This window comes from Pseudomonas sp. A014 (genome assembly GCF_052378495.1).
GTDB lineage: Bacteria > Pseudomonadota > Gammaproteobacteria > Pseudomonadales > Pseudomonadaceae > Aquipseudomonas > Aquipseudomonas machongensis.
This window is the reverse complement of record NZ_CP199001.1, coordinates 5,923,981-5,979,793: the sequence shown is the minus strand read 5'-3', so window position 1 is coordinate 5,979,793 and position 55,813 is coordinate 5,923,981. Positions and strand designations below refer to the sequence as shown.

Below are 55,813 nucleotides of genomic sequence, written 5' to 3'. Positions count from 1 at the left end.
AGCGACGACGGCTACCTGCGCGCGACATGCAATGTCTGGCAGCAGAGCAGCCAGGCGCATATCCACCTGGCCGGCGACATGGGCGGTATCCGTGGTGGCGAGGCAGCTATGCTGACCGGGCGCATCGCTGCGGTGTCGATCCTGCAGCAACGTGGCGTGCTCGACGCCGCCCAGGCCATCGAGCGGCGCGAGCAGTACTTGGGCAAGCTGGCCGCGATCACGCGGTTCAGGGCGGGTGTCGAGCGCTATACCCAACGTGGCGCAGCGCAAATCGAGCTGCCGCAGGCCGACACGGTGATCTGCCGCTGCGAGCACGTCACCCGTAGCGATATCGACCTGGCGCTCGAGCAAGGTGTGCAGGACATGGCCAGCCTGAAGATGCGCACGCGGGTGAGCATGGGCGACTGCCAGGGGCGCATGTGTGTGGGCTACTGCAGCGATCGCCTGCGCGCCAGCACCGGGCGAGCGGATGTCGGCTGGCTGCGACCGCGTTTCCCGATCGATCCCATCCCATTTTCCGCATTCCAGCACCTGGCCACGGAGGCCTGAGCATGAACAAGACCTATGACATCGTCATCGCCGGCGGCGGGGTGATCGGCGCCTCCTGTGCCTATCAGTTGTCCAAGCGCAAGGGGCTGAAAATCGCCCTGATCGACAGCAAGCGCCCAGGCAATGCGACACGAGCCTCGGCTGGCGGCCTGTGGGCCATCGGCGAGTCGGTGGGCCTGGGGTGTGGCGTGATCTTCTTTCGCATGATGTCCTCGCGCAACAAACGCGAGGCCCATGGCGCAGCAGTGGCGGTGGATTCGAGCACGCCGCATATCCTGCCGCAGTGTTTCTTCGATCTGGCTCTGCAGTCCAATGCACTTTATCCACAGCTGCACCACGAATTGATCGAGCGCCATGGCATGGACTTCAAGTTCGAGCGCACCGGATTGAAGTACATCATCCAGGACGATGAGGACCAGCTGTACGCCGAGCACATCGTCGCGCAGATCCCGCACCTGGCGGACCAGGTGCGCTGGCTGGATCGCCAGGCACTGCGCGAGCGCGAGCCGGCGGTGACCCTGCAGGCCAAGGGGGCGCTGGAGTTCCTCTGCGATCACCAGGTCAGCCCGTTCCGCCTGGGCGACGCCTACCTGGAAGCTGCGCGTCAGAACGGCGTCGATCTGTATCTGAACACCAACATCACCGATGTGCTGCAGGGGAACTCGCAGATCAAGGGTGTACGCACTGCCGAGGCGGGGGTTTTCCATTGTCACACCTTGCTCAATGCCGCTGGGGCTTGGGCGGGCGAGCTCAGTGAGTGGGCCACCGGTACTTCGATTCCGGTCAAGCCGGTGAAAGGCCAGATCGTTCTCACCGAACGTTTGCCCAAGCTGCTCGATGGCTGCCTGACCACCAGTGATTGCTACATGGCGCAAAAGGATAATGGCGAGGTACTGATTGGCAGCACTACGGAAGACAAGGGCTTCGATGTCAGCAATACCTTCCCCGAAATTGCCGGGTTGGTTCAGGGGGCGGTGCGTTGTGTACCGGAGCTGGCGCAGGTGAGCCTGAAGCGTACCTGGGCGGGGCTGCGTCCCGGGTCGCCGGACGAACTGCCTATTCTTGGCCCTGTGGATGAGGTGACTGGCTACTTCAACGCCTGTGGACATTTCCGCACAGGGATTCTCACCTCGGCAATCACCGGCGTGTTGCTGGACAAGGTTATCCACAACGAGCCACTGCCGCTGGATATCACACCTTTCCTGGCGAGACGTTTCGGGCGGGCTGTGGATAAGAACTGGGCGGTGGGGTAGGGCATGGGCGGCCGCTCCTGCAGGCGTGGTAGCCGCTGCAGGAGCAACTGTCTTGTCCAAAATCTAGGGTCAGCCCAATCCCCTGTGGAGCGGGTTTACCCGCGAACAGGGGCGTAGCCCGTGCCAGGCAGCGCGGTGTCCTTTTCGCGGGTAAACCGGCTCCCACAGGGGCCTGCGCTGCTTTTGCAGAAGCGGCCTTGTCTTAGATCTGCATCGCCATCCCTTCCACGTTCATCGCTGCCTGGCGTAAGGCTTCGGAGCGAGTCGGGTGTGGGTGGCAGGTCAGGGCGATATCCTCGGCCGACGCGCTGAACTCCATGGCCACGCAGAATTCGCCGATCATCTCGCTGACGCTCGGCCCGACCAGATGCACACCTAGCACCTCGTCGGTCTCGGCGTCGGCCAGCACCTTGGCGAAGCCTTCGGTCTCATGGTTGATCTTGGCGCGGCTGTTGGCGGTGAAGGGGAACTTGCCGACCTTGTAGGCACGGCCCTCTGCCTTGAGCTGCTCTTCGGTCTTGCCAACGCTGGCCAGTTCCGGTCGTGTATAGATGACGCCGGGGATCAGGTTGTAGTTGACCTCATGGGCCTTGCCGGCAATACGCTCGATGCACGACACCGCTTCGTCTTCGGCCTTGTGCGCGAGCATCGGGCCGGAGGTGACGTCGCCGATCACCCAGATGCCGGGGACCTGGGAGCGGTGGTGGTCATTGGCGAGCATGCCGCGTTTGTCGGTCTGCAGGCCGACGCTCTCCAGGTTCAGGCCCTGGGTGTACGGGCGGCGGCCGATGGCCACCAGCACATAGTCGGCCTCCAGGGTTTGCGCGTCGCCGCCAGCGGCAGGCTCAAGCGTCAGGCTGACGCTGCTCGCCGAAGGCGTGGCCTGGGTCACCTTGCTGCCGAGCTTGAAGCTCATGCCCTGTTTGGCCAGGGCTTTTTGCAGGGTCCTGGCGGTTTCCTCGTCGGTGCCGGGGCAGATGCGGTCGAGGTATTCGATCACGGTCACCTCCGCCCCCAGGCGACGCCAGACCGAACCCAGTTCAAGGCCGATCACGCCTGCGCCGATGACCACCAGGTGCTTGGGGACCTGCGGCAGCGCCAAGGCGCCAGTGGAGTCGATGATGCGTTGGTTATCGATATTCACCCCTGGCAGCGGGGTTGGCTCGGAGCCGGTGGCGATCACGATATCTTTGGCCTGAAGCGTGGTTTCGCTGCCATCCTCGGCCTTGACGATGACCTTGCCGACGCCGTCGAGGCGGCCCCAGCCCTTGACCCAGTCGACCTTGTTCTTGCGGAACAGGTACTCGATACCCTTGGTCAGGCCGCTCACGCTTTCGTCTTTCTGCTTCATCATCTGCGCCAGGTTCAGGGTCGGCTTGACCTCGATGCCCAGGTGCGCGAACTCGCTGCCGCTGGCGGCTTCGTACAGCTCGGAGGCGTGCAGCAGCGCCTTGGAGGGCATGCAGCCGACGTTCAGGCAGGTGCCGCCGAGAGTCGAACGTCCTTCGACGCAGGCCACGCTCAGGCCCAACTGACCGGCACGGATGGCCGCGTTATAGCCGCCAGGGCCGCCACCGATGATCACCACATCATAGGATTTCATGGGATTCACTCCAGGGAAGAAGAATGCGCGAGAGGGGGCACAAGGTTAGTCGCTGAATCGCGGATTGTATACAATCTGTTAGTCGCGGCATGGCCGATAGTATTGGACTATGGTCGCTATAAAAGGAAACTTCCGATGAATGAACTACCCTGATCCGGTGACGCTCGAATCCTTGTACGGCGTCCGTAATTGAAAGGGGGTCTTTCATGCTTGCGCAACTTCCACCTGCGTTGCAGAGCCTGCACTTGCCTTTACGTCTTAAGCTGTGGGACGGCAACCAGTTCGATCTAGGGCCTAGCCCGCAGGTCACCATCCTGGTCAAGGAGCCTCAGTTGATCAGTCAGCTGACGCACCCGAGCATGGATGAACTGGGCACAGCCTTTGTCGAGGGCAAGCTTGAACTCGAGGGGAACATTGGCGAAGTCATCCGCGTTTGCGACGAGCTCAGCGAGGCTTTGCTCAAAGACGATGAAGATGTAGTCCCGGTGCGCACCTCGCACGACAAGAAAACCGACGCCGAAGCCATTTCCTACCATTACGACCTGTCCAACGAGTTCTACCAACTGTGGCTCGATCCGGACATGGCTTATTCCTGCGCCTACTTCAAGGAGCCGGACAACACCCTCGCCCAGGCCCAGCAAGACAAGTTCGACCATCTGTGTCGCAAGCTGCGGCTGCAGGCCGGCGATTACTTGTTGGATGTCGGCTGCGGTTGGGGCGGCCTGGCGCGTTTTGCCGCACGCGAATATGGCGCCAAGGTGTTCGGCATCACCCTGAGCAAGGAACAATTGACGCTGGGGCGCCAGCGGGTCAAGGATGAGGGGCTGTCCGACAAGGTCGACCTGCAGATTCTCGACTATCGTGACCTGCCCCAGGATGGCCGTTTCGACAAGGCGGTCAGCGTCGGCATGTTCGAGCACGTCGGCCATGCCAACCTCGAACTGTACTGCCAGCGACTGTTCGGCGCCGTACGTGAAGGCGGCCTGGTGATGAACCATGGCATCACCGCCAAGCATGTGGATGGTCGGCCGGTTGGGCGAGGTGCTGGGGATTTCATTGATCGTTATGTATTCCCTCACGGCGAGCTGCCGCACATCTCGATGATTACCGCGCGTATCTGCGAGGCAGGGCTGGAGGTGGTAGACGTGGAAAGCCTGCGTCTGCACTACGCCAAGACCCTCAATCACTGGAGCGAAAACCTCGAGAACCAGCTGCATCGCGCTGCGGCGCTGGTGCCGGAGAAGACGCTGCGGATCTGGCGGCTGTACCTGGCTGGATGCGCCTATGCCTTCACCAAGGGCTGGATCAACCTGCATCAGATTCTTGCAGTGAAGCCGTATGCGGATGGCCATCACGACCTGCCGTGGACGCGTGAGGATCTCTATCGTTGATCAAGACGGGGCCGCTTATGCGGCCCCGCTACTTTTCCGGCTACAGAATCGGTGAAATCAAGCGCGCGATGCGCATCCCCAGCTGCTGCAGCCGATGAGTGTCACGGCTGTCTTCGGCGGTTATCTCCCGCGATTGCTCGAAGTCGCACAGCAGCATGGCCTCGACCTGATCGGCAAAGGCGCGGTCGATGGTCAGCAAGGTGATCTCGAAATTCAAGCGGAACGAGCGGTTGTCCATGTTGGCGCTGCCGATGGCGCTGACATCATCGTCCACCAGGATCACCTTCTGATGCACGAAGCCCGGCTGATAACGGAATATGCGCACCCCGGCCCGCACAGCTTCGAAGGCGAACAGGCTGGAGGCGGCATAGACGATCTTGTGGTCGGGCCGTGACGGAATCAGTATCCGCACATCGACGCCGCGCAGCACTGCTAGGCGCAGTGCCGCGAAGACGGCTTCGTCTGGAATGAAGTAGGGGCTGGTGATCCAGATACGCCGTGTTGCCGACTGAATCGCTTCGACGAAGAACAGTTGGCAGGTCTCCTGTGGGTCCGCCGGGCCGCTGGCAAGCACCTGACACAGTACGCCATCTTCTGGATAGGCATCGGGCAGGATCAGCGGTGGCAGCTCACGGGTGGCCCAATACCAGTCTTCGGCGAACGACTCCTGCAGACAGGCCAGCACCGGTCCGCTGACCTGCACGTGGGTATCGCGCCAGGGTGACAGGCGTGGATTGCCGCCCAGGTACTCATCACCGACGTTGTGCCCACCGACGAAACCCTGGAGTCCGTCAACCACGACAATCTTGCGGTGGTTGCGAAAGTTGACCTGGAAGCGGTTGAACCACCCACGGCGCGAGGAGAACGCCTGGATCTGTACACCGCCCTCGCGCAGCACCTGGCTGTAGCGCGCCGGCAGGGCATGGCTGCCGACCTGATCGAACAATACGTAAATCCTTACCCCTTCGGCGGCCTTGCGCAGTAGCAGTTGTTGCAGCTCCTGGCCGATGGCGTCGTCGTGGATGATGAAGAACTGCACCAGCACCGTGTCCCGCGCCTCGCCGATGGCAGCGAAGATCGCGTCGAAGGTCGCAGTGCCATCGATCAGCAATTTCACCTGGTTGTTGGCCAGGCAGGGCATGCGACCAAGCTTGGGCATGGCACGCAGTGCCGCGTAGCTTTCCGACTCCCGGGCGGTCAGGGCTTCCTCCACCCAGGGGCGCCAGTTGAGGTCGGCCATCGCCACGTGCATCTCCTGGTTGGCTTGTCGCCGCGCCTGTATATAGGCGTAAAAGGAGCGGGCGCCAAAGATCAGATAGGGCACCAGGGTCAGGTAGGGAATGAAGAACAGTGACATTGCCCAGGCGATTGCGCCTTGAGCGGTACGCACAGTGAACACCGCATGCAGCGCAGCGATGATGCCCAGGAAGTGAATCAGTCCGAGCAGGTAACCGAAGAAGTAGGGGCTGTGGTAATCCATACGCATCCTGCATTCCAAGAGCACTGCCGCCTAACAGAGCATGTTCCCGGGGCCACTTGCAACCCACGGGCGAAAAAGACGTCTAAGGCTCTGTCCGGCCTGGAGCCGGTCTTTCGAGGAGCACTGATCCATGAAGATTCGTCTGCCACTGATTGCCCTGGCACTGGGCCTGGGCAGCCCGCTGCTGGCGCAAGCGCAGATGCTGCAACCCGGTCTTTGGGAGTTGACCACCAGCAACATGCAGGTCGACGGCAAGCCATTGCCCGACATGGCATTCATGCTCGGCCAACTGAAGAACCTGCCGCCGGAGCAGCGCGCCATGATGGAGGGTGCCTTGGCCAAGCAAGGCATTACCGTGGGGGGCAATGGAGTGCGCTCGTGCCTGACGCCAGAGCAGGTGGCTACCAATGATATTCCGCTGCAGGATCCGCAGTCGGGTTGCACGCAGAAGATCACCGACCGTCAAGGCAACGTCTGGAAGTTCCAGTTCAGTTGCCCCAAAGCCCAAGGCACCGGTCAGGCAACCTTCCTCAGTGATCGCGAATTCACCACCCAGGTCAGCGGCACCTTCAATGCCTCGGGCGTTCAGCAGCAGGGCAGCATGAACACCCGGGCGGTGTGGCTGGGTAATGATTGCGGGAACGTACGTCCACGCAGCTAGCGCCTCACCATTGCCACTGGCTGGCAGCCACTGCGTCGTGGGCATGCAGGCTTTCCGCATGTTCCACGCGCAGATCGAAGCCGGTGGCCCATTCCAATTCGCGCAGCGCCAGGTGCACGCGACGCGCAGCATCTTCACAGAACATCAGGTTCTGACCATTGGCCAGGGCGAACGCCTGTTCGTCGGCTCTTTTCACGGCCGTCTGCACGGCGGTACCCAATGCGTTTTCCACGGTATCGATCAGCGCGTTGAGCGGAAGCGTTTGCAGGTTGTCCCGCAGACGCACCTTGATGAAGGCCTGGCTGCGCTGGCTGTGGGGCGTCGCAACGATACCTGCACTGCTGCCCAGCCATTGCAGAATGGCCTGCGGGTCGAGCGTCTGGTTGGCGAAGTCCTTGAGAAATTGCTGCTGGATGAGCTGGCGCGCCAGCGCAGCGGAGCATGGGCAGGTGGATGAGTAGGGGATTTCCACGTGTTGTTCCACGTGGAACATCTCGTTTTCGATGCGTGCATCAAGGGTGATCGGGTAGCGCTTCCAGCCCTCCAACGGGCTGACAAGCGCTGGACGCTTAATCAGATAGTCGAATTTCAGGCGCAGGTAGGCGCTGGACGAAAGCCCTTCATGGCTGTCGAGAAAGCGGGCCAGGAGCTGGCGCAATGCCAAGGGCGTCAGTTCAGTGTGCTCCAGTGCCTCCAGCGCAAGGTAAAGGCGCGACATATGGATGCCGCGCGATTCACCATCATCCAGGCTCACGCCGGCATCAGCCCAGGCGCTCAGGCGGTACCCGTTCAGTTGCACAGGCAGGGCGATACCGCGCATACCGACCCAATCCAGGGGTTGGAGCTTGTGGCTGGTTTGTGCGGCGATGTCGGGAAGCATCAGGCTGGTCATCGATAGAGTCCATGAAGAAGGGGCTTCAGCGGCAACCTCCGATCAAGCTGCAATGCAGGTTGAAACGTTGGCCGCTTGAGCTGGATACGCGGTTCAGGGTGGTCCAGCCGACGCGCCGGCTGTAGCCCACCCAGGCTTCGCCGTCGCTGGCCAGGCCGGTGAAAAAGGTCATCTGTCCATAGCGGCTGTTGGTCTGCGCCCAGAGTCGTCGACTGTTGCTGTCATACCCGCGCAGATGAAAGTCTCGGCCTTCGGTTCGCACACTGTAGTAACTGCCTTTGCCGTCTTCGCAGGCCAACAGCGTGGCGCTGCGGGTGCACAACGCCAGGCTGGGCTGTGGGATCGCAGCGTAGAGCGGGATGGGCACGGCAAGTGCCAGCAGCAATAGGGCGAGGTTCGAGTGCTTCATGTCCATCCTCTCGGGCAGCCGTTCGACAGACGCGGCTTGGCGAAATTGTATTGTTATATTATAACGTTGTGCAATGCATCGTTTCGAATGCGCCTTGCCCGATGAGGTTCACCATGACCAACCGTCTTCCCGTTACCGTGCTGTCCGGCTTCCTCGGGGCCGGCAAGAGCACGCTGCTCAACCATGTCCTGCGCAACCGTGAAAATCTGCGGGTTGCGGTGATCGTCAACGACATGAGCGAAATCAATATCGATGCCAGCGAGGTACAGCGTAATGTGAGCCTCAATCGCGCCGAAGAAAAGCTCGTCGAGATGAGCAATGGCTGCATCTGCTGCACCCTGCGCGAAGACCTGCTCGAGGAAGTGGCCCGGCTCGCCGACGAAGGCCGCTTCGATTACCTGCTGATCGAATCCACTGGCATTTCCGAACCACTGCCGGTGGCCGAAACCTTCACCTTCCGCGACGAACAAGGCCGCAGCCTCTCCGACATGGCGCGCCTGGATACCATGGTCACGGTGGTCGACGGCCTCAACTTCCTGCGGGATTACCAGGCGGCGGACAGCCTGGCCAGTCGTGGCGAAACCCTGGGTGAGCAGGACGAACGCTCGATCAGCGACTTGCTGATCGAGCAGATCGAGTTTGCCGACGTGTTGTTGCTGAGCAAGATCGACCTCATCAGTCAGCACGAACGCGAGGAACTGACCGCGATCCTGCGCAGCCTCAACGCCCGTGCCCAGATCGTGCCAATGGTGATGGGCCAGGTGCCGCTGGAGCGTATTCTCGATACCGGGCTGTTCGACTTCGAGCAAGCGTCCCAGGCGCCGGGTTGGTTGCAGGAACTGCGCGGCGAGCATGTGCCGGAAACCGAGGAGTACGGCATCGCCTCGACCACCTGGCAGGCACGCAGGCCGTTTCATCCACAGCGCTTTTTCGACTTTATCCACAACAGCTGGAGCAATGGTCGGTTGCTGCGTTCGAAAGGCTTTTTCTGGTTGGCCAGCAAGTACCAGGAAGCCGGCAGTTGGTCGCAGGCAGGCGGCATGATGCGTCATGGGCTGGCGGGTCGCTGGTGGCGTTTCGTACCGCGTGAGCAGTGGCCGCAAGATGAAGAGAACCTCGAAGCGATCCTCAAGCAGTGGACGGTCGATTCTGGCGACTGCCGCCAGGAGCTGGTGTTTATCGGTCAGAACATCGACTTCGCACGGTTATCCACAGAGCTTGAAGCGTGTCTGCTGACGGACGATGAGATGGAACTCGGGCCGATGGCCTGGTTGCGCCTGAATGATCCGTTCGGCCCCTGGTATGAAGAGGCGGCAGCATGAAGGCGGCACCTCGGCTTGTGGATATCCGCCAGGCGTTCGGCGAGTCGCCGCAGGTGATGACAGACATCCTGCAGGATGGCGTCAACCTGGCCGTGTGGCAGCGACGCTTACCGGCGCAGGTCGAGGACTTCGCGGCCCTGCTGCTCAATCTTGGCCAGCCGATGTCGGATGAACGTGTGATGGAGGTGGATGAGCGTGAGCCGCCGGTGTTGCATCGCTTGCTGCCCGAGGCGGCCGATCTGCACGGTTACGAAGGTTTTGTGGCTGACGTGTCGTGGTTGGTGGCGGCCTATACCTGCCTGCTGGGCGCGCGCCGCGTGGGCTTGCGGCTGAGGCTGCTCGACGGGGCGATGTGCCCGCGCTTTCATGTGGATCATGTCCCACTGCGTCTGCTGACCACCTATGCGGGGGCCGGCAGTGAGTGGTTGGAAGAAGGCGACATCGACCGCAGCCGTTTGCAACTGGCCGAAGCACCTGTGGATAACATTCGGCGCTTGCAGGCGGGGGATGTGGCCTTGCTCAAGGGAGAGAAGTGGTTGGGTAACGAGGGGGCAGGGCTGGTGCACCGCTCGCCGCCGACGCCGCCGGGAGAGAAGCGGCTGTTGTTGAGTCTTGATTGGTTGGGGTGAGGGCTTTGCCCGCGAAGAGGTCCGTAAAGGCAACGAACCTGTATCCACGATAGACTGGCATCACGTCCACCTAGATTCCGAGCCATGTTGCAGCACATTCCCACCTACGTCATCGCCGGCCCACTGGGCGCAGGCAAGACCAGCCTGATTCGCCACCTGCTCGGTCAGCGCCCGGAAAACGAACGCTGGGCGGTGCTGGTCAATGAGTTCGGCCAGATTGGCCTCGACGCTGCGCTGCTCAGCACCGACGAGGCCGGCGTCGCCATCGGCGAGGTGGCGGGCGGTTGCTTGTGTTGTGTCAACGGGGCGCCATTCCAGGTCGGCCTGGGGCGTCTGCTGCGCAAGGCCAAGCCCGACAGGCTGTTCATCGAGCCTTCCGGCCTCGGTCATCCCGTGCAATTGCTGGAGCAGTTGAGGCGCGCGCCCTGGATCGGTGTGCTGGATGTCCAGCCCTTGCTGATGGTGCTGGATGCTGTCGCCCTGGCGCGGGGTGAACCGCTGCCCGATGCGCAACAGCAGGCAGTGGCGCAGGCGGGGTTGTTGATTTTCAACAAGTCAGAAGATGTGGATGATGCACAGCGTCTGTTGATAACTGCGGCGTTTGGCGAAATCAGGGCGGTGTGGACGGATCATGCTGCGCTTGCCCTGGATAACCTGCCCATTTTGTCCACAGAGCCCCTACCCCCAGCGGATCTTTCCTGCCTGCCTGTGGACAGTGCACCCGTCAGCTTGGCTGCCCTGTGGACAGATCCGCGCCAACCCATCTGCCAGGAGCAGCAAGGTGAGGGTGGGTGGAGTGTGGGCTGGCGCTGGCATCCGAGCCAGCGCTTCGATGAGGATGCATTGCGTGGCGTGCTCGCACAATGGGCGTGGCGGCGAGCCAAAGGGGTTATCCACAGCACCCAGGGTTGGCAATCATTCAACGGCCTGGGGCGCGGTGTGCCTGAGTGGCGTTCAAGCGAATGGCGCAGGGACTCACGTATCGAGCTGATCTTCGATCAGCCCCAGCCGTTACAGCCCCTTCAAGCAGCCATCGAGCACTGCCGCGTAAACGGCTGATCAGTTGCGCCAGCGGTTATGCTCCTGGCGCCATTGCTGCATTTCGATAACGTTGTCGGTGCGCGGCGGGGTCTTGATCTCGAACGGATAGGGTGCCAGTTCGATCTGTACGGTATGGGCGCCGAACTGGGTCACGGTGCCGGGGTGACGCTGTTCGCCAGTAACGGTGAACTCGAAGGCATAGACCCGCGCCAGGCGCTTGCGGCCATTGGCATCGCGTACGAAGGCGATGCGCTTGAGGGCCACGGCGTCGTCTAGCAGCTCCAGGTCGAGCTTCGCACAATGCTGCTTGACCCGTTCCAGCGCCTTCTCACGCAAGCCATGGTTGTGCCACAGCCAGGCGCCAGCCGTCGCCAACAGCATCAGGACGAACAGGTTCTCCAGGGTCAACATTTGCATATGCTCCAGACAGGTGGCTTCAGCTTAACTGCGTGCCTGGCCTGTCGTACAGGTGGCTTTCGGGTTCATACTGATCGACTTTCACTTATCCACACAGCTTCGGAAGTCTCCTGCATGAAACGTACACCGCACTTGCTCGCGATCCAGTCCCATGTGGTCTTTGGCCATGCCGGAAACAGCGCCGCGGTGTTTCCCATGCAGCGCATCGGCGTCAATGTCTGGCCGCTCAACACTGTGCAGTTCTCCAACCACACTCAGTATGGCCAGTGGGCTGGCGAAGTGCTTGCTCCGGAGCAAATTCCTGCGTTGGTGGAAGGCATTTCCAATATCGGCGAGCTGGGCCATTGCGATGCAGTGCTGTCGGGTTACCTGGGCAGTGCCGAGCAGGGGCGGGCGATCCTGGCCGGCGTCGAACGGATCAAGGCGGTCAACCCGCGTGCGCTGTACCTGTGCGACCCGGTGATGGGGCACGCCGAGAAGGGCTGCATCGTGCCCCAGGAGGTCAGCGACTTCCTGCTTGAGCAGGCGGCGTCGGTGGCTGACATCCTCTGCCCGAACCAGCTCGAGCTCGACAGTTTCTGTGGTCGGCATGCGCAGTCGCTGGAAGATTGCGTGGCCATGGCGCGCGGCCTGCTGGCACGTGGGCCGCAGGCGGTGCTGGTCAAGCACCTGGCCTACCCGGGGCGCGGCGAGGATGCTTTCGAGATGCTGCTGGTGACCCGCGAGCAGAGCTGGCACCTGCGCCGCCCGCTGCTGGCGTTTCCGCGTCAGCCGGTTGGAGTCGGTGACCTGACCTCGGGGCTTTTCCTGGCGCGGGTACTGCTGGGCGATTCGTGGCTGCAGGCCTTCGAGTTCACCGCGGCGGCGGTGCACGAAGTGCTGCTGGAAACCCAGGCCTGCGCCAGCTACGAGTTGCAGCTGGTGCGGGCGCAGGACCGTATCGCCCATCCGCGGGTGCGGTTCGAAGCACAGGTGCTGGCGTTCTAGATCACTCGGTCTTCAGGTCCTGGTAGCGCTTCTCCAGCTCCTGGCGGATCTGGCGGCGCTGCTGGCCCTGCAGGAAGCGGCGCTTCTCTTCGCTGTTCTGTGGCTGACGTGGCGGCACCGCGACCGGGCGGCGATTGTCGTCGACCGCGACCATGGTGAAGAAGCAGCTGTTGGAGTGGCGAACGGAGCGCTCGCGGATGTTCTCGGTCACCACCTTGATGCCCACTTCCATGGACGTGTTGCCGGTGTAGTTGACCGAGGCGAGGAAGGTCACCAGTTCGCCGACGTGCACCGGCTCGCGGAAGATCACCTGGTCCACCGACAGGGTCACGACATAAGTACCGGCATAGCGGCTGGCGCAGGCATAGGCCACTTCGTCGAGGTATTTCAGCAGGGTGCCGCCATGTACGTTGCCCGAGAAGTTGGCCATGTCCGGCGTCATCAGGACGGTCATGCTCAGCTGGGCGTTTCCAGGTTCCATAGTGTGCTCACGGTGAGGTTGCGCTGAAACGGGGCGGGTATCTGCAGACACTTCTGTTCCCCTCTGTTGAGGTTTCCCATCCTGGAAACGGACGTCGCTCGACGGTCCGTCGTCACGCCGATCATGCCATTACCTCGTGCGCTTTTGCCGATCTGTTTCTACATATTGCACGGGCGTTTGACGAGCGGACGCGATGTTACCCTGAGTACGCCCATGCAACATGGGTGTTCCACCCTTCAACACAATCTGTACTAGCTGCTCGATCGGGGATGCCTGGCAGAGGAGCGGTCTGCCCCCGTGCGTAGAGAAAAGGAGTGCCACGCCATGCATGCCATAAGCTTCATCCAGGATCTGGCCGTGATCATGCTGGTCGCAGGGGTGGTAACCATTCTTTTCCACAGGCTGCGCCAACCAGTGGTGCTGGGCTACATCGTCGCCGGTTTCATCATCGGCCCTCACACGCCGCCGTTCGGCCTCATCCACGACGAAGACACGATCAAGACCCTGGCCGAGCTCGGGGTGATCTTCCTGATGTTCTGCCTGGGCCTGGAGTTCAGCCTGCGCAAGCTGTTCAAGGTGGGGGCGACCGCCTTCATCGCTGCCTTCCTCGAAATCGTGCTGATGATCTGGATCGGCTTCGAGATCGGCCGCTGGTTCGGCTGGAGCACCATGGACTCGTTGTTCCTCGGTGCCATCCTGGCGATATCCTCGACGACGATCATCGTCAAGGCGCTCAACGACCTGAAGATGAAGAACGAGCGGTTCGCGCAGCTGATTTTCGGCGTCCTGATCGTCGAGGACATCCTCGGCATCGGCATCATCGCCCTGCTTTCAGGCATTGCGGTCAGCGGTACGGTCAGTTCCGGCGAGGTGTTCTCCACTGTCGGCAAGCTGTCGCTGTTCATGATCGTGGCGCTGGTCATTGGCATCCTGCTGGTGCCACGGCTGCTGGCCTACGTTGCGAAGTTCGAGAGCAACGAGATGTTGCTGATTACCGTACTGGGGCTGTGCTTCGGCTTCTGCCTGCTGGTGGTCAAGCTCGAGTACAGCATGGTGCTGGGCGCCTTCCTGATCGGTGCGATCATGGCCGAATCGCGCCAGTTGCTGAAGATCGAGCGCCTGATCGAGCCGGTACGCGACCTGTTCAGCGCCATCTTCTTCGTCGCCATTGGCCTGATGATCGATCCGCAGGTGTTGATCGACTACGCCTGGCCGATCGTGGTGATCACCCTGGCTGTGGTGCTGGGCAAGATGCTCTCCTGCGGCATGGGCGCCTTCATTGCGGGCAACGATGGACGTACCTCATTGCGTGTGGGGATGGGGCTTTCACAGATTGGCGAATTCTCCTTCATCATCGCTGCCCTGGGCATGACCTTGCAGGTCACCAGCGACTTCCTCTACCCAGTCGCAGTGGCCGTCTCGGCCATCACCACCTTGCTCACGCCTTACCTGATTCGTGCCGCGGATCCCCTGTCGATTCGTCTGGGCAAGGTGGTACCGCAGCGCCTGTCGCGGGTGCTGTCGCTGTATGGCGAGTGGTTGCGCAACATTCAGCCTCAAGGCGAGGGCGCCATGCTGGCGGCGATGATCCGGCGCATCCTGCTGCAAGTGGGGGTGAACCTGGCACTGGTAATCGCCATCTTCTTCAGCGGTGGTTACTTCGCGGTACGCATCGGCACCTGGTTGAGCGAATGGATCGGTGATGTCGGGCAGCAGAAGGCGGTGATCTGGGGTGCGGCATTGTTGTTGTCACTGCCCTTCCTGATCGCCGCTTATCGCAAGCTCAAGGCGCTGTCGATGCTGTTGGCGGAGATGGGGGTCAAGCCGGAGATGGCCGGGCGTCACACTCAGCGCGTGCGCCGCGTGATTGCCGAAGTGATTCCGCTGTTGTCGCTGCTGGTGATCTTCCTGCTGCTGTCGGCATTGTCGGCGAGCATCCTGCCGACCAACGAGCTTTTGCTGGTCATCGCCGTGGTCGCGGCCGTGGTGGTCGCGCTGTTGTGGCGTTGGTTCGTGCGCGTGCATACGCGCATGCAGATCGCCCTGCTGGAAACGTTGGAGAACAGCCGCGATCACTCGCATTGAGGGGTGATCGCTCCCTGCGCAAGACTTCATGGTAGTCCGAGGGGATCAGGCGGTAACGATGTCGCCAGGCGCAGAAAGCCTGGCGATTCTACGAGTAGTTAATGGCGGTGTGCCATTATTTTGCGCATTCGGGTTCAGCTTTCCAGCCAGACGTCCCGCGCCCAGTGCCACACCGACTCCCAGCTTTCCTCGCCAACGATTTCTTCGTCGCCATCCCACAGCACTACCGTGCCGTCTTCCTCGACGCAGTAGTAACTGTCGCCGTCCTGGCAAAGGGGGATCAGGTCGCGTGGTACGCCGGCATCCCAGGCATTGGCGGCAACATCAGGCAAGTAGGTGTGCGACTGCGGGTCGGTGACAGTGACCGGCTCGAGGGAACCGTAGACCACGTCGCTGACGGTCAGCAGGAATTCCTTGAAGACGAAGGGAATGTTGATGAACAGCTGTTCTTCGATTTCGACCAGTTGGTCTTCGTCGGGAAGCTCCAGGGGCACGGGTACTGGCTCATTGGCTTCACGGAGTTGTTCGATCACTTCTTCCACAGTTCACTTCCTCTTACCTTGATGACAACGCTGCGCGTTATACCCTAGTAGCCCAGTGTGGCAAAAGCAAAAACCCCGGGACAGGCCCGGGGTTTTTCTGTGAAGCGCGTCAGAATCAGCCGTTCTGGCGGATACCGGCGAGCATCCAGGGCTGGTTCTCGCCCTGTGCACGCTCCATGTGCCAGCTTTCGCTGAAGGCCTCGCCCTGATCGAAGCGCGAGTTCTTCGATACGCCACGGAAGGTCAGGGTAGCGATGGTCTTGTCGGCGCGGTCGTCGACGCCTTCCAGCTGCACATCGAGGTCGTCGATGTAGGTGGACTGGAAGCCATCACCTTGCTCGGCACGCTCACGCTTGAGGAACTCGAGCATTTGCGGGGTAACGAACTCGGCGATCTTGTCCATCTCGTTCGCATCCCAGTGCTGCTGAAGCGTCTGGAAGTGGTTGCGGGCAGCGGCCAGGAAGCTCTGCTCGTTGAACCAGGCCGGGGCGTTGATGACTGGCGCGGCGGCGACAGGCGCGGCCGATCCACCGAAGATCGATTGCGCAGGCTGTTGTTGCACTTCACGCTGGTAAGGAGCGTGGCCGGCGGCTGCGGCAGCTTGCGGCTGCTGCTGGCGACGGCGCGCAGCGATGAAGCGGAAGACCAGGAAGGCGATCAGGCCCATGATCAGGAAGTCGAGGATCTGCATGCCCTGGAAGCCGTCTCCCATGAACATGGAGGCGAGCAGGCCACCGGCGGCGAGGCCGGCCAGAGGGCCCAGCCAGCGCGAAGCACCGCTGGCAGCGGCCGGTGCACGGCCTGGAGCGGTCGGCGCGGCGGCAGGCGTGGTTGGGGAGGCTTGGCGGGTCTGGTGCATAGGCGCAGCGCCCGAGCTCTTGCCACCGCCGAAGCGCTTGGCGTTGGCGTCGAGGCTCAGCGTCAGGCCGACGCAGAGCGCCAGTGCGATGCTAAGAAAACGTTGCATAAGATGGGATTTCCCGTTTTGTGGATTGCACGCGCGTCATGGTGCACATGATCTAGGAGACATGGCTAGCGCAAGAATGTTTCGAGCTTTTGCCTGATCCTGTAATCCGCGTCTGAATCTGGCGTCTGAAAGAGCGTTGCAGGACGAGTCAGCGCGACTCGTCCTCAGATCGCTTCCAGCTTGGCATACCCAAGCATCAGCCACTTGCTGCCTTCGTCGAAGTTCACTTGCACGCGAGCCTGTGCCCCGGACCCTTCAAAGTTGAGGATGACGCCTTCACCAAACACCGAGTGCTGCACGCGCTGGCCAAGGCTGAACGCCGTCTGCGGGATGTTGGCGTTGGCGAACAGGCTGCTGGCCTGGGTCTGCGCACCGCCGAAAGGACGGCTGACCGAATTGGACAAGCGTACTTCCTGAACCAGACCTGCCGGAATTTCCCGTACGAAACGCGATACCTTGTTGTACGTCTCGCTGCCATACAGGCGCCGGGTCTCGGCGTAGGTCATGATCAGCTGGCGCATCGCGCGGGTGATCCCGACGTAGGCCAGACGGCGCTCCTCCTCAAGGCGGCCAGGTTCTTCCAGGCTCATCTTGTGCGGGAACAGGCCTTCTTCCAGGCCGACCAGGAACACGTAGGGGAACTCCAGGCCCTTGGCGCTGTGCAGGGTCATCAACTGCACACTGTCTTCGTGCTCGTCTGCCTGGGCGTCGCCAGCCTCCAACGAGGCGTGACCGAGGAATGCCGACAGCGGCGAAAGATCGGCATCTTCCTCAGTGGATTCGAAGTTGCGCGCAGCGCTGACCAGTTCCTCAAGGTTTTCTACCCGAGCCTGGCCCTTTTCACCCTTTTCTTCCTGGTGGTAGATGATCAGCCCGGACTGCTCGATGACGGTCTGGGTCATGGTGTGCAGTGGCATCTCCATGACCTTGTTCGCAAGGTTTTCCATCAACTCGATGAAGCCGCCCAGGGCACTGGCCGCACGGCCTTTGAGTGCTTTGGCAGCGAGCAGCTGGCACATGGCATCCCACATCGACAGCTGGCTGTGGCGGGCATGTTCGCGGATGGCTTCGACCGTCTTCTCGCCGATGCCGCGTGGCGGAACGTTGATCACCCGCTCGAGTGCTGCATCGTTGCCGCGGCCTTCGAGCAGACGAAGGTAGGCCATGGCGTTCTTGATCTCGGCGCGCTCGAAGAAGCGCTGGCCACCATAGATGCGGTAGGGGATGCGCTCACGCAGCAGGGCTTCTTCGAGCACCCGCGACTGGGCGTTGGAGCGATAGAGGATGGCGATGTCGCTGCGCGAATTGCCGTCCTTGATGATGCGCTCGATGCTTTCGACCACGTAGCGTGCTTCGTCGTGCTCGTTGTATGCCGCGTACAGGGTGAGGGGTTCGCCTTCGCCCAGATCGGTCCACAGCTCCTTGCCCAGACGCCCGCTGTTATTGGCGATCAGGGCGTTGGCGGCCTTGAGGATGCCACTGGTGGAGCGGTAGTTCTGCTCCAGGCGGATCAGTTCGGCGTCGGGGAAGTCGGCGGTGTATTGATGGATGTTCTCGATCTTCGCACCGCGCCAGCCATAGATCGACTGGTCGTCGTCGCCCACAGCCATCAGGCTTTCGCCACCGCCGGCCAGCAGGCGCAGCCAGGCATACTGCACGGCGTTGGTGTCCTGGAATTCGTCCACCAGCAGGTGGCGGAAACGGCGCTGGTAGTGCTCGAGCAGGCCGGGGTTGTCGCGCCACAGGTCGAGGGCGCGCAGCAGCAGCTCTGAGAAGTCGATGACCCCGGCGCGCTCGCAGGCCTGCTCATAGGCTTCGTAGATGCCGCGCATGGTCGCCAGGAACAGGTCGCCGCTGGCCTGGATGTGCTGCGGGCGCAGGCCTTCGTCCTTCTGGCCGTTGATGAACCACTGGGCCTGGCGTGCCGGCCAGCGCTGCTCATCCAGGCCCATCTCGCGGATCACTCGCTTGATCAGCCGCTGCTGATCGTCGCCGTCGAGGATCTGGAAATTCTGCGCCAGGCGCGCTTCCTGCCAGTGGGCACGCAGCAGGCGGTGGGCCAGGCCGTGGAAGGTGCCGACCCACATGCCAGCCGGGTTGATGCCCAGCAACTGCTCGATACGGTGACGCATCTCCGCGGCGGCCTTGTTGGTGAAGGTCACCGACAGAATCGAATGCGGCGAGGCCTGTTCGACCTGGATCAGCCAGGCGATGCGGTGCACCAGCACGCGGGTCTTGCCCGAGCCGGCGCCCGCGAGCACCAGTTGACGCCCACGCGGGGCTGCTACGGCCTGGCGTTGGGCATCGTTGAGGGAATTGAGCAGTAGGGAGAGGTCATCAGTGTGCATCCGGCCATTCTAGGTTGGCGCGGGGGCTGCGGGCAAATGGTCGGGCATTTGTGAAATCATGACACACAGCAGTTTGGCCCGGCCTCGCGCTTGTGTATGCTCCGTGCACGTTCGCGGCTAACCATTATAAGAACACTGCCATATGACCCAGAATTGCGTGGTGATCGACGCATCACCCGAATCGACAAGGAGCGTTCGCAGGCAATTCGCAACCCAGCTCTCCATCGAGCGGACCCGCCTGCTTTACCAGGGCTCCTTGCTGCCCACCCTGTTCATGTTGCTCAACGGCCTGCTTTGCGCCTGGCTGCTGTGGAGCCCTGCCCGCTACCTGCTGGTCGGCGTGTGGATGGTCTGGTTACTGGCGCTGGTGGCCTTGCGGGTGATCCAGGTGGCGGCCTTCGATGCGGCCTCGCCGGAGCGTCAGGCCAAGCCGACCTGGTGGCGGATGTTTCTGGGTGGTTCGGCCTTCAGTGGCCTGACGCTTGGCTGTGCCGCCCTCGCGCTGGTACCGGTGGACAGTTTCGTCCAGCAGGCCTGGGTTTTCGGCCTGCTGGGCGCAGCGGCGCTGTCGGCGAGCGTCGCCTACGCGGTCAGCCTGCCGGCCTTTCTCAGCTTCGTGTTACCCGGCCTGTTGCCGCCGATCGGATTTCTGTTCTTTTATCAGGACGGGTTGCAGCGCGGCTGGGGCTGGCTTGGCCTGATCCTGCTCGGAGCCCTGATGGTGGTGGCCTGGCAGGTCAATCGTCTGATCGAACGCGGTCTGCTTCGGCGCTTTCAGAACCAGGCACTGATCGAGCATCTGCAGGGTGCGCAACGCCATGGCGAGCAATTGAACCAGGCCTTGAGCGCAGAGATCCGCCACCGTTGTCACGCCGAAGAGCAATTGCGCCAAGCGCAGGCCGGCCTCGAGCTGCGGGTGAGCGAGCGAGGCCGGGAGCTGGCGCTTGCCACCCAGGCCCTGGGTGCCAGCGAGCAGCGCCTGAGCCTGGCGCTGGAGGCTAGCGAACTGGGGCTATGGGACTGGGACCTGCAAACCGACGAAGTCCATCACACCCAGCTGCATGCCTTGTTCGGCCTGGAGCCTGGGCAGGTGCGCTCGGTGCGTGCCGACCTCAAGCCGCGCTTGCATCCCGACGATCTGCCGCTACTGCGTCGCACGCTGGTCGAGCACCTCAAGGGCCGCAGCGACGACTATTGCGTCGAATACCGGGTGCGCCACACGCAAGGTCGCTGGTGCTGGATCGAGGACCGGGGACGGGCGGTCGAGCGTGATGCCGACGGCAAGGTCCTGCGCATGCTGGGTACCCGTCGTGACATCACCGCACAGAAGGAACAGGAAGAACAGCAGCGGCTGGCTGCCACCGTGTTCGAAGCGGCGAGTGAAGGCATCGCCATCCTCGATGCGCACTACCAGTTGCTGGCGGTCAACCAGCGATTCTGCGATCTCACCGGCTACGGGCGCGAAGACCTGATCCTGCGTGACCTGCTGGAGCTGCCCTGCAGCCGCGACGCCCGTCGGCACAGCCAATCGATTCACCAGGCCCTCGAGCAGCAAGGGCGCTGGGAGGGCGAGCTGGTCGAGGCGCGCAGTAATGGCGAGCTCTACCCGCAATGGTTGCAGCTCAATGGCGTGAGCGATGGACGGGGCAACATCAGCAATATCGTGGCGTTCTTCACGGACCTGTCGGCGCGCCGTGAGTCGGAGGAGCGCCTGCGCTATCTGGCCCACTACGATGACCTCACAGGCCTTGCCAACCGAGCGCTGTTCCGTCTGCGCCTGCATGAGGCGGTGCAGCGTGTGCGCCTGAACGGCCGCAGCCTGGCGCTGCTGCATGTCGATCTGGACCGCTTCAAGCTGCTCAATGAAAGCCTGGGGCACGAACTGGCCGACCAGTTGCTGAAGAAAATGGCCCAGCGCCTGGCCAATGCGGTGCCGGAGGCCGACACCGTGGCACGTATCTCCGGCGACGAGTTCGCCGTGCTGTTCGATGGCTACAGCAATCTTTCCAGCCTGGTGCGGGTCACCACACGCCTGCTCGACAAGCTGCGGGTGCCGCAGCGAGTGGGCGGTCATGAGGTGGTGATCAGTGCATCGGTGGGCATCAGTGTGTTGTCGGAGGCCACTTTCGACCTCAACGCTTTGGTCAGTCAGGCCGACATGGCCAAGCAACACGCCAAGCACCTGGGGGGCGACAGCTTCCAGTTCTATACCGAAAGCCTGCGTGCCAGCACCCTGGAGCGCCTGCAACTGGAAAACGATCTGCGCAAGGCTCTCGACGAAAACCAGCTGCGGGTCTACTTCCAGCCCAAGCTGTGCCTGCGTTCCGGCCGTCTGCATGCTGCCGAGGCGCTGGTGCGCTGGCAGCATCCGCAGTGGGGCATGGTGCCGCCGGGCGAGTTCATCGGGCTGGCCGAAGAAACCGGGTTGATTGCGCCGATGGGTGAGTTCGTCCTGCGTCAGGCGTGTTGGCAGGCATGTGAATGGTTGCGCCAGGGCTGGGAGATCCGTGTGTCGGTCAACCTGTCGGTCTACCAGTTGCGCCAGGGCAAGGTGGTCAGCCTGGTGCGTCAGGTACTGCAGGAGACCGGACTGGCGCCGCACCTGCTGGAGCTGGAGCTGACCGAAAGCCAGTTGCTGGACAATGTCGAGCACATCATCGCCACCTTCCAGCAACTGCACGCATTGGGCGTGAAGCTGGCGATCGACGATTTTGGTACCGGCTATTCATCGCTGAGTTACCTCAAGCGCTTTCCGGTGGACTACGTGAAGATCGACCAGGCGTTCATTCGGGGCCTGCAGGAGGGCAGCCAGGATGCCGCGATCATCCGGGCAATCATCGCCATGGCCAAGAGCCTGGGGCTGGAGGTGGTGGCCGAGGGGGTGGAAACCCAGGAGCAGCTGGCATTCCTGCGTGAACAGGGGTGCGACGAGGCGCAGGGTTACCTGATCAGTCGACCGATCGATGCCGCAGCGTTCAAGACGTTGCTGGAGCGCTCGCGAAGATGACCTGCGCCCCGGCGGCAAGTGCCGGGGCAGGAGATGGTCAGAGGTGCCAGTGTCGGCCCTGATGCGCGAGGAGGCTGTTGGCCTGCTCCGGCCCATTGCTGCCTGCCGGGTAGGTCCGCGGTGCCTGGAAGTGTTCCTCCCAGCCTTTGAGGATCGGGTCGATCCACGCCCACGCAGCCTCCACTTCATCGCGGCGCATGAACAGCGTCGAATCACCATCCAGTACATCCAGCAGCAGGCGCTCGTAGGCCTCCCAGCGGCGTGTCTGGGCGAAGGCCTGGGCCAGGTTCAGGTCCAGCTCGACCGGCGCCAGGCGCATGCCGCGGCCGGGACTCTTGGTCATCATGCGCAGGCTGATGTGCTCGTCGGGTTGCAACTGGATCAGCAACTGGTTGACCTGGCCGCCGGCGAACAGCTCATGGGGCACCGGTTTGAACTGGATGACGATCTGCGACGAGCGCCGTGCCATGCGCTTGCCGGTGCGCAGGTAGAACGGCACGCCGGCCCAGCGCCAGTTCTCGATATGAGCCTGCACGGCGACGAAGGTTTCGGTATCGCTGTCGTTGTCGACATCCTTCTCGAAGTAGTAGGCCGGGACCTCCTGGCCGCCGATCTTGCCGGCGCCGTACTGGCCGCGCACGGTCTTGTCCTGCACGTCCTGGCCGGTGATCGGGCGCAGCGCACGAAGGATCTTCACCTTCTCGTCGCGCACCGCCTCGGCCTCGAATTGTGCCGGTGGCTCCATCGCCACCAGGCAGAGCAGTTGCAGCAGATGGTTCTGCAGCATGTCGCGGGTAGCGCCGGCGCGATCATAGTAGGCGCCGCGGTTCTCGACCCCGAGGGTTTCGCAGACGCTGATCTGCACATGATCGACCTGGCTGTTGCGCCATACAGGCTCCAGCAGGGCATTGGCGAAGCGCAGGGCCATGAGGTTCTGCACCGTCTCCTTGCCCAGGTAGTGATCGATGCGAAACACCTGGGATTCGTCGAATACCGCGCCGATGGCTTCGTTGATCGCCGTGGCCGACTCCAGTGAATGGCCGATGGGCTTTTCCAGCACGATGCGCGCTTCGCTGTCGGCAAGCCCGGCCAGGCGCAGGTTGTTGGCGATGGGCACGAACAGGTTGGGGGCGGTGGCGAGATAGAAGATCCGGGTCAGGCCACCGGGCTCGCCGAGGTAACGGGCCAGGCGCCCGAAATCGGCGCCTTGGGAGGCGTCCATGGCGAAGTAGTCAAGGCGTGCCGAGAAGCGCTGCCAGACCTCCTCGTCGAAGTCGTTGCGGGCGATCTGCGCCCGGCAATGACGCTCGGTGAGCTTGAGGTAGTCGTTGCGCGGCAGGGGGCGGCGGGCCAGGGCGATGATCCGCACGGCGTTGTGCAGGCGACCCTCGCGGTAGAGCTGATAAAGCGCCGGCAGCAGCTTGTGCAGGGCCAGGTCGCCCGTGCCGCCGAAAACCAGAATGTCGCAAGGGATACTCAAGCCACCACTCTCCCACGTTCGTTTAGCTGGGCGGTCAGCCGGTCATGTAGTATAACTACAAGATAGCTACATCCCGGCCAGCCGATCATAACCGAGTCCAGCCTGTGAATCTGTTGCAACATATCGCTCAATCGCGCCACCTGCTGCGCAAATCGGAACTGAAAGTGGCCGACCACGTGCTGCTTGATCCGGCTGCCGTCATGCACAGCTCGATGGCCGATCTTGCCCACAGTGTTGGTATCAGCGAGCCGACCATCGTGCGTTTCTGCCGCGCCATCGGCTGTTCGGGCTTCCAGGACCTCAAGCTCAAGCTGGCGCAAAGCCTGGCGGCGGGCGCCAGCTTCGGCCAGTTCGCCATCCATGAAGACGATTCGGTCGCCGACTACAGCCTGAAGATTTTCGACACCACCTTGCACACGCTGATGGAAGTGCGCGAGCACCTCGACCCGCAGGCGCTGCAGCAGGCGGTAAGTGCCATGGCCCAGGCGCAGCGCGTGGAGTTCTATGGCTTCGGGGCTTCCGGTGCGGTCGCCGCCGATGCCCAGCACAAATTCTTCCGCCTGCTGCTCAGCGCCGCAGCCTATTCCGACCCGCACATGCAGGCGATGTCGGCGGTGACCCTCAAACCGGGTGATGTCGCCGTGTGCATCTCGCAGTCGGGGCGTTCGAAAGACTTGCTGATCACCGCCAACCTGGTGCGTGAAAGCGGCGCCAATCTCATCACCCTGTGCCCGAGCCAGACGCCGCTGGCGGAGCTGTCGACCGTCAACCTGGCGATTGATGTACACGAAGACACCGAGATCTACACCCCGCTGACTTCGCGCATTGCCCACCTGGTGGTGATCGACGTGCTGGCGATGGGCGTGGCCATGGCCCGTGGCCCGAGCCTGGTCAACCACCTCAAGAGCGTCAAGCGCAGCTTGCGCAGCCTGCGCTTGTCGCCCAAGTCGATCAAGGCTACCGACGACTGATCGCGCTGCCACCGCACCGGCCGCTGTGGGAGCGGGTTTACCCGCGAAAGGGCCGGTACGGGCAATTAAAATTCACGATTCTGTCACCATTTCTCAGCCAAACCGTAAACCCTCGGGGCCACCCTGAAGCTCCCGCACCCGATCTGGGAGACAGGCAATGGCAAACGATCATTTCGGTTCGTACCAACCCAACGCCAAGGCTCGCAAGCAGGCTGAGAAGGATCAACGTCGCATGGAATATCGACGTGCGATCGAAAGCTACTGCGACCAGCGTCAACTGTTGCGTGATATCGCCGACTACCCTGAGCTGCAAGACATCACGGTATGGCAGGTGGCGTCGGCGGCTTCCCAGAAAATCGCTCCACAAGCCCGCTGATTTTCGCGCGTTCGCTACGAATGAACGCATGAAATGCCAAGGCCACCGGCGATTGCCGCTTGGCCTTGGACTGCACCACGCACCAGCTGCGGTACAGCGGCAGTTCCTCGACGGGCAATTCCCTGAGCATCCCGGTGGCCAGCTCCATGTTCACTGCATGGCGAGTCAGCAGGGCGATGCCCAAACCGGCGATCACGCATTCGCGCTGGGCGTCGGCCGAGGCCACTTCCAGGGTCTGGGTGAAGTGCACGCGCTTGTCCTTGAAGTACTCCTCGCAGGCTTTGCGCGTGCCCGAGCCTTGTTCGCGGATGAGCAGGGTATGAGGCTCCAGGTCTTGCAGGCGCAAGCGTTCGAGCTTGCACAACGGGTGTTCCGGTGGCGCCACCGCGATGATCGGGTTGTTGAGAAACGGCAGGAACTCCAGGCCCATGTCCTGCGGCACCATCGACATGATGATCAGGTCGTCGCGGTTGTCGGACAGGCGTCGGATGGCCTGGGCGCGATTGACCACCGTGAGTGTGAGGTTGACCTCCGGGTGTCGTTGCTTGAAGGCGGCGAACAGGTGTGGCACGAAGTACTTCGCACTGGATTCGATCGCCAGTTTCAATTGCCCCTGCAGTGAGCCCTGCATGTCCGACAGCTGCATGTCGAGGTTTTCCAGGCGCCCGAAGATGTCGCGGCTGGCACGTTGCAGTGCCTCGGCGGCTTCGGTCAGGTAGAGCTTTTTGCCGACGTACTCGAACAGTGGCTGGCCGACCAGCTCTTCGAGCTGGCGGATCTGTAGACTTACGGCGGGTTGCGTAAGCGCCATCTCTTCTGCCGCGCGGCTGTACGAGCGCAAATCACACACTTCGTTAAAGATCTGCAGCTGACGCAAAGTCATACGCATCAAGGACTTACGCATTTATCCCCAGGCTCCGGCAAAACCTTGTTACCCAACTATAAGCTTTTGCTAATACAGCCCCTAACAAATATTGATTTTTGTTTATTCACCGGTGGCGCTAGTTTGAAGGTGCGACTGGCCAGCGACGTCTGGTCACGCGCCGACCGGTGTAACCGGATCGTCTGTTCCTACGGCTTTGGGAAGACTCCAGTGATAAAAAAAATCCTGATCGCCAACCGGGGTGAAATCGCAGTTCGGATCGTGCGTGCCTGCGCCGAGATGGGCATTCGCTCTGTCGCGATCTTTTCCGACGCCGACCGTCATGCCTTGCACGTCAAGCGCGCCGACGAGGCCTACAGCATCGGTGCCGAGCCGCTGGCCGGTTACCTGAACCCGCGCAAGCTGGTGAACCTTGCTGTGGAAACCGGCTGTGACGCCCTGCATCCGGGCTACGGTTTTCTATCGGAAAACGCCGAACTTGCGGAAATCTGCGCCGAGCGTGGCATCAAGTTCATCGGCCCTGCCGCCGAGGTTATCCGTCGCATGGGCGACAAGACCGAAGCGCGCCGCACGATGATCCAGGCCGGTGTCCCGGTGACCCCAGGTACCGAAGGCAACGTGGCCGACATCCACGAAGCCCTGAGCGAAGGCGAGCGCATCGGTTATCCGGTGATGCTCAAGGCCACCTCCGGTGGCGGCGGGCGTGGTATTCGCCGCTGCAACAGCCGCGAAGAGCTGGAACAGAACTTCCCGCGGGTGATTTCCGAAGCCACCAAGGCGTTCGGTTCCGCCGAGGTGTTTCTCGAGAAATGCATCGTCAATCCCAAACACATCGAGGCGCAGATTCTCGGTGACAGCTTCGGCAACGTGGTGCATCTGTTCGAGCGCGACTGCTCGATCCAGCGCCGCAATCAGAAGCTCATCGAAATCGCCCCGAGCCCGCAGCTGACGCCGGAACAGCGCGCCTACATCGGCGACCTGGCCGTACGGGCCGCCAAGGCAGTCAACTACGAGAACGCCGGTACCGTGGAGTTCCTGCTCGCCGATGGCGAGGTGTACTTCATGGAGATGAACACCCGAGTGCAGGTGGAACACACCATCACCGAGGAAATCACCGGCATCGATATCGTGCGTGAGCAGATCCGCATCGCCTCGGGCTTGCCGCTGTCGGTCAAACAGGAAGACATCCAGCATCGCGGCTACGCGTTGCAGTTCCGGATCAACGCCGAAGACCCGAAGAACAATTTCCTGCCCAGCTTCGGCAAGATCACCCGTTACTACGCCCCCGGCGGCCCGGGCGTACGTACCGACACGGCAATCTATACCGGCTACACCATTCCACCGTTCTACGACTCCATGTGCCTGAAACTGGTGGTCTGGGCGCTGACCTGGGAAGAAGCCATGGACCGTGGCCTGCGAGCCCTGGATGACATGCGCCTGCAGGGGGTCAAGACCACCGCCGCGTATTACCAGGAAATCCTGCGCAACCCGGAATTCCGTAGCGGCCAGTTCAATACCAGCTTCGTGGAAAGCCATCCGGAACTGACCAACTACTCGATCAAGCGCAAACCCGAAGAGCTGGCCCTGGCCATCGCCGCCGCCATCGCCGCCCACGCAGGCCTGTGAGGAATTCAACAATGTCCAAGAAAATCCATGTAACCGACACAATCCTGCGCGACGCCCACCAGTCCTTGCTGGCCACCCGCATGCGCACCGAAGACATGCTGCCGATTTGCGAAAAGCTCGACAAGGTCGGCTACTGGTCGCTCGAAGTCTGGGGCGGCGCGACCTTCGACGCCTGTGTGCGCTTCCTCAAGGAAGATCCGTGGGAGCGCCTGCGCCAACTGCGCGCCGCGCTGCCCAACACGCGCCTGCAAATGCTGCTGCGCGGTCAGAACCTGCTGGGCTACCGCCATTACAGCGATGATGTGGTCAAGGCCTTCGTGGCCAAGGCTGCAGTCAATGGTATCGACGTATTCCGTATTTTCGACGCCATGAACGATGTGCGTAACCTGCGCGTGGCCATCGAAGCGGTGAAGGCCGCCGGCAAGCACGCCCAGGGCACCATCGCCTACACCACCAGCCCCGTGCACACCATCGAGGCCTTCGTGAACCAGGCCAAGCAGATGGAAGCCATGGGTTGCGACTCGGTAGCGATCAAGGACATGGCCGGCCTGTTGACGCCGTACGCCACCGGCGAGCTGGTCAAGGCGCTGAAAGCCGAGCAGTCGCTGCCGGTGTTCATCCACTCCCATGACACCGCCGGCCTGGCCGCCATGTGCCAGCTCAAGGCTGTGGAGAACGGCGCCGACCATATCGACACCGCCATCTCCAGCTTCGCCTGGGGCACCAGCCACCCAGGCACCGAGTCGATGGTTGCCGCGCTCAAGGGCAGCGAGTTCGACACCGGGCTGGACCTGGAGCTGCTGCAGGAAATCGGCCTGTACTTCTACGCCGTGCGCAAGAAGTACCACCAGTTCGAGAGCGAGTTCACCGCCGTGGATACCCGCGTGCAGGTCAACCAGGTACCGGGCGGGATGATTTCCAACCTGGCCAACCAGCTCAAGGAGCAGGGCGCCCTCAACCGTATGAACGAAGTGCTGGCGGAGATCCCGCGCGTGCGCGAAGACCTCGGCTTCCCGCCGCTGGTCACCCCGACCTCGCAGATCGTCGGCACCCAGGCGTTCTTCAACGTGCTGGCCGGTGAGCGCTACAAGACCATCACCAACGAAGTGAAGCTGTACCTGCAAGGCGGCTACGGCAAGGCGCCAGGTGTGGTTGACGAGAAGCTGCGCCGCCAGGCGATCGGCAGCGAAGACGTCATCGATGTGCGCCCGGCCGATCTGCTCAAGCCGGAAATGGCCAAGCTGCGTGCCGAGATCGGCAGCCTGGCGCACAGCGAGGAAGACGTGCTGACCTTCGCCATGTTCCCGGACATCGGACGCAAGTTCCTCGAAGAGCGTGAAGCCGGAACCCTCAAGCCCGAAGCCTTGCTGCCAATCCCGGAAGCCGGTGCTGCAGCCTCCGTGGGCGGTGAGGGTGTACCGACCGAGTTCGTCATCGACGTGCACGGCGAGACCTACCGCGTCGACATCACCGGCGTGGGCGTCAAGGCCGAAGGCAAGCGTCACTTCTACCTGTCCATCGACGGCATGCCGGAAGAAGTGGTGTTCGAGCCGCTCAACGATTTCGTCGGCGGCGGCAGCAGCAAGCGCAAGCAGGCCAGCGCGCCGGGTCACGTCAGCACCACCATGCCGGGCAACATCGTCGATGTGCTGGTCAAGGAGGGCGATGTGGTCAAGGCCGGGCAGGCAGTGCTGATTACCGAAGCCATGAAGATGGAGACCGAAGTGCAGGCGGCCATCGCCGGCAAGGTCGTTGCCATCCACGTAGCCAAGGGCGACCGGGTGACCCCGGGCGAGATCCTGATCGAGATCGAAGGCTGAGCGACAGCCTTCGACTGACAAGCGGTTTACCTCATGGGGAGCGGTTGCTCCCCTTTTTTTATGTTGGGTTCAAGGCCCGATCGCGGGGCACCCCGCTGGTTCTGGAATTGGCGGGGTACCTTTGGAAGCGGGCTTGCCCCGCGATTGCGTCAGGCCAGGCGACACGCTTCCAAGGTTTTCACCTGACCTTCAGGCCGCTGGTTCTCAGCGCTCAACCAGCGCTCGAACCCCGCCGCCACTGCTGGCCACTCCCCGTCGGTGATCGAATACCAGGCGGTGTCGCGGTTCTGGTCCTTCACCACCATGTGCTGGCGGAACACGCCTTCGAAGACAAAGCCGAAGCGCAGCGCCGCGCGCTTGGAGCGGGCGTTGGCATCGTTGCATTTCCACTCCAGGCGCCGATTGCCCAGCTCGAAGCCGAGCTTGCTCAACAGGTAGACCGCCTCGGTGCCTTTGGGCGTGCGCTGCATGGCCGCGCCAAAGGCGATGTGGCCGATTTCGAAACGTCCCTGCTCGGGGACGATCGACATGTAGCTGAGGATGCCCTGCACCTGCCCGTTGTGTTTGTCGATGACGCTATAGAACAGCGGATCGCGGCCCGCTGCGTTGCCTTGCAGCCAGCGGTCGAAGTCGGCGCGTTCGGCGAACGGGCCATAGGGCAGGTAGTTCCACAGCACCGGGTCCGATCCCGGGCCTTGCAGGACTTCCCACAGGTCGTCGCCATGGCGCGCCGGGTCGAGTTTCTCCAGGCGGATGAAGCGGCCATCGAGGGGGGAGGCGTCCGGTGTCGCAGCGGGTTTCCAGTTCAGGGTCATGGTCGGCCTACAGTGCTTTGCGAAATTGAATGAAGCCCGGACGCTCGGCGACCTGCTCGTACAGGCTGATGGCCGTGGCGTTGGTCTCGTGGGTCAGCCAGTGCACCTTGATGCAGCCAGCGGTCTTGGCGGCGGCGTAGACGTGTTCGATCAGCTGGCGGCCGATACCCAGGCCGCGCTGCTCGCCGTCGACGTAGAGGTCTTGCAGGTAGCAGGAGTTCTCGATGCTCCAGTTGGAACGATGATAGATGTAGTTGACCATTCCCACCGCTTTGCCATCGACCCAGGCGAGGGCCGAGTGGGTGGGTTCGCTGGGGTCGAGCAGGCGCTGCCAGGTATTGGCCGTGACCTCTTCGGCGAGGGTGGTCTGGTAGAAGCGCAGGTAGGCCTGCCACAGGGGCAGCCAGGCGGCGTGGTCTTCGAGAGTGACCGGGCGCAAGGTGACGTTGGACATGGTGGTTTCCTTCAAAGCGAACGCATCTGCGTCGCGAGTTGGTTGTCGAGTGGATCGGGGCTGTTGGCCAGGCCTTCGCGCACGCCTTGGACATCTTCGGCGCTGCGGTTCTGGCTGAGCTTGCGGGCGCCCTGGATGCGGGTGATGGGCAGGCGGATGCCGACGATGGCGCGGAGCATGCCGTCGATGTAGTCGGCGGGGGCGTCGGCGACCTTCCAGGGGGTGGCGCGGCCTTGTTCATGCAGGTCGGTCAGGCGGCTGACGATCTCCAGCAGGGGCGCCGGGTCATGGATGACCTCGACCGGCCCGTGGGCATGCACCGCCACATAGTTCCACGTGGGCACCACCTTTGGATTCTCCAGCTTGCTCGGGTAGTAGCCGGGGCTCACGTAGGCATCGGCGCCCTGGAAAACCAGCAGGGCTTCACCGCCTCGCTCCAGGTCCTGCCACTGGTGGTTGGCGCGGGCCAGGTGGCCGTATACCGTACCGAACTCGCCTTCGCGGGTGTCCACCAGCACTGGCAGGTGGGTCGCCAGCAGGCCGTGCTCTCCGTGGCTGACCAGCGTGGCAAGGCGCGTCTGCAGCATCTGCTGGTGCAGACGTTGGAGATCGTGTTCCTGATGAGGCTTGGCGTTGTACATGGCGAAGTCCTTGTTTGATGGCATCATCCTAGGCAGGCTATTGGTTCTGTGTAAGAGCCATTTACCGCTGATTTGACAGGTCCAATGTCATGAGTGAGCGTCCTCTCGTTTTGCCTTTCGACCCCGCCGGCATTGTGCTGGACCGCCGCCGTGGCCTCAGCCAGCAGCTCTACCAGGCACTGCGCGCGCGGGTGCTGGACGGCCGGCTGAGCAGTGGCACGCGGCTGCCGGCCACTCGTGACCTGGCTTCGGTGCTGGCGCTGTCGCGCAACAGCGTGGTGCGTGCCTATGACCAGTTGTACGCCGAAGGCTTCATCGAAAGCCGAGTCGGGGATGGCACCTATGTGAGTCGGCTGCCAAAACTGTCCACACAGTTATCAACAAGGTTATCCCAGGGGTTATCAACAGAGTTATCCACATTTTCGCCCGATGACACTGAGGATTTATCCAGTTCAACGCGCTCCAGCGCACCCTTGGAGCGCTTGAAATCACACCATCTTTCACCGCCCAGAGCCGGGGCTCCGAGGGCTTTTCGGGTCGGTATTCCCGCGTTCGATCTGTTCCCGTTCGACGTCTGGGCCAAGCTGCAAGCGGGTTTCTGGCGTGATCCCGATCCTGCGCTGCTCGGTTACGGCGACCCGGCCGGGGAGCCTGTGCTGCGCGAACTGATTGCGGCCTACATGCGTCGCTCGCGAGGGCTTTCGTGCACCGCTGAACAAATTGTGATCACCAGTGGTGCACAGCAGGCCATCAGCCTTTGTGCACAGCTGCTGCTGCAACCTGGCGAGGAGGTGGCTGTGGAAAACCCGGGCTATCGCGCCGCCGGTCATGCCTTTGCCCTGGCCGGAGCGAAGGTGCGCGGTGTGGCGATAGACGAGGAAGGGCTGGTGTGCGAGCAGCTCGCCCAGTTGCGCGACTGTCGCCTGGCCTACGTGACGCCTGCGCACCAATACCCCACCGGCGTCACCATGAGCCTGGCGCGACGCTTGTCGTTGCTGGCCTGGGCCGAACGCCAGGATGGCTGGATCATCGAGGACGATTACGACGGCGAATACCGCTACAGCGGCCCACCGCTGGCCCCCCTTGCAGCGCTGGACCGCCAGCAGCGGGTGATCTACGTCGGCACCTTCGGCAAGATCGCCTTCCCCGCGTTGCGCCTGGGTTACCTGGTGCTGCCGCCGCGACTGGTGCAGGCCTTCAGCCAGGCGCGTGCATTGGCGGTGCGGCATTCCGAAGTCGGGACGCAGTGCGTGATGGCGCAATTCATGGCTCAGGGGCACTTCCAGCGGCATATACGCCGCATGCGTCGAGCGGCGCTGGCGCGGCGCAATGTGCTCAAGGCCGGCTGGCCGCTGGATGTGCCGGGGCTGGGCGCAATGCCGGAAGTGGCGGCGGGACTGCATGTGAAAGTGGATGTGGATAACTTCGCGCGGGAGCAAGCGCTGGTGGCCAAGGCCGAGGCGGTGGGGGTAGAGGTGCACCCGCTGAGCAGTTACTGGCTGGAAGATAGCGAGGTGCCTGTGGATAAGCGGGGAGGGCTGGTGCTGGGGTTTGCTGCGGTGCCCGAGGAGCAGATTGCCGAGGCGTTGATGCGATTGCGCAGGGTCTGGCGGTAAGGCGTTAGACCGCGTTGTCTGTTTCGCGGGCAAGCCCGCTCCTACAAAGAACCTGTAGGAGCGGGCTTGCCCGCGAAGCAGGCGGCTCAGGTACCGGACTTGATCCGCGTCCAGGCCCGAGTCCTTGCCCGTTCGGCTTCTTTGCTCAGCGGCTTGAGGGTATACAGCGTGGTCATCGCCTCAGCCGTCGGGTACAGGTTCGGGTTGTTGCGAATCTGTGGGCTGACCTTTTCGGTCGCGTCCTTGTTCGGGTTGGGGTAGCCGACGAAGTCGCTGATCGGCGCGATCACCTCTGGACGCAGCAGGTAGTTGATGAAGGTGTGGGCGTCGTCCGGGTTCGCTGCATTTTTCGGAATGGCCAGCATGTCGAACCAGATCGGCGCGCCTTCCTTGGGCAGGCGCATGTCCACCACCACGCCATTCTTGGCTTCGCGCGCACGGTTGGCGGCCTGCGAGAAGCTGCCGGAGTAGCCCACTGCCACGCAGATGTCGCCGTTGGCGATATCGGCCATGTACTTCGAGGAATGGAAGTAGGTGACGTGCGGGCGAATCTTCATCAGCAGCGCCTCGGCCTTCTTGTAGTCCTCAGGCTTGTCGCTGTTGGGTGACAGGCCCAGGTACTGCAGGGCCAGCGGCAGGATTTCCGACGGCGAATCAAGCAGCGCCACGCCGCACTGCTTGAGTTTGGCGATGTTCTCTTCCTTGAAGATCAGGTCCCAGCTGTCCACTGGGGCGTTGTCACCCAGCACGGCCTTCACCTTGGCTGGGTTGAAGCCGATCAGGATGGTGCCGTACATGTAGGGCACGGCGAACTTGTTGCCCGGATCGTTGGCCTCGATCAGCTTCATCAGCGTTGGGTCCAGGTGCTGCCAGTTCGGCAGCTTGCTGCGATCCAGGGGTTGGAAGACTCCAGCCTCGATCTGCTTGGCGAGGAACACGTTGGAGGGCACTACCACGTCATAGCCGGAGTTGCCGGTCAGCAGCTTGGCTTCCAGTGCTTCGTTGGTGTCGAAGATGTCGTAGATCAGTTTGACCTGGGCATCCTTCTGGAAGTCGACCAGGGTCTGCGGAGTGATGTAGTCGAACCAGTTGTACACCCGCAGGGTGCGTTGTTCGGCATGGACCTGAAGGCCACCAGCCAGCAGGCCGGCAGCAACGAGCGGGGCTAACAGACGCTTGAATGGATGCATGATCAGGCTCCTGGCTGGGCGCGCTGGAACCCTTCCAGCACATTGACCGCATTGATGCCGATTTCCTCGACGGCATAGCCACCTTCCATCACGAACAGGGTCGGCTTGCCGAGTTGGGCGATGCGCTTGCCCATCTCCAGGTAGTCCGGGCTGTCGAGCTTGAACTGGGAGATCGGATCGTCCTTGAAGGTGTCCACGCCGAGCGAGACCACCAGCACATCGGCGTCGAAGTTGGCAATGCGTTGGCAGGCGTCTTCGAGGGCGGCACTCCAGGTGACCCAGTCGCTACCTGCCGGCAGAGGGTAGTTGACGTTGCAGCCCTCGCCCGCGCCCTCGCCGGTTTCGTCGGCATAGCCGAGGAAGAACGGGAATTCGTCGGTCGGATCGCCGTGGATCGAGGCGAAGAACACGTCGTTACGGTCGTAGAAGATGTCCTGGGTGCCGTTGCCGTGGTGGTAGTCGACATCGAGGATCGCGACCTTGCGCCGGCCTTGGTCGAGGAAGGCCTGGGCTGCGATGGCGGCGTTGTTCAGGTAGCAGTAGCCGCCCATCACTTCGGCGGCAGCGTGGTGCCCTGGCGGACGGCACAGGGCAAAGGCGGCATGGGCGCCGCTCTGGATCGCGGCCTGCCCGGTCAGTGCGACTTGCGCTGCGCTGTAGGCGGCCTGCCAGGTACCGGCGGTGATCGGCGCGCCGCCGTCGAAGCTGTAGTAGCCCAGTTCGCCGTGCAGGCCGGTGGGTTTGATCTGGCGCAGGGTACGTGCTGGCCAGGTGAAGGGCAGCAGGTCGCCCTCCTGGTTCATGGCCGCCCAGCGCGCCCAGGCGCCTTCGAAGAAGTCCAGATAGGCGGCGCTGTGGATGCGCAGCAGCGGCGCGCGGCCGAAGTCGGTCGGGCCCTGGATCGGGCCAATGTCGCGGTGCTGGACGCGGGCGAGCACATGGTCAGCGCGCGAGGGCATCTCGAAACACGGCATCAGCTTGCCGTCGATCAGCTCGCAGCGGCCGTGGTGCAGGCGATGGTCATCGGAATAGATCGTCAGCATTTGTTGTTCTCCGAAGGTGACTGGCGTGGGTCCATTGTGGTGGGCGGGCCAGGTGGAGAGAACGTTGCAAACGGCCAAAAGGGGATCGATATGGCCACTGGCGATGGCCGGATCGGGTGGTTTGGGGATATTTCCGGCCTATTGCCCCGCGGCTGGACGGGTGCCGACTACCCCCGAAAATGGCTGGGCGCCACGCCACTCCAGCGCTGGAACGCGTGTCGGAAGCTTGCCGTCTCGCTGAATCCCAGGGTTTCGGCGATCCGGTAGATCGGCATCTGGTCTTCGGCGAGCAACTGTTTGGCCCGTTCGAAGCGCAGCTCATCGAGCAGCTGTTGATAACTGCTGCCCAACGCCTGTAGGTGTCGCCGCAAGGTGCGCGACGAGCAGTTCATCTGCCGCGCCAGGCCCTCGAGCCCAGGCGCCGCATCGAGCTGCTGCATCAGCAGCTGGCGAATGCGCCCCAGCCAGGCCTGGCGGCCAGTGAACTCCAGGTTCAGGCGCCTGCAGCGTTCGGCCATGGCTTTGTGGGTGATGGGGTCGGCCAGGGGCAGTGGCATATCGAGCCAGCGCCGTTCGAAGGCAAAGGCGTTGTCTCGCGATTCGAAGCCCGTCGGGCAGGGGAATGCACCGGCGTAGAGCAGATGGTAGGCAGGGCGTGCGTGTTCGAAGCGTGCGGCCAGCAAGGGTAGCGGCCGGCCGAGCAGGTCATCGCAGATGACTTTCAGCGAGACCAGGCAGAATTCGGCATTGAACGCTGCCAGTGCCGGCCCCTCGCGATAATCGCTGGCGCTCAGCCAGACACGCTGGCCATCGTCGACCAGGCGCAACTGGAAGATTGTTCCCAGCAGTGCCGGATAACGCAGCGCCAGGCGCAGGGCGTCACCCAAAGTGGCACTCGAGAGCAAGGCGTAACCGAGCATGCCGTAGCACGACACATGCATCCGCCGCCCCAGCTCCAGGCCGATCTCCTCGCGTCGGGCGACTGCATTGGCACACACCTGCAGCTCTTGCTGGGTGGTGATGCGCGCATCGGGATGGCCCAGGTCTGCCGGGCCTATGCCGCTGCCGGCGAGCAGTTGCGAGGCGGTACAGCCCTCTTCCTGGAAGACGTTGAGAATCAACGAAACCGCGTTGAGGGTGGTGAGGTGGCTGTGCAGCATGCTCGGCATCCCGTGGGGGTGAGGGGCATTATCGAGCAAGGAGTGTGCCGGGAACCGTTTGCAGGTGCTGGGCATAAAAAAAGGGCCCGGAGCGTGCGCTCGGGCCCTTGAAAGGTTGAGAGGTGTCTAGTCCCTCGACCTGGTGAGACAGGTTGCAGCGGTCGGGTTACGCCTTCAGCGGAACCAGACGTGGCGCGATCATGTTTTCCGGGCGGAGGATGTCGTTGAGCATCGCTTCGTCCAGCAACTTCTCTTCGCGCACCAGTTCCAGCACGCCGCGGCCGGTTTCCAGGGCGACGCGGGCGATACGGGTGGCGTTTTCGTAGCCGATGTACGGGTTCAAGGCGGTGACCAGGCCGATCGAGTGCTCGACCAGTTCACGGCAGCGCTGTTCGTTGGCAGTGATACCGACGATGCAGTGCTCGCGCAGCATGTCCATGGCGCGCTGCAGCAGGCGGATCGAGTCGAAGATCTTGTAGGCGATCAGCGGTTCCATCACGTTCAGCTGCAGCTGGCCACCTTCGGCGGCGACGGTCAGGGCCAGGTCGTTGCCCATGATGGCGAAGGCGACTTGGTTGACCGCTTCCGGGATCACCGGGTTGACCTTGCCTGGCATGATCGAGCTGCCTGGCTGGCGCGCCGGCAGGTTGATCTCGTTGATGCCGGTGCGCGGGCCGCTGGACAGCAGGCGCAGGTCGTTGCAGATCTTCGACAGCTTGACCGCGGTGCGCTTGAGCATGCCGGAGAACAGCACGAAGGCGCCCATGTCGGAGGTGGCTTCGATCAGGTCGGCCGCAGGAACCAGCGGCTGGCCGCTGATGGCTGCCAGGCGTTGTACCGCCAGGGCCTGGTAGCCCGGGTCGGCGTTGATGCCGGTGCCGATGGCGGTGCCGCCCAGGTTGATTTCGGTGAGCAGTTCCGGTGCCAGCGAACGCAGACGGTTGAGGTCTTCGGTCATGGTGGTGGCGAAGGCACGGAATTCCTGGCCCAGGGTCATCGGCACGGCGTCCTGCAGCTGGGTACGGCCCATCTTCAGTACGTGGCTGAACTCTTCACCTTTGGCAGCGAAAGCCTGGATCAGGCTGTCGAGGCTGGCCAGCAGGGCGTCGTGGCCCAGCAGCAGGCCGAGGCGGATGGCGGTCGGGTAGGCGTCGTTGGTCGACTGCGCCATGTTCACATCGTTGTTCGGGTGCAGGTACTGGTACTCACCCTTCTGGTGACCCATGGCCTCCAGTGCGATGTTGGCGATGACCTCGTTGGCGTTCATGTTGGTAGAAGTACCAGCACCGCCCTGGATCATGTCCACCACGAACTGCTCGTGGAAGTCGCCACGGATCAGGCGGGCACAGGCCTCGCTGATGGCGGCGTGCTTGGCATCGCTCAGGTGCCCCAGCTCACGGTTGGCGTCAGCAGCGGCTTGCTTGACCATCGCCAGGCCGACTACCAGTTTCGGGTAGTGCGACAGCGGAACGCCGGAGAGGTGGAAGTTGTTGGCAGCGCGTAGAGTCTGGATGCCGTAGTAGGCATCGGCAGGGACTTCAAGGGTACCAAGCAGGTCTTTTTCGACGCGGAACGATGCAGCGGAGGACATGACGGATATCATCTCGATTTAAACCCGGCACCTGCCGGAATGCCGCCAATCCTAGGCCTCGGCAGATTTTGCGGCCAATGCTGTTAGACGCTAACCTATGCACAAACGGCATACGGTTTGATGTGACGCCGATTGACAATCGAGCGTGTTCCATTTTGGTGCACGCCTGCGGAGCTTCTCGATGAACCTTGAAAGCAAGTGGCTGGAAGACTTCAGTGCTCTGGCCTCCACACGCAGTTTTTCCCAGGCGGCGGAGCGCCGCTTCGTGACGCAGCCGGCCTTCAGTCGACGCATCCGCAGCCTGGAAGCGGCATTGGGGCTGACCTTGGTGAATCGTTCCCGCACGCCGATAGAGCTGACTGAGGCGGGTCAGCTGTTTCTCGTTACCGCGCGTACCGTTGTCGACCAGTTGAGCGAAGTTCTCCGCCATTTACATCATCTGGAAGGTGGTCAGGGCGAGGTGGTCCAGGTCGCGGCGGCGCACTCGCTGGCGTCCGGCTTCTTCCCGCGCTGGGTGGCCCAATTGCGCAACGACGGCATGAACATCGCCACCCGCCTGGTGGCCACCAACGTAGGCGATGCAGTGCATGCCTTGAGGGAAGGTGGCTGTGACCTGATGCTGGCCTTTTACGACCCTGATGCCGCCTTGCAGATGGATGCCGAGATCTTCCCGTCGTTGCACATGGGCACCACCGAAATGCTGCCAGTCTGTGCCGTCGGGGCCGATGGCAAGCCGCTGTTCGACCTGGAAGGCGAGGGCAGCGTGCCGCTCCTGGCCTACAGCGCCGGGGCATTCCTCGGGCGATCCGTCAGCCTGCTGCTGCGCCAGCGCAACCTGCGCTACACCACAGTGTACGAAACGGCGATGGCCGACAGTCTCAAGAGCATGGCGCTCGAAGGCATGGGTATCGCCTGGGTGCCGCGCCTGTCGATGCGCGGCGAGCTGGAGCGTGGCGAATTGGCGATCTGCGGCTCCAGCCAGTGGCACGTGCCGCTGGAGATTCGCCTCTACCGCTGCGCCCTGGTGCGCAAGGCGAACGTGCGCCTGCTGTGGCGCAAGCTCGAAGGTGGAGCGCTGGCGGGCGCAGTTGACTCTAAAGTCAGTCAAAGCCCCGAAAAATAAGGCCGACAGTTGGTCGCCAGGGGTGCCTCGAATGCCTAACGTTACGGTATACTGCGCGGCCCCTCGACTGGATCGATCCGGTCATGATCAGCAAACAAGCCACGCCGGTCGTCCCGCGTGGCTTGTTGTTTTTTGACGGCGCCCAAGGGCGCACAAGCGAAGAGGCTCGACGATGAGTGCACTGGTTGGCGTGATCATGGGCTCCAAGTCCGATTGGTCCACCCTTAGCCACACCGCCGATATGCTGGAAAAACTCGGCATTCCCTACGAGGTGAAGGTGGTGTCCGCCCACCGGACCCCGGACCTGCTGTTCCAGTACGCCGAAGAGGCCGAAGGCCGCGGCATCGAGGTGATCATCGCCGGCGCCGGTGGTGCTGCGCACCTGCCGGGCATGTGCGCCGCCAAGACGCACCTGCCGGTGCTGGGCGTACCTGTGCAGTCCTCGATGCTGTCGGGTGTCGATTCACTGCTGTCGATCGTGCAGATGCCAGCCGGCATCCCGGTTGCCACCCTGGCCATCGGCAAGGCTGGCGCGATCAACGCCGCGCTGCTGTCGGCAAGCATCCTGGGTGCCAAGCACCCGCAGTACCACGCGGCGCTCAAGCAGTTCCGCGCGGAGCAGACCGAAACCGTCCTGGACAACCCGGACCCCCGCCAGGCTTGAGGCTGACGACATGAAGATCGGTGTAATCGGTGGCGGCCAACTGGGTCGCATGCTGGCCCTGGCGGGCACTCCGCTGGGCATGAACTTCGCCTTCCTCGACCCGGCACCGGACGCCTGCGCCGCTCCTCTGGGCGAGCACCTGCGTGCCGACTATGGCGACCAGGACCACCTGCGCCAACTGGCCGACGAAGTCGACCTGGTGACCTTCGAGTTCGAGAGCGTCCCGGCGGAAACCGTGGCCTTCCTGTCGCAGTTCGTGCCGGTCTACCCAAGCGCTGAAGCTCTGCGCATCGCGCGCGATCGCCTGTTCGAGAAGAGCATGTTCCGCGACCTGGGCATCCCGACCCCGGCCTTCGCCGACATCCTTTCGCAGGACGACCTCGACGCGGCAGTGGCCAGCATCGGCCTGCCGGCCGTGCTCAAGACCCGCACCCTGGGTTATGACGGCAAGGGCCAGAAGGTCCTGCGCAAGCCAGAGGACGTGGTCGGCACCTTCGCCGAGCTGGGCAGCGTCCCTTGCCTGCTGGAAGGCTTCGTGCCGTTCACCGGCGAAGTCTCGCTGGTTGCCGTGCGAGCCCGCGATGGCGAGACGCGCTTCTATCCGCTGGTGCACAACACCCATGACAGCGGCATCCTGCGCCTGTCGGTGGCAAGCGATGCGCATCCACTGCAGGCGCTGGCCGAGGATTACGTCGGCCGTGTGCTGCACAAGCTCGACTATGTTGGCGTAATGGCGTTCGAGTTCTTCGAGGTCGACGGTGGCCTCAAGGCCAACGAGATCGCCCCGCGTGTGCACAACTCCGGGCACTGGACCATCGAAGGCGCCGAGTGCAGCCAGTTCGAGAACCATCTGCGGGCCGTCGCCGGCCTGCCGCTGGGCTCGACGGGCAAGGTCGGCGAGAGCGCCATGCTCAACTTCATCGGCGAAGTGCCTGCGGTCGACAAGGTCGTGGCCATCGACGATTGCCACCTGCATCACTATGGCAAGGCGTTCAAGGCGGGGCGCAAGGTCGGTCACGCCACCCTGCGCTGCACGGACATGGTCACGCTCAAGGCCAAGATCGCCGAAGTAGAGGCGTTGATCGTCGGCTGATCGAACTTCTGCCTGCAGCAGGCCCTCTGAGATGGCAACACGCCAAAGCGCTGTCTAGGCTTTGGCGTGTTCCATCTTCACTGTAGAGGGATTGCCATGGGCATCATCGGAACCATCTTCATCGGCCTGATCGTCGGCTTGCTGGCGCGTTTCCTGAAACCCGGGGACGACAGCATGGGCTGGATCATGACCATTCTGCTCGGCATCGCCGGCTCCCTGGTGGCCACCTATGGCGGGCAGGCCCTGGGTATCTACCAGGCCGGACAGGCGGCGGGCTTCTTCGGTGCCCTGGTTGGCGCCATCGTGCTGCTGGTGATCTACGGATTCATCAAGAAGCGCTGAACACAGGCTAGAATGCGCGGCAATTCACTAGAGTTGCCGAGCATTGCCATGCGTGCGTTATTCCTTCTTCCCTTGTTGCTGGCCAGCACCCTGGCCCATGCCGAGCTGCCCGAAACCGACTGGCTGGAGTTGATGCCCAAGTCGGACCAGAAGGCTCTCGAGCAGATGCCCGAGATCGATCACAACTCCCCCGAAGCCATGGGCACCTTCACCGCCAAGGGCGGCCTGAAGCAAAGCCAGGGCCTGCCGGCGGTGATGTATTCGACCAAGACCGTGGCGGCCATGAACGGCAAGCAGATCCGCCTGGGCGGCTATCCTGTGCCGCTGGAGAGCGATGCCAAGGGCAACAGCACCTTGTTCTTCCTCGTGCCTTATCCGGGGGCCTGCATCCATGTGCCGCCACCTCCGCCGAACCAGCTGGTGCTGGTGCGCTACCCGAAAGGGCTGAAGATCGCCGATATCTACACGCCGCTGTGGGTGACCGGTACGCTGAAGATCGAGAAGGTCAGCAATGACCTGGCCGATGCGGCCTATGCGCTGGACGCGGGGAAGGTGAGGGTGGTCGAGGACGCCGATCTTTGAGCCTGAACAGGTTTTTGTAGCAGCGGCGGTTCGGTGCCCCGACTTGCCCGCGAAAAAGACACCGCGCTGCCTGGCACGGGCTACGCCCGTGTTCGCGGGACAAGTCCGCTCCCACAGGGGATTGGGCTGACCTTTAGATTTTGAGCAAGACAGTTGCTCCTACGGACAGCGCGGTGTCCTGTCGAATCAGAGCGCTTCGCGGCCAATCACCACCCGCAGCACATGGCTGGCTCCAGGCTTGAGTTCCACCACGTCATCCCACACATTCGCCGTCTCCACGCACAGCATCCGCTGCCAGCCGTCGTCGGCCATGTCGGGCAGCTCGCGCGCGCGGTCGGTCCAGGGGTTCCAGGTCACTGCACTGCGTGAGCCGGTGGCGTGCAAGGTGATGCGCCGCTTCCATTGCGGGTCGACGATCGCCAGGCGCTCGGGAGTGTTCAGGTAGATGCGGTCGGTCTCGCCGGCAAAGCCCAGCTTGCCTTGCTGGGTGCGCTGCTCCCAGCCCTCCAGAGTCTCGATATAAGGCAGCCCCTCGACGCCTTCCACGTGCACCTGGCGTACATCGCTGACGGCAAAGTAGCTGTGCAGTGCCTGGCTGAGCGTGACGCTGGCATCGCCCAGGTTGCGGCTGCAAAGCGAAACGTGCAGTTGTTCGCCGAGCTCGATCAGCAGGCGCAGCTCGACTTTGTGTGGCCAGTCTGGCAGTTGGCCTTGAGCCTCGGGCAGGTCGAACTCGATACGCAGGTTTTCACCGACTTCCTCGACGCCAAGCAACTGCCAGTCGCGTCCGCGCGCCAGGCCGTGGGCCGGTGCCTCGCTGCCGTGGTACATGGCCTTGACCGAATCGGGATTGCGCTGAAAGTTGCTGAACCATGGCCAGCATACCGGCACACCGGCGCGTACCGACTTGCCCTGGCGGAAGATCGCCTGGTCACTGAGCCACAGCAGGGGCTCGTCACCGATGGGCTGGTAGCTGAGAATCTGCGCGCCCTGCTGGGCGATGAGGATTTCGGCATGCCGGCTGGTGACGCGCCAGCAGTTGAGTTCGCCGTGTTGCTCGGTGTCGACCTTGAAGGTTGCCATGCGCTCGTCTCGTTGATTGCAGGTGAGGCCGTTGGACCTCGAAGCCTGCAACGAGTTTACCGCGCGCCGGGCTCAGCGACGAGGTACGGAGCGGGTGCGGCCACTGCCGTCGATGGCCACGAAAACGAACACCGCCTCGGTGACTTTGCGCCATTCGCTGGACAGCGGGTCGTCGCTCCAGACCTCGACCATCATCTGGATCGAGCTGCGGCCGATCTCCAGGGTCTGCGTATAGAAGGACAGTTGCGCGCCCACGGCCACCGGCACCAGGAATGCCATGCGATCGATCGCCACCGTGGCCACACGGCCGCCAGCCACGCGGCTGGCCATGGCAGTACCGGCCAGGTCCATCTGGGCGACCAGCCAGCCGCCGAAGATATCGCCGAAGCCATTGGTTTCGCGCGGTAGCGCGGTGATCTGAAGGGCCAGGTCGCCCTGCGGGATAGGATCTTCTTGTTCGAGCTCAATCATGCCGTGGGGCCTCTGACCCGTGACGCTTCGTTGGTTGGCGCGGTGACGGACGCCCTGAAAAACGATTCAGCCAGAAACATACTACGCTGATTTCGCTCCGGTTGGCGGCCAAAGGGAAACTCTGCGAAACCGCCTGCACATAATGACCGGCGTTTTCGCACAACATCCCACATCGTAAACAACCTTTTCCTACGAAGAGCGCAGTATATAGACGGTATCGGCCAGCGACGACCGCACATTGGTGAATATCTGTAGAGTTTTTGTACCTCTATGAGCCATGCGCGGCAATTTGTTATCTTGCCCACTCCCGCGCCACAAGCCGCAGCACAAGCGGCCTGCCTTATAAGAGAACATCCATGACCTCCGTGCCGAGCAGTATCGAGCAGCCCTCGCGGCCGCTGACCCGCAGTGACTACAAGACCCTCTCACTGTCCGCCTTGGGCGGAGCGCTGGAGTTCTACGACTTCATCATCTTCGTGTTCTTCGCCACCGTGGTGGGCAAGCTGTTCTTCCCCGCCGACATGCCCGAATGGCTGCGCCTGATGCAGACCTTCGGCATCTTTGCCGCAGGTTATCTGGCGCGCCCGCTGGGTGGCATCATCATGGCGCACTTTGGTGACCTGCTCGGGCGCAAGAAGATGTTCACCCTGAGCATCTTCATGATGGCCTTGCCCACCCTGATCATGGGCCTGCTGCCGACTTATGCACAGGTTGGCCTGTGGGCGCCGATTCTGCTGCTATTGATGCGGGTGGTGCAGGGCGCCGCCATCGGTGGCGAGGTGCCGGGCGCCTGGGTGTTCGTCTCCGAGCACGTACCGGAGCGCAATACCGGCTATGCCTGCGGCACCCTGACTGCTGGCCTGACTGCCGGCATCCTGCTGGGGTCGCTGGTGGCAACCCTGATCAACACCGTCTACAGCCCTGAAGAGGTGGCCGACTACGCCTGGCGGATCCCCTTCCTGCTCGGCGGTGTGTTCGGCCTGTTCGCCGTGTATCTGCGTCGTTGGCTGCACGAGACCCCGGTGTTCGCCGAGATGCAGCAGCGCAAGGCGCTGGCCGAAGAGCTGCCGCTGCGTGCGGTACTGCGCGACCACCGTGGCGCGATCATCCTGTCGATGCTGCTGACTTGGTTGCTGTCGGCGGGCATCGTGGTGGTGATCCTGATGACCCCGGCGCTGCTGCAGAGCCTCTATCACGTCAGCCCCACCGATTCGCTCAAGGCCAACAGCCTGGCCATCGTGCTGCTCAGCCTGGGCTGCATCGGCGCCGGCAGCCTGGCCGACCGCTTCGGCGCAGGGCGGGTGTTCGTGATCGGCAGCCTGGCGCTGCTGGCTTCGTCGTGGGCGTTCTACCACAGCCTGCCGACCCGGCCTGACCTGCTGTTCCCGCTGTATGCCCTTACCGGACTGTTCGTCGGTCTGGTTGGCGCGGTGCCTTATGTGATGGTCAAGGCCTTCCCGGCGGTGGTGCGCTTCAGCGGGCTGTCGTTCTCCTACAACGTCGCCTACGCCATTTTCGGCGGCCTGACCCCGATGGTGGTGACCGCCCTGCTCAAATTCAGCCCGATGGCACCGGCCTACTATGTGGCTGGCCTGTGCGCTGTTGGGCTGCTGGTCGGGGTGTACCTGCTGATCAACAAGCGCTGAGTCGGTTTCCTGCGGCACCCGAAAGGCCATCCTCGGCAGCGATGATGGCCTTTCATCCATTTGTCACAATTAGGTCATATCGTGTTCATGCGGCCTGCCGATACTGGGCCCCGTTCCATCCAACACACCCCATATTCCTGCTAGGAGCAAGGCATGAAACTGAAGCGTTTGATGGCGGCCCTGACCTTTGCCGCCGCTGGCGTCGCTGCCGCCAACGCGGTCGCCGCTGTCGACCCTGCTATCCCGACCTACACCAAGACCACTGGCGTATCGGGCAACCTCTCCAGCGTCGGTTCCGACACCCTCGCGAACCTGATGACTCTGTGGGCCGAGGCCTACAAGAAGGAATATCCGAACGTAAACATCCAGATCCAGGCTGCCGGCTCGTCCACCGCGCCACCCGCGCTGACCGAAGGCACCGCCAACCTGGGCCCGATGAGCCGCAAGATGAAGGACGTGGAGCTGCAGGCCTTCGAGCAGAAGTACGGCTACAAGCCGACCGCCATCCCGGTCGCTGTCGACGCCCTGGCCGTGTTCGTGCACAAGGACAACCCGATCAAGGGCCTGACCATGGCTCAGGTCGACGCCATCTTCTCCTCCACCCGCCTGTGCGGTGGCAAGGCCGAGATCAAGACCTGGGGTGACGTCGGTGTGACCGGCGACCTGGCCAACAAGCCAATCCAGCTGTTTGGCCGCAACTCGGTATCGGGCACCTACGGCTACTTCAAGGAAGAAGCCCTGTGCAAAGGCGACTTCAAGCCTAACGTCAACGAACAACCTGGCTCGGCTTCGGTCGTGCAGTCGATCAGCTCCTCGCTGAACGGCATCGGCTACTCGGGTATCGGTTACAAGACCGCCAGCGTCAAGACCGTAGCCCTGGCCAAGAAGGAAGGCGGCGAGTTCATCGAAGATAACGAAGCCAACGCCCTGAACGGTACCTACCCGCTGTCGCGCTTCCTGTACGTATACGTCAACAAGGCACCGAACAAGCCTCTGGCACCGCTGGAAGCCGAGTTCGTGAAGCTGGTCCTGTCGCAGGCAGGCCAGCAGGTCGTGGTGAAGGATGGCTACATCCCGCTGCCGGCCAAAGTGGTCGAGAAGACCCTGGGTGACCTGGGTCTGTCCCACAAGTAAGACGTGTTGCCCGGAAGGGGTGGGCCAGTGGGTCGGCCCCTTCCATGACTTTCCCCAGTCCGAAGCCAGGTCTCCTGAGCGGCGGGCTTTTTTGCGTCACTACACTGTCATGTTTCTGTCATACGGGACCGCTAGGGTGTGCGCATGAATGATCTGGCCAATTCCACAATGACCCCAAATTCCCCTCCCGTGCGCATTGATTTCAATACGCCCGAGCTGCAACGCAAGCGCCGCATGCGCGCGTTGAAGGACCGCCTGACCCGCTGGTATGTCCTGGTGGGCGGGCTTGCCGTATTGGCAGCCATTACCTTGATCTTCTTCTATCTGGCCTACGTGGTGCTGCCGCTGTTCCAGGGCGCTGAGCTGACCAGCAAGAAAGCCCTGGAGCCGACCTGGTTGCAGCAGGATGCCGGCAAGCCGCTGATGATCGCCCTCGAGGAGCAGAACCTCGTGGGCATGCGTGTTTCCGACAAGGGTCAGGCGCTGTTCTTCGATACCAAGACCGGTGCCGAGATCAAGCGCGTCGACCTGCCTCTGCCGGCGGGCACCACGGTCAGTTCGATCGGTACCGACCAGCCGGGCAGTCCGCTGGTGGTGCTGGGGTTGTCCAATGGCCAGGCGCTGGTGTTCCACCACACCTACAAGATCACCTATCCGGACAACAAGAAGACCATCAACGCGGGCATCGACTACCCCTATGGTCAGGATCCTTTCGCCCTCGACGAACAGGGTCGTGCGCTGGAGCACGTGAGCGTCAACCTCAATGGCGACACCCTGCTGCTGGCCGGCTCCACCGGCACGCAACTGCAGGTGATCGAGCTGTCGCGCACTGAAAACATGATGACTGGCGACGTCACCACCGAACAGAACCGCATCGCGCTGCCGCAGATGACCCAGACGGTGAAGAACATCTTCATCGACCCGCGCCAGCAGTGGTTGTACGTGGTCAACGGTCGCGCCACCGCCGATGTCTTCAGCCTGCGGGACAAGAGCCTCAACGGTCGCTACAAGCTGCTCGAAGATGGTAACGCCGAAATCACTGCCAGTGGCCAGCTGGTCGGTGGTATCTCGCTGATCTTCGGTGACTCCAAGGGTGGCCTGAGCCAGTGGTTCATGGCCCGCGACCCGGATGGCGAGTCGCGCTTCAAGCTGATCCGCAGCTTCCAGTTGGGCAAGGCACCGATCGCCCAGATCGATGCCGAGGAGCGGCGCAAGGGCTTCATCGCCCTGGACAACGACGGCAAGCTTGGTGTGTTCCACAGCACCGCGCACCGTACCCTGCTGGTCGAGCCGGTCGCCGATGGCGCCGGTGTGCTGGCGCTGTCGCCGCGCGCCAACCGCATCATGATCGAAGAAGGCGGCAAGCTGCTGCCACTGAGCCTGCGCAACCCGCACCCTGAAGTGTCCTTCAGCGCGCTGTGGGGCAAGGTCTGGTACGAGAACTACGACGAGCCGAAGTACGTCTGGCAGTCGACCGCCTCCAACACCGATTTCGAACCCAAGCTGAGCCTGTCGCCGCTGACCTTCGGTACGCTCAAGGCCGCGTTCTACGCGATGATCCTGGCGGCACCCCTGGCCATTGCCGCGGCCATCTACACCGCCTATTTCATGGCCCCTGGCATGCGTCGCAAGGTCAAGCCGGTGATCGAGCTGATGGAAGCGATGCCGACGGTGATCCTCGGCTTCTTCGCCGGCCTGTTCCTGGCGCCGTATCTCGAAGGCCACCTGCCGGGCGTGTTCAGCCTGTTGCTGATCTTGCCGATCGGCATCCTGGTGGCGGGCTTCTCCTGGAGCCGCCTGCCAGAGTCGATCCGTCAGCGCGTCCCGGATGGCTGGGAGGCGGCGATCCTGATCCCGGTGATCCTGGCGATCGGCTGGTTCGCGCTGTCCATGAGCCCGTTCCTGGAGAGCTGGTTCTTCGGCGGCGACATGCGCCTGTGGATCAGCCACGACATGGGCATCACCTATGACCAGCGCAACGCCCTGGTGGTCGGTATCGCCATGGGCTTCGCGGTCATCCCGAACATCTACTCGATCGCCGAAGACGCCGTGTTCAGCGTGCCGCGCAGCCTCACGCTGGGCTCGCTGGCGCTGGGCGCGACGCCTTGGCAGACCCTGACCCGCGTGGTCATCCTCACCGCAAGCCCGGGCATCTTCTCGGCGCTGATGATCGGCATGGGCCGGGCGGTGGGCGAGACCATGATCGTGCTCATGGCCACCGGCAACACCCCGGTGATGGAACTGAACCTGTTCGAGGGCATGCGCACCCTGGCCGCCAACGTGGCCGTGGAAATGCCCGAGTCGGAAGTCGGCGGCAGCCACTATCGTGTGCTGTTCCTCGCCGCCCTCGTGCTGCTGATGTTCACCTTCATCATGAACACCTTGGCCGAGCTGATTCGCCAGCGTCTGCGCAAGAAATACTCGTCGCTTTGATAGAAAGGTAGAGATCCGTGAAAAAGGATTCCCTCAAAGGCTGGTTCAAGAGCGGTGCGCCGGGCGTGTGGATCAGCGGTGGCGCGGTCGCCATGGCGGTGATCATGACCGTCGGCCTGCTCGCCGTGATCGCTGTGCGCGGCCTGGGCCACTTCTGGCCGGCCGACCTGATCCAGGCCACCTACAAGGTGCCCGGCCAGGCCGATCATGTGATCGTCGGCGAAGTGGTGCAGAAGGAAGAAGTCCCGCGCGAGCGCCTCAAGAGCGCTGGCCTGCCGGTACCTGACCAGGGGCCGGAGTTCATGACCCGCGAGCTGGTCAAGGTCGGAAACCGCGACCTCAACGGCAGCGATTTCACCTGGCTGGTCGGCGAATGGCTGGTGGACCAGAGCAAGCCTGCCGACCTGATTGCCCTGGAGCGCCGCGAGTGGGGCAACTTCTATGGTTACCTGGTCAGCGTCAAGGAAGAAGGTCGTGTGGTCGCCGAAGGCCCGAGCGCCTGGAACGAACTGCAGAGCCGCCTCAAGCGCGCCAGCGACCTGAACGACCAACTGGTGTCGCTCGAGAAGAAAGATATCGGCTCCATCAACCACGGCCTCGAACGCCTGCGCCTGCACAGCCGCAAGCTGGAACTGCAGGGCAAGCTGGATGCGGCCGCCCAGGCCGATATCGAGTCTGAACGCGCAGAGCTGAACAGCCGCTACAAGACCATCGAGGAGCGTCTGACCGGCCTGCACCAGGCCTTCGCCCGCGACAGCCTGGTGGCCCGCGACGCCAACGGCCGCCAGGTGGAGATCAACCTGAGCAAGGTGGTGCATGCCATCCAGCCGAACGGCATGTCGGCGATGACCAAGATGGGCGCCTACTTCAGCAAGGTCTGGGAGTTCCTCAGCGACGACCCGCGTGAAGCCAACACCGAAGGCGGCATCTTCCCGGCCATCTTCGGCACGGTGATGATGACCCTGATCATGGCCGTGATCGTCACCCCCTTTGGCGTGCTGGCGGCGGTCTACCTGCGCGAATACGCCAGGCAAGGCCCGGTTACGCGGCTGATCCGCATCGCGGTGAACAACCTGGCCGGCGTGCCGGCGATCGTCTACGGCGTATTCGGCCTGGGCTTCTTCGTGTACGTGCTGGGTGGCTCGATCGACCGGCTGTTCTTCCCCGAATCGCTACCGGCGCCTACGCTGGGCACGCCAGGCTTGTTGTGGGCCTCGCTGACCCTGGCGCTACTGGCGGTTCCTGTGGTGATCGTCGCCACTGAAGAAGGCCTGGCGCGGATTCCGCGTACCGTGCGCGAGGGCTCGTTGGCCCTGGGTGCGACCAAGGCCGAGACGCTGTGGAAAATCGTACTGCCGATGGCCAGCCCGGCGATGATGACCGGCATGATTCTCGCCGTGGCGCGCGCCGCAGGCGAGGTGGCGCCGCTGATGCTGGTGGGTGTAGTGAAACTGGCGCCATCGCTGCCGGTGGACGGCAACTACCCTTACCTGCACCTCGACCAGAAGATCATGCACCTGGGCTTCCACATCTACGACGTCGGCTTCCAGAGCCCCAACGTCGAGGCCGCGCGACCGCTGGTCTACGCCACGGCGCTGCTGCTGGTACTGGTGATCGCGACCCTCAACCTCTCGGCGGTGTGGATCCGTAACCACCTGCGCGAGAAGTACAAGGCGCTCGACAGCTGATCCTGATTGCAAGTGAGCCGCCCACGGTATGGGCGGCCCTTTGAAACGAATTGATAGCGTATGGAGTTGACCATGCAGCAAGAATCCCACTCCCACGGCATCGACATGTCGGCCCTGGGCCGCGACAAGCAGAGCCTGCGCCTGGCCGAAGAGACCGTGGCGATCGAAGTCCCGGGCCTGTCGCTGTTCTACGGTGACAAGCAGGCGCTGTTCGATGTACAGATGAACATCCCCAAACAGCGCGTGACCGCCTTCATTGGCCCGTCCGGCTGCGGCAAGTCCACGCTGCTGCGCACCTTCAACCGCATGAACGACCTGGTCGATGGTTGCCGCGTGGAAGGCGCCATCAACCTGTACGGCAACAACATCTACCGCAAGGGCGAAGATGTGGCCGAGTTGCGTCGCCGGGTGGGCATGGTGTTCCAGAAGCCCAACCCGTTCCCCAAGACCATCTACGAGAACGTGGTCTACGGCCTGCGTATCCAGGGTATCAACAAGAAGCGCGTGCTCGACGAAGCGGTCGAGTGGGCGCTCAAGGGCGCGGCGCTGTGGGATGAGGTCAAGGACCGCCTGCACGACTCGGCGCTGGGACTGTCCGGTGGTCAGCAGCAGCGTCTGGTGATCGCCCGTACCATCGCCGTGGAGCCTGAGGTCCTGTTGCTCGACGAGCCTTGCTCGGCACTGGACCCGATTTCCACGCTGAAGGTCGAAGAGCTGATCTACGAGCTGAAATCCAAGTACACCATCGTCATCGTGACCCACAACATGCAGCAGGCGGCGCGCGTCTCCGACTACACCGCTTTCATGTACATGGGCAAGCTGATCGAATTCGGTGATACCGACACGCTCTTCACCAATCCGGCGAAGAAGCAGACCGAAGACTACATTACCGGGCGTTACGGCTAGCAGCGCGGCGATTCGGCGCCCCGACAAGCCCGCTCCTACAGGATTCAGGGACTAGAGAACGATGATCAACAAAGAAAGCCTTACCCATCACATCTCCCAGCAGTTCAACGCCGAGCTCGAGGAAGTGCGCAGCCACCTGCTGGCGATGGGGGGCCTGGTCGAGAAGCAGGTCAACGATGCCGTGACTGCGCTGATCGAAGCCGATTCGGGCCTGGCCCAGCAGGTGCGTGAGGTCGATGAACAGATCAACCAGATGGAGCGCAACATCGACGAGGAATGCGTACGCATCCTCGCCCGTCGCCAGCCTGCGGCGTCCGACCTGCGTCTGATCATCAGCATCTCCAAGTCGGTGATCGACCTGGAGCGCATCGGTGACGAGTCGACCAAGATCGCCCGTCGCGCCATTCAGCTGTGCGAGGAAGGCGAGTCGCCCCGTGGCTACGTCGAAGTGCGTCACATCGGCGACCAGGTGCGCAACATGGTCCGCGATGCACTGGACGCCTTCGCCCGTTTCGACGCCGAGCTGGCACTGTCGGTGGCCCAGTACGACAAGACCATCGACCGCGAATACAAGACCGCGCTGCGCGAGCTGGTCACCTACATGATGGAAGACCCCCGTTCGATCTCGCGGGTGTTGAGCGTCATCTGGGCCCTGCGCTCGCTGGAGCGTATCGGCGACCACGCCCGCAATATCTCGGAGCTGGTGATCTACCTGGTGCGTGGCACCGATGTACGCCACATGGGCCTCAAGCGCATGAAGGCCGAGGTCGAGGGCGACACTTCCGGCTCTGCCGAAAAGGCTAATGTTCCGGGCGAATCGGACGATAAGTAATATTGCTCCCGAGCATCAACGCCCGGCCTCGTCCGGGCGTTTTCGTTTGTGGCAGATACAGCAGGCACCCGCGAACAGTCTTGAAACGTCCCGGCGTGACCAGTGGTTTGGCAAATTGCCATCAGTCGGCGGTATGCTAGTCGGGATTCAAGAGGAGTATCGATGAGTAAAGTCAATGTGCTGGTCGTGGACGATGCGCCGTTCATCCGCGACCTGGTGAGGAAGTGCCTGCGCAATGCCTTCCCAGGCATGGTCATCGAAGACGCGGTCAATGGCCGCAAGGCCATGGCCATGCTGAGCAAGGAACGTTTCGACCTGGTCCTGTGCGACTGGGAGATGCCGGAGATGTCCGGCCTTGAACTGCTGACCTGGTGTCGCCAGCAGGAAGAAATGAAAGCCCTGCAGTTCATCATGGTGACCAGCCGTGGTGACAAGGAAAACGTGATTCAGGCCATTCAGGCTGGCGTCTCCGACTTCGTTGGCAAGCCGTTCACCAACGAACAGTTGCTGACCAAGGTGAAGAAGTCCCTGGCCAAGATCGGCAAGCTCGAGGCCCTGATGGCGGGAGCGCCGGCGCGAGTCAATTCGGCCTTTGCCAACGATTCGCTGAGTGCCCTGACCGGCGGCAAGCCCGAAGCCGTGAAGGTCGCGCCAACGCCTGCGTCGGCTGCCGCTAGCAAACCGCTGATCAGCGCACCGCCACCGCAGAGCGCTGCCGCTGCAGCCCAGTCCGGGCGAGGTCAGGGGCAGCTGCGCCTTTCCAGCGGTACTCAGCCCTGCGTGATCAAGGCCCTCAGCCTCAAGGAAGCGCTGTTGGTGGTGCGCCGCAGTGCTGCTCTGCCGCAGGTGCTCGAAGGTGCGGTGCTCGATCTGGAGCAGGGTGAGAACGCCGAGGTCGCACGGTTGAACGGTTACCTGCATGCCATCGCCGCGCTCGAGCCCAAGCCTGAGAGCGACTGGCTGCAACTGACGTTCAAGTTCGTCGATCAGGATGCACAGAAGCTCGATTACCTGTCGCGATTGATCGCCCGCGGTACTGCGCAGAAGCACTTCACGCCGGGCGGTTGATCCGCTGTTCCACCCTCCGGTAAGAGCGGCAAAAGGCCGCTCTTACCGCGTCAGATTCGAAGCAGTCACCCGACCAACTGTCATACCCCCGGGATAACTCGCTGCTAGGCTCAAGACATAACAACTGTCAAAAAGCCACTATCATGCGCGCCTGCCTGTTGCTGTCCCTGCTCTTGGCTTCGGCACCGGGCATGGCCATGACCCTCTACAGCACCACCGACACCTTCGGCGTGGCGTCCTATTCCTACCAGCCCAGCCCCGGGGCACGGGCAATGGCCTTGCGCGAGCCGATGGTCGAGCGTCTCGACGATCAGGTCCGTCTGCAGCCCGAAACCTTTGCCGGGGGCGTGCGTTTCCTGGCGCGCAATGATCTGTTCGCCCCAGTGGAAGTCGAACTGCGTCTGGAAGGCCTTGGCAACGCCCGCGACGGTAACGCGCCGCGTATCGTGCGACGGGTGCTGGCGCCGCGCTCCACACAGGTGCTGAGCGTGTTGCTGGCGCGTTCCGGCGGCCAACTGAAATACCGCGCCAAGCTGCGTCACGCCCTCGGCGACCCCGCGCAGCGCCCGCAAGCCTACCGCTATCCCTTTCCGTGGCGCGGCGGTCCGTTCCGGCTGAGCCAAGGGCCCAACGGGCGCTTCAGCCATTTTGGCGCGAAGGGCCGCTATGCCATGGACATCGCCATGCCAGAGGGCACGCCGATCATTGCCGCTCGGGGTGGCGTGGTGGTCAAAGTGGAGAACCGCCAGAGCGGACGTGGCAACAACCCTTCGGGCAACTTCGTGCGGATCCTGCACGCAGACGGCACCATGGGGGTGTACCTGCACTTGATGCGGGGTTCCGTGGTGGTGAGCGAGGGTCAGCGGGTGGGGCAGGGTGAGATGCTGGGCAAGTCTGGCAACACCGGCAACAGCAGCGGGCCACACCTGCATTTCGTGGTGCAGCGCAACGTGGGGCTGGCGCTGGAGTCGATTCCCTACCGTTTCGACCGTCCGATTGGCGGACTACCGGACTTCACGGCAGGGAACCCATGAACAGCGTCGTCAGTCGAGCTTCAGCACCTTGGCCAAGACGATCTTCGGCCCTTTCATCTTCTTGATGATGATGCGCAGGCCTTCGACTTCCAGCACTTCCTCTTCCTCGGGCACGCGCTTGAGCGACTCGTAGACCAGGCCTGCGAGGGTCTCGGCCTCGATGTGGTCAAGGTCGACGCCCAGCAGGCGTTCGACCTTGAACAGCGGCGTGTCGCCCCGCACCAGCAGCTTGCCCGGCTGATAGGCAAGGATGCCGCGTTCGGCTTTGCGGTGTTCGTCCTGGATATCGCCGACCAGCACTTCCAGCACGTCTTCCATGGTCAGGTAGCCGATCACCTTGCCATCGGCTTCCTCGACCAGCACGAAATGCGCACCGCCCTTGCGGAACTGCTCGAGCAGCTGCGACAGCGGCATGTGTCGCGATACGCGTTCCAATGGCCGCGCCAGGTCTTCCAGGTCGATGCTTTCAGGAAGGTGGTCCAGCTCGGCCAGTTCCAGCAGCAGGTCCTTGATGTGCAGCAGGCCGGTGAACTCTTCGCGCTCGGCGTCGTACACCGGGTAGCGGCTGAACTTGTGGCGACGGAACATCGCCAGGATGTTCTTCAGCGGCGCCTTGGCATCGAGCACCACCATGTCTTCACGGGAGTTGGCCCAGTCGACCACCTCCAGCTCACCCATTTCCACCGCCGAGGCCAGCACGCGCATGCCCTGGTCGCTTGGGTCCTGGCCGCGGCTGGAGTGCAGGATCAGCTTGAGCTCTTCACGGCTGTAGTGGTGTTCATGGTGCGGCCCGGGCTCGCCCTGGCCGGCGATGCGCAGGATGGTGTTGGCGCTGGCGTTGAGCAGGTAGATCGCCGGGTACATCAGCCAGTAGAACAGGTACAGCGGCACTGCCGTCCACAGCGACAGCAGCTCGGGCTTGCGGATCGCCCAGGATTTGGGTGCCAGTTCGCCGACCACGATGTGCAGGTACGAGATCACGAAGAAGGCGACGAAGAACGACACGGCCTTGATCAGTTCCGGGCTGTCGACGCCCAGATAGGCCAGCAGCGGTTCGAGCAGGTGGGCGAAGGCCGGCTCTCCGACCCAGCCCAGGCCCAGCGAGGCCAGGGTGATGCCCAATTGGCAGGCCGACAGGTAGGCGTCGAGCTGGTTGTGTACCTTGCGCAGGATGCTGCCGCGCCAGCCGTGCAGCTCGGCGATGGATTCGACGCGGGTAGAGCGCAGCTTGACCATGGCGAACTCGGCGGCAACGAAGAAGCCATTGAGAACTACCAGGAACAGGGCAAAGAGAATCATGCCGAAATCGGCGAATAGAGAAGCGAGGCTGATACCAGGGGAAGGGTCCATGATGGAGTTTTTACGGGGTCCGTCTTTGAAAGAGAGAGAAAAAAAGTGCCAGCTCTAGCTGGCACAGGGGATCCAATGTAGCGGCTGAAGCTGCAAAAGCAAAGGGGATGGTTTTTGCTCGCCGATTCTCAGCTGCGATTTACCGCCAATTGTGCCGGCGCAAAATGACAGGTGAACGTGCTGCCATGACCCGGCACGCTACTGATTTCCAGCTTGCCGCGATGGCGCATCAGCACATGCTTGACGATCGCCAGGCCCAGCCCGGTGCCGCCTGTGTTGGAGGCACGGCTGGAGTCGACTCGGTAGAAGCGTTCGGTCAGGCGCGGCAGGTGCTTGGCGTCGATGCCCACCCCGGAGTCCTGCACGCTCAGGTGTGCCCCCTGCTCGTCGGCCCACCAGCGGATGCGAATGGTGCCTTCCTCCTGGGTGTACTTGACCGCATTGAACACCAGGTTGGAGAAGGCGCTGCGCAGTTCCGATTCGCTGCCTTTCAGGCGCAGGCCCGGCGCGGCTTCCAGGGAGATGTTCTGGCGCTTGGGCCCGGACAGCGCCTGGGCGTCACCCTTGATCGACTGCAGCAAAGTATCCACCGCCACCGGCTGATTGTCCGAGGGATAGTCGGTCGCTTCCAACT

Annotated in this window: 50 protein-coding genes (2 of these 50 running past the window's edge); 28 read left to right on the top strand and 22 right to left on the bottom strand. The window is 62.7% G+C overall.

Annotated features, from left to right (window positions below; translation table 11 throughout):
* Both hcnB and hcnC read left to right on the top strand, forming a co-directional pair.
* Positions 1-549 carry the 3' end of a cyanide-forming glycine dehydrogenase subunit HcnB gene (gene hcnB, locus ACTYOL_RS27480; protein WP_153774324.1) on the top strand. Its footprint begins 846 nt before the window's first position, so 549 of the gene's 1,395 nt are visible here — the last part of the coding sequence; its start codon lies off the left edge, out of view; it ends in the stop codon at positions 547-549.
* Positions 550-551: 2 nt separating this feature from the next.
* A complete protein-coding gene (gene hcnC / locus ACTYOL_RS27475; protein WP_153774325.1) occupies positions 552-1,802 on the top strand; it encodes a cyanide-forming glycine dehydrogenase subunit HcnC in 1,251 nt (416 codons plus the stop codon).
* Positions 1,803-2,004: 202 nt separating this feature from the next.
* Here hcnC and lpdA read toward each other — a convergent pair whose 3' ends face one another.
* Positions 2,005-3,405 (bottom strand): dihydrolipoyl dehydrogenase, encoded by a 1,401-nt coding sequence (gene lpdA / locus ACTYOL_RS27470; protein WP_054892994.1) that lies wholly within the window; start codon positions 3,403-3,405, stop codon positions 2,005-2,007.
* 206 nt (positions 3,406-3,611) lie between these two features.
* On the opposite strand from lpdA, the gene cfaB reads away from it, so the two are divergent.
* Entirely contained in the window at positions 3,612-4,796 is a 1,185-nt protein-coding gene (cfaB, locus tag ACTYOL_RS27465; RefSeq protein ID WP_153774326.1) for a C17 cyclopropane fatty acid synthase CfaB, read from the top strand.
* A gap of 40 nt (positions 4,797-4,836) precedes the next feature.
* Here the strand turns inward: cfaB and cls are convergent, their stop codons facing one another.
* Positions 4,837-6,276 carry a cardiolipin synthase gene (gene cls, locus ACTYOL_RS27460; protein WP_063541882.1) on the bottom strand — a complete coding sequence of 480 codons (1,440 nt, stop codon included), beginning with the start codon at positions 6,274-6,276 and terminating at the stop codon, positions 4,837-4,839.
* Positions 6,277-6,406: 130 nt separating this feature from the next.
* Between cls and ACTYOL_RS27455 the strand changes: the two genes are divergently transcribed.
* Positions 6,407-6,937, top strand: a complete 531-nt coding sequence (locus ACTYOL_RS27455) for a DUF3617 domain-containing protein (protein WP_054892991.1) — start codon at positions 6,407-6,409, stop codon at positions 6,935-6,937.
* Between the two features lie 4 nt (positions 6,938-6,941).
* On the opposite strand, the gene folE2 is transcribed toward ACTYOL_RS27455, so the two are convergent.
* Both folE2 and ACTYOL_RS27445 read right to left on the bottom strand, forming a co-directional pair.
* Positions 6,942-7,829, bottom strand: coding sequence for a GTP cyclohydrolase FolE2 (gene folE2, locus ACTYOL_RS27450; RefSeq protein WP_200603734.1), 888 nt, complete (start codon positions 7,827-7,829; stop codon positions 6,942-6,944).
* A 25-nt stretch (positions 7,830-7,854) separates the two neighbouring features.
* Positions 7,855-8,238: a glutamine synthetase gene (locus ACTYOL_RS27445; protein ID WP_151925859.1), complete on the bottom strand. Its 384-nt coding sequence runs from the start codon at positions 8,236-8,238 to the stop codon at positions 7,855-7,857.
* Positions 8,239-8,351: 113 nt separating this feature from the next.
* Between ACTYOL_RS27445 and zigA the strand changes: the two genes are divergently transcribed.
* The 3 genes from zigA to ACTYOL_RS27430 all read left to right on the top strand — a co-directional run bounded on the left by zigA (position 8,352) and on the right by ACTYOL_RS27430 (position 11,248).
* Positions 8,352-9,560 (top strand): zinc metallochaperone GTPase ZigA, encoded by a 1,209-nt coding sequence (gene zigA / locus ACTYOL_RS27440; protein ID WP_153774329.1) that lies wholly within the window; start codon positions 8,352-8,354, stop codon positions 9,558-9,560.
* Positions 9,557-10,189, top strand: a complete 633-nt coding sequence (locus tag ACTYOL_RS27435; RefSeq protein WP_323453530.1) for a DUF1826 domain-containing protein — start codon at positions 9,557-9,559, stop codon at positions 10,187-10,189. Before zigA ends, ACTYOL_RS27435 begins: the two co-directional genes overlap by 4 nt.
* Positions 10,190-10,273: 84 nt before the next feature.
* On the top strand, positions 10,274-11,248 hold the full coding sequence (locus ACTYOL_RS27430) for a CobW family GTP-binding protein (RefSeq protein ID WP_444757373.1): 975 nt from the start codon (positions 10,274-10,276) through the stop codon (positions 11,246-11,248).
* Here ACTYOL_RS27430 and ACTYOL_RS27425 read toward each other — a convergent pair whose 3' ends face one another.
* Positions 11,249-11,641 (bottom strand): DUF3301 domain-containing protein, encoded by a 393-nt coding sequence (locus ACTYOL_RS27425; RefSeq protein ID WP_054892985.1) that lies wholly within the window; start codon positions 11,639-11,641, stop codon positions 11,249-11,251.
* A 120-nt stretch (positions 11,642-11,761) separates the two neighbouring features.
* Between ACTYOL_RS27425 and pdxY the strand changes: the two genes are divergently transcribed.
* Positions 11,762-12,634, top strand: a complete 873-nt coding sequence (gene pdxY, locus ACTYOL_RS27420; protein WP_200603731.1) for a pyridoxal kinase PdxY — start codon at positions 11,762-11,764, stop codon at positions 12,632-12,634.
* Between the two features lies 1 nt (position 12,635).
* Here the strand turns inward: pdxY and ACTYOL_RS27415 are convergent, their stop codons facing one another.
* A complete protein-coding gene (locus ACTYOL_RS27415) occupies positions 12,636-13,115 on the bottom strand; it encodes an acyl-CoA thioesterase (RefSeq protein WP_054892983.1) in 480 nt (159 codons plus the stop codon).
* A gap of 324 nt (positions 13,116-13,439) precedes the next feature.
* On the opposite strand from ACTYOL_RS27415, the gene ACTYOL_RS27410 reads away from it, so the two are divergent.
* Positions 13,440-15,200 carry a cation:proton antiporter gene (locus ACTYOL_RS27410; protein WP_063541866.1) on the top strand — a complete coding sequence of 587 codons (1,761 nt, stop codon included), beginning with the start codon at positions 13,440-13,442 and terminating at the stop codon, positions 15,198-15,200.
* Between the two features lie 134 nt (positions 15,201-15,334).
* Here the strand turns inward: ACTYOL_RS27410 and ACTYOL_RS27405 are convergent, their stop codons facing one another.
* The 3 genes from ACTYOL_RS27405 to uvrD all read right to left on the bottom strand — a co-directional run bounded on the left by ACTYOL_RS27405 (position 15,335) and on the right by uvrD (position 19,057).
* Positions 15,335-15,742, bottom strand: coding sequence for an SMI1/KNR4 family protein (locus ACTYOL_RS27405; RefSeq protein WP_063541864.1), 408 nt, complete (start codon positions 15,740-15,742; stop codon positions 15,335-15,337).
* A 115-nt stretch (positions 15,743-15,857) separates the two neighbouring features.
* The gene (locus tag ACTYOL_RS27400; protein ID WP_054892980.1) at positions 15,858-16,709 is read right to left on the bottom strand and encodes a Tim44 domain-containing protein; all 852 of its coding nucleotides are present in this window, start codon (positions 16,707-16,709) and stop codon (positions 15,858-15,860) included.
* A gap of 164 nt (positions 16,710-16,873) precedes the next feature.
* Positions 16,874-19,057, bottom strand: coding sequence for a DNA helicase II (gene uvrD, locus ACTYOL_RS27395; RefSeq protein ID WP_063541860.1), 2,184 nt, complete (start codon positions 19,055-19,057; stop codon positions 16,874-16,876).
* A 142-nt stretch (positions 19,058-19,199) separates the two neighbouring features.
* On the opposite strand from uvrD, the gene ACTYOL_RS27390 reads away from it, so the two are divergent.
* Positions 19,200-22,064: an EAL domain-containing protein gene (locus ACTYOL_RS27390; RefSeq protein ID WP_444757372.1), complete on the top strand. Its 2,865-nt coding sequence runs from the start codon at positions 19,200-19,202 to the stop codon at positions 22,062-22,064.
* A gap of 37 nt (positions 22,065-22,101) precedes the next feature.
* On the opposite strand, the gene zwf is transcribed toward ACTYOL_RS27390, so the two are convergent.
* On the bottom strand, positions 22,102-23,544 hold the full coding sequence (gene zwf, locus ACTYOL_RS27385; RefSeq protein WP_197891715.1) for a glucose-6-phosphate dehydrogenase: 1,443 nt from the start codon (positions 23,542-23,544) through the stop codon (positions 22,102-22,104).
* Between the two features lie 104 nt (positions 23,545-23,648).
* Between zwf and hexR the strand changes: the two genes are divergently transcribed.
* The gene (gene hexR, locus ACTYOL_RS27380) at positions 23,649-24,515 is read left to right on the top strand and encodes a transcriptional regulator HexR (protein WP_003253273.1); all 867 of its coding nucleotides are present in this window, start codon (positions 23,649-23,651) and stop codon (positions 24,513-24,515) included.
* Between the two features lie 157 nt (positions 24,516-24,672).
* The gene (locus tag ACTYOL_RS27375; protein WP_081311761.1) at positions 24,673-24,891 is read left to right on the top strand and encodes a PA3496 family putative envelope integrity protein; all 219 of its coding nucleotides are present in this window, start codon (positions 24,673-24,675) and stop codon (positions 24,889-24,891) included.
* Here the strand turns inward: ACTYOL_RS27375 and ACTYOL_RS27370 are convergent.
* Positions 24,833-25,795: a LysR family transcriptional regulator gene (locus ACTYOL_RS27370; RefSeq protein ID WP_153774173.1), complete on the bottom strand. Its 963-nt coding sequence runs from the start codon at positions 25,793-25,795 to the stop codon at positions 24,833-24,835. The two genes, ACTYOL_RS27375 and ACTYOL_RS27370, sit on opposite strands and share 59 nt — an antisense overlap.
* A gap of 189 nt (positions 25,796-25,984) precedes the next feature.
* Between ACTYOL_RS27370 and ACTYOL_RS27365 the strand changes: the two genes are divergently transcribed.
* Together ACTYOL_RS27365 and oadA are read left to right on the top strand one after the other, a co-directional pair.
* Positions 25,985-27,400, top strand: coding sequence for an acetyl-CoA carboxylase biotin carboxylase subunit (locus ACTYOL_RS27365; protein ID WP_054892975.1), 1,416 nt, complete (start codon positions 25,985-25,987; stop codon positions 27,398-27,400).
* An 11-nt stretch (positions 27,401-27,411) separates the two neighbouring features.
* Complete coding sequence (gene oadA, locus ACTYOL_RS27360; RefSeq protein WP_054892974.1) at positions 27,412-29,220, top strand: sodium-extruding oxaloacetate decarboxylase subunit alpha; 1,809 nt, start codon at positions 27,412-27,414, stop codon at positions 29,218-29,220.
* Between the two features lie 149 nt (positions 29,221-29,369).
* Here oadA and ACTYOL_RS27355 read toward each other — a convergent pair whose 3' ends face one another.
* Genes ACTYOL_RS27355 through ACTYOL_RS27345 form a run of 3 tightly spaced genes read right to left on the bottom strand, consistent with a single transcriptional unit; the run spans position 29,370 to position 31,130 of the window.
* Positions 29,370-30,035 (bottom strand): GNAT family N-acetyltransferase, encoded by a 666-nt coding sequence (locus ACTYOL_RS27355; RefSeq protein WP_444757371.1) that lies wholly within the window; start codon positions 30,033-30,035, stop codon positions 29,370-29,372.
* A gap of 7 nt (positions 30,036-30,042) precedes the next feature.
* Entirely contained in the window at positions 30,043-30,489 is a 447-nt protein-coding gene (locus ACTYOL_RS27350; RefSeq protein ID WP_200603728.1) for a GNAT family N-acetyltransferase, read from the bottom strand.
* A gap of 11 nt (positions 30,490-30,500) precedes the next feature.
* A complete protein-coding gene (locus ACTYOL_RS27345; protein WP_054892971.1) occupies positions 30,501-31,130 on the bottom strand; it encodes an FMN-binding negative transcriptional regulator in 630 nt (209 codons plus the stop codon).
* 89 nt (positions 31,131-31,219) lie between these two features.
* On the opposite strand from ACTYOL_RS27345, the gene pdxR reads away from it, so the two are divergent.
* Positions 31,220-32,746, top strand: coding sequence for a MocR-like pyridoxine biosynthesis transcription factor PdxR (gene pdxR / locus ACTYOL_RS27340; protein ID WP_444757370.1), 1,527 nt, complete (start codon positions 31,220-31,222; stop codon positions 32,744-32,746).
* 86 nt (positions 32,747-32,832) lie between these two features.
* Here pdxR and ACTYOL_RS27335 read toward each other — a convergent pair whose 3' ends face one another.
* From ACTYOL_RS27335 to aspA, 4 genes are all read right to left on the bottom strand, one after another.
* On the bottom strand, positions 32,833-33,936 hold the full coding sequence (locus ACTYOL_RS27335; RefSeq protein WP_444757369.1) for a polyamine ABC transporter substrate-binding protein: 1,104 nt from the start codon (positions 33,934-33,936) through the stop codon (positions 32,833-32,835).
* 2 nt (positions 33,937-33,938) lie between these two features.
* Positions 33,939-34,979, bottom strand: coding sequence for a histone deacetylase family protein (locus ACTYOL_RS27330; RefSeq protein ID WP_444757368.1), 1,041 nt, complete (start codon positions 34,977-34,979; stop codon positions 33,939-33,941).
* Between the two features lie 167 nt (positions 34,980-35,146).
* Positions 35,147-36,139 (bottom strand): AraC family transcriptional regulator, encoded by a 993-nt coding sequence (locus tag ACTYOL_RS27325; RefSeq protein WP_054892967.1) that lies wholly within the window; start codon positions 36,137-36,139, stop codon positions 35,147-35,149.
* 166 nt (positions 36,140-36,305) lie between these two features.
* Positions 36,306-37,730: an aspartate ammonia-lyase gene (gene aspA, locus ACTYOL_RS27320; RefSeq protein WP_054892966.1), complete on the bottom strand. Its 1,425-nt coding sequence runs from the start codon at positions 37,728-37,730 to the stop codon at positions 36,306-36,308.
* A 181-nt stretch (positions 37,731-37,911) separates the two neighbouring features.
* On the opposite strand from aspA, the gene ACTYOL_RS27315 reads away from it, so the two are divergent.
* The 5 genes from ACTYOL_RS27315 to ACTYOL_RS27295 all read left to right on the top strand — a co-directional run bounded on the left by ACTYOL_RS27315 (position 37,912) and on the right by ACTYOL_RS27295 (position 41,534).
* Complete coding sequence (locus tag ACTYOL_RS27315) at positions 37,912-38,853, top strand: LysR substrate-binding domain-containing protein (protein ID WP_054892965.1); 942 nt, start codon at positions 37,912-37,914, stop codon at positions 38,851-38,853.
* Positions 38,854-39,025: 172 nt separating this feature from the next.
* Positions 39,026-39,517 carry a 5-(carboxyamino)imidazole ribonucleotide mutase gene (gene purE / locus ACTYOL_RS27310; protein WP_054892964.1) on the top strand — a complete coding sequence of 164 codons (492 nt, stop codon included), beginning with the start codon at positions 39,026-39,028 and terminating at the stop codon, positions 39,515-39,517.
* Positions 39,518-39,527: 10 nt separating this feature from the next.
* Positions 39,528-40,610, top strand: coding sequence for a 5-(carboxyamino)imidazole ribonucleotide synthase (locus tag ACTYOL_RS27305; RefSeq protein ID WP_444757367.1), 1,083 nt, complete (start codon positions 39,528-39,530; stop codon positions 40,608-40,610).
* Between the two features lie 96 nt (positions 40,611-40,706).
* Positions 40,707-40,952, top strand: coding sequence for a GlsB/YeaQ/YmgE family stress response membrane protein (locus tag ACTYOL_RS27300; protein ID WP_054892962.1), 246 nt, complete (start codon positions 40,707-40,709; stop codon positions 40,950-40,952).
* A 48-nt stretch (positions 40,953-41,000) separates the two neighbouring features.
* Entirely contained in the window at positions 41,001-41,534 is a 534-nt protein-coding gene (locus ACTYOL_RS27295) for a DUF3299 domain-containing protein (protein ID WP_162714440.1), read from the top strand.
* A gap of 186 nt (positions 41,535-41,720) precedes the next feature.
* Here the strand turns inward: ACTYOL_RS27295 and ACTYOL_RS27290 are convergent, their stop codons facing one another.
* Positions 41,721-42,617: a D-hexose-6-phosphate mutarotase gene (locus ACTYOL_RS27290; protein ID WP_444757366.1), complete on the bottom strand. Its 897-nt coding sequence runs from the start codon at positions 42,615-42,617 to the stop codon at positions 41,721-41,723.
* A 72-nt stretch (positions 42,618-42,689) separates the two neighbouring features.
* On the bottom strand, positions 42,690-43,088 hold the full coding sequence (locus tag ACTYOL_RS27285; RefSeq protein WP_003253317.1) for an acyl-CoA thioesterase: 399 nt from the start codon (positions 43,086-43,088) through the stop codon (positions 42,690-42,692).
* Between the two features lie 356 nt (positions 43,089-43,444).
* Between ACTYOL_RS27285 and ACTYOL_RS27280 the strand changes: the two genes are divergently transcribed.
* The 8 genes from ACTYOL_RS27280 (at position 43,445) to ACTYOL_RS27245 (ending at position 53,829) form a co-directional block, all read left to right on the top strand.
* Positions 43,445-44,734, top strand: a complete 1,290-nt coding sequence (locus tag ACTYOL_RS27280; protein WP_054892959.1) for an MFS transporter — start codon at positions 43,445-43,447, stop codon at positions 44,732-44,734.
* A 153-nt stretch (positions 44,735-44,887) separates the two neighbouring features.
* Positions 44,888-45,868, top strand: a complete 981-nt coding sequence (locus ACTYOL_RS27275; protein WP_054892958.1) for a phosphate ABC transporter substrate-binding protein PstS — start codon at positions 44,888-44,890, stop codon at positions 45,866-45,868.
* A 144-nt stretch (positions 45,869-46,012) separates the two neighbouring features.
* Positions 46,013-48,301 carry an ABC transporter permease subunit gene (locus ACTYOL_RS27270; RefSeq protein WP_444757365.1) on the top strand — a complete coding sequence of 763 codons (2,289 nt, stop codon included), beginning with the start codon at positions 46,013-46,015 and terminating at the stop codon, positions 48,299-48,301.
* 17 nt (positions 48,302-48,318) lie between these two features.
* Positions 48,319-49,989: a phosphate ABC transporter permease PstA gene (pstA, locus tag ACTYOL_RS27265; protein ID WP_151925842.1), complete on the top strand. Its 1,671-nt coding sequence runs from the start codon at positions 48,319-48,321 to the stop codon at positions 49,987-49,989.
* Between the two features lie 72 nt (positions 49,990-50,061).
* Positions 50,062-50,895 (top strand): phosphate ABC transporter ATP-binding protein PstB, encoded by an 834-nt coding sequence (pstB, locus tag ACTYOL_RS27260; protein WP_054892955.1) that lies wholly within the window; start codon positions 50,062-50,064, stop codon positions 50,893-50,895.
* Between the two features lie 61 nt (positions 50,896-50,956).
* On the top strand, positions 50,957-51,727 hold the full coding sequence (gene phoU, locus ACTYOL_RS27255) for a phosphate signaling complex protein PhoU (RefSeq protein ID WP_153774182.1): 771 nt from the start codon (positions 50,957-50,959) through the stop codon (positions 51,725-51,727).
* 162 nt (positions 51,728-51,889) lie between these two features.
* Positions 51,890-52,795 carry a response regulator gene (locus ACTYOL_RS27250; protein ID WP_153774183.1) on the top strand — a complete coding sequence of 302 codons (906 nt, stop codon included), beginning with the start codon at positions 51,890-51,892 and terminating at the stop codon, positions 52,793-52,795.
* Positions 52,796-52,938: 143 nt separating this feature from the next.
* Complete coding sequence (locus tag ACTYOL_RS27245; protein ID WP_054894889.1) at positions 52,939-53,829, top strand: M23 family metallopeptidase; 891 nt, start codon at positions 52,939-52,941, stop codon at positions 53,827-53,829.
* 9 nt (positions 53,830-53,838) lie between these two features.
* Here the strand turns inward: ACTYOL_RS27245 and ACTYOL_RS27240 are convergent, their stop codons facing one another.
* Positions 53,839-55,179 carry a hemolysin family protein gene (locus ACTYOL_RS27240; protein ID WP_054894888.1) on the bottom strand — a complete coding sequence of 447 codons (1,341 nt, stop codon included), beginning with the start codon at positions 55,177-55,179 and terminating at the stop codon, positions 53,839-53,841.
* A gap of 128 nt (positions 55,180-55,307) precedes the next feature.
* Positions 55,308-55,813 carry the 3' portion of a phosphate regulon sensor histidine kinase PhoR gene (gene phoR, locus ACTYOL_RS27235; RefSeq protein ID WP_197891693.1) on the bottom strand. 802 nt of this gene lie beyond the right edge of the window, so the window shows 506 of its 1,308 coding nt (coding positions 803-1,308); its start codon lies off the right edge, out of view; its stop codon occupies positions 55,308-55,310.

Excerpts from the sequence above, each read along its gene's own strand:
- pdxR (WP_444757370.1), top strand. The coding sequence starts at position 31,220 with ATGAGTGAGCGTCCTCTCGTTTTGCCTTTCGACCCCGCCGGCATTGTG.
- ACTYOL_RS27415 (WP_054892983.1), bottom strand. The coding sequence starts at position 13,115 with ATGGAACCTGGAAACGCCCAGCTGAGCATGACCGTCCTGATGACGCCG.
- ACTYOL_RS27375 (WP_081311761.1), top strand. The coding sequence starts at position 24,673 with ATGGCAAACGATCATTTCGGTTCGTACCAACCCAACGCCAAGGCTCGC.
- ACTYOL_RS27430 (WP_444757373.1), top strand. The coding sequence starts at position 10,274 with ATGTTGCAGCACATTCCCACCTACGTCATCGCCGGCCCACTGGGCGCA.
- ACTYOL_RS27335 (WP_444757369.1), bottom strand. The coding sequence starts at position 33,936 with ATGCATCCATTCAAGCGTCTGTTAGCCCCGCTCGTTGCTGCCGGCCTG.
- ACTYOL_RS27240 (WP_054894888.1), bottom strand. The coding sequence starts at position 55,179 with ATGGACCCTTCCCCTGGTATCAGCCTCGCTTCTCTATTCGCCGATTTC.
- ACTYOL_RS27250 (WP_153774183.1), top strand. The coding sequence starts at position 51,890 with ATGAGTAAAGTCAATGTGCTGGTCGTGGACGATGCGCCGTTCATCCGC.
- purE (WP_054892964.1), top strand. The coding sequence starts at position 39,026 with ATGAGTGCACTGGTTGGCGTGATCATGGGCTCCAAGTCCGATTGGTCC.
- hcnC (WP_153774325.1), top strand. The coding sequence starts at position 552 with ATGAACAAGACCTATGACATCGTCATCGCCGGCGGCGGGGTGATCGGC.
- folE2 (WP_200603734.1), bottom strand. The coding sequence starts at position 7,829 with ATGACCAGCCTGATGCTTCCCGACATCGCCGCACAAACCAGCCACAAG.
- ACTYOL_RS27295 (WP_162714440.1), top strand. The coding sequence starts at position 41,001 with ATGCGTGCGTTATTCCTTCTTCCCTTGTTGCTGGCCAGCACCCTGGCC.
- ACTYOL_RS27455 (WP_054892991.1), top strand. The coding sequence starts at position 6,407 with ATGAAGATTCGTCTGCCACTGATTGCCCTGGCACTGGGCCTGGGCAGC.
- zigA (WP_153774329.1), top strand. The coding sequence starts at position 8,352 with ATGACCAACCGTCTTCCCGTTACCGTGCTGTCCGGCTTCCTCGGGGCC.
- oadA (WP_054892974.1), top strand. The coding sequence starts at position 27,412 with ATGTCCAAGAAAATCCATGTAACCGACACAATCCTGCGCGACGCCCAC.
- ACTYOL_RS27280 (WP_054892959.1), top strand. The coding sequence starts at position 43,445 with ATGACCTCCGTGCCGAGCAGTATCGAGCAGCCCTCGCGGCCGCTGACC.
- ACTYOL_RS27245 (WP_054894889.1), top strand. The coding sequence starts at position 52,939 with ATGCGCGCCTGCCTGTTGCTGTCCCTGCTCTTGGCTTCGGCACCGGGC.
- ACTYOL_RS27315 (WP_054892965.1), top strand. The coding sequence starts at position 37,912 with ATGAACCTTGAAAGCAAGTGGCTGGAAGACTTCAGTGCTCTGGCCTCC.
- uvrD (WP_063541860.1), bottom strand. The coding sequence starts at position 19,057 with ATGCACACTGATGACCTCTCCCTACTGCTCAATTCCCTCAACGATGCC.
- ACTYOL_RS27350 (WP_200603728.1), bottom strand. The coding sequence starts at position 30,489 with ATGTCCAACGTCACCTTGCGCCCGGTCACTCTCGAAGACCACGCCGCC.
- pstB (WP_054892955.1), top strand. The coding sequence starts at position 50,062 with ATGCAGCAAGAATCCCACTCCCACGGCATCGACATGTCGGCCCTGGGC.
- ACTYOL_RS27305 (WP_444757367.1), top strand. The coding sequence starts at position 39,528 with ATGAAGATCGGTGTAATCGGTGGCGGCCAACTGGGTCGCATGCTGGCC.
- ACTYOL_RS27435 (WP_323453530.1), top strand. The coding sequence starts at position 9,557 with ATGAAGGCGGCACCTCGGCTTGTGGATATCCGCCAGGCGTTCGGCGAG.
- ACTYOL_RS27390 (WP_444757372.1), top strand. The coding sequence starts at position 19,200 with ATGACCCAGAATTGCGTGGTGATCGACGCATCACCCGAATCGACAAGG.
- ACTYOL_RS27370 (WP_153774173.1), bottom strand. The coding sequence starts at position 25,795 with ATGCGTAAGTCCTTGATGCGTATGACTTTGCGTCAGCTGCAGATCTTT.
- phoU (WP_153774182.1), top strand. The coding sequence starts at position 50,957 with ATGATCAACAAAGAAAGCCTTACCCATCACATCTCCCAGCAGTTCAAC.
- ACTYOL_RS27270 (WP_444757365.1), top strand. The coding sequence starts at position 46,013 with ATGAATGATCTGGCCAATTCCACAATGACCCCAAATTCCCCTCCCGTG.
- ACTYOL_RS27410 (WP_063541866.1), top strand. The coding sequence starts at position 13,440 with ATGCATGCCATAAGCTTCATCCAGGATCTGGCCGTGATCATGCTGGTC.
- ACTYOL_RS27300 (WP_054892962.1), top strand. The coding sequence starts at position 40,707 with ATGGGCATCATCGGAACCATCTTCATCGGCCTGATCGTCGGCTTGCTG.
- ACTYOL_RS27330 (WP_444757368.1), bottom strand. The coding sequence starts at position 34,979 with ATGCTGACGATCTATTCCGATGACCATCGCCTGCACCACGGCCGCTGC.
- ACTYOL_RS27445 (WP_151925859.1), bottom strand. The coding sequence starts at position 8,238 with ATGAAGCACTCGAACCTCGCCCTATTGCTGCTGGCACTTGCCGTGCCC.
- cls (WP_063541882.1), bottom strand. The coding sequence starts at position 6,276 with ATGGATTACCACAGCCCCTACTTCTTCGGTTACCTGCTCGGACTGATT.
- ACTYOL_RS27275 (WP_054892958.1), top strand. The coding sequence starts at position 44,888 with ATGAAACTGAAGCGTTTGATGGCGGCCCTGACCTTTGCCGCCGCTGGC.
- ACTYOL_RS27285 (WP_003253317.1), bottom strand. The coding sequence starts at position 43,088 with ATGATTGAGCTCGAACAAGAAGATCCTATCCCGCAGGGCGACCTGGCC.
- aspA (WP_054892966.1), bottom strand. The coding sequence starts at position 37,730 with ATGTCCTCCGCTGCATCGTTCCGCGTCGAAAAAGACCTGCTTGGTACC.
- ACTYOL_RS27345 (WP_054892971.1), bottom strand. The coding sequence starts at position 31,130 with ATGTACAACGCCAAGCCTCATCAGGAACACGATCTCCAACGTCTGCAC.
- ACTYOL_RS27290 (WP_444757366.1), bottom strand. The coding sequence starts at position 42,617 with ATGGCAACCTTCAAGGTCGACACCGAGCAACACGGCGAACTCAACTGC.
- ACTYOL_RS27425 (WP_054892985.1), bottom strand. The coding sequence starts at position 11,641 with ATGTTGACCCTGGAGAACCTGTTCGTCCTGATGCTGTTGGCGACGGCT.
- pdxY (WP_200603731.1), top strand. The coding sequence starts at position 11,762 with ATGAAACGTACACCGCACTTGCTCGCGATCCAGTCCCATGTGGTCTTT.
- lpdA (WP_054892994.1), bottom strand. The coding sequence starts at position 3,405 with ATGAAATCCTATGATGTGGTGATCATCGGTGGCGGCCCTGGCGGCTAT.
- ACTYOL_RS27325 (WP_054892967.1), bottom strand. The coding sequence starts at position 36,139 with ATGCTGCACAGCCACCTCACCACCCTCAACGCGGTTTCGTTGATTCTC.
- ACTYOL_RS27355 (WP_444757371.1), bottom strand. The coding sequence starts at position 30,035 with ATGACCCTGAACTGGAAACCCGCTGCGACACCGGACGCCTCCCCCCTC.
- cfaB (WP_153774326.1), top strand. The coding sequence starts at position 3,612 with ATGCTTGCGCAACTTCCACCTGCGTTGCAGAGCCTGCACTTGCCTTTA.
- ACTYOL_RS27400 (WP_054892980.1), bottom strand. The coding sequence starts at position 16,709 with ATGCAACGTTTTCTTAGCATCGCACTGGCGCTCTGCGTCGGCCTGACG.